General features: G+C 64.1%; 56 protein-coding genes and 3 tRNA genes (1 of these 59 only partly in view). 33 read left to right on the top strand and 26 right to left on the bottom strand.

The annotated features are described in order from the left end of the window. Nucleotides 1-552 precede the first annotated feature (552 nt). Entirely contained in the window at nt 553-1,332 is a 780-nt protein-coding gene (locus AC56K1_RS21615; protein ID WP_497159840.1) for an enoyl-CoA hydratase, read from the bottom strand. Between the two features lie 172 nt (nt 1,333-1,504). On the opposite strand from AC56K1_RS21615, the gene AC56K1_RS21620 reads away from it, so the two are divergent. Next, on the top strand, nt 1,505-2,722 hold the full coding sequence (locus AC56K1_RS21620; protein ID WP_497159841.1) for an MFS transporter: 1,218 nt from the start codon (nt 1,505-1,507) through the stop codon (nt 2,720-2,722). A 3-nt stretch (nt 2,723-2,725) separates the two neighbouring features. On the opposite strand, the gene mltA is transcribed toward AC56K1_RS21620, so the two are convergent. Then, nucleotides 2,726-3,958, bottom strand: a complete 1,233-nt coding sequence (gene mltA / locus AC56K1_RS21625) for a murein transglycosylase A (protein ID WP_497159842.1) — start codon at nt 3,956-3,958, stop codon at nt 2,726-2,728. A 10-nt stretch (nt 3,959-3,968) separates the two neighbouring features. Between mltA and AC56K1_RS21630 the strand changes: the two genes are divergently transcribed. Then, nucleotides 3,969-4,106: a hypothetical protein gene (locus tag AC56K1_RS21630; protein WP_497159843.1), complete on the top strand. Its 138-nt coding sequence runs from the start codon at nt 3,969-3,971 to the stop codon at nt 4,104-4,106. Between the two features lies 1 nt (nt 4,107). Here AC56K1_RS21630 and apaG read toward each other — a convergent pair whose 3' ends face one another. Further along, nucleotides 4,108-4,482 (bottom strand): Co2+/Mg2+ efflux facilitator ApaG/CorD, encoded by a 375-nt coding sequence (gene apaG, locus AC56K1_RS21635; RefSeq protein ID WP_497159844.1) that lies wholly within the window; start codon nt 4,480-4,482, stop codon nt 4,108-4,110. A 179-nt stretch (nt 4,483-4,661) separates the two neighbouring features. On the opposite strand from apaG, the gene rpe reads away from it, so the two are divergent. The 8 genes from rpe (at nt 4,662) to AC56K1_RS21675 (ending at nt 11,577) form a co-directional block, all read left to right on the top strand. Further along, a complete protein-coding gene (rpe, locus tag AC56K1_RS21640; protein WP_497159845.1) occupies nt 4,662-5,333 on the top strand; it encodes a ribulose-phosphate 3-epimerase in 672 nt (223 codons plus the stop codon). Nucleotide 5,334: 1 nt separating this feature from the next. Next, nucleotides 5,335-6,033, top strand: a complete 699-nt coding sequence (locus AC56K1_RS21645) for a phosphoglycolate phosphatase (RefSeq protein ID WP_497159846.1) — start codon at nt 5,335-5,337, stop codon at nt 6,031-6,033. A gap of 193 nt (nt 6,034-6,226) precedes the next feature. Then, the gene (gene trpE / locus AC56K1_RS21650; RefSeq protein ID WP_497159847.1) at nt 6,227-7,723 is read left to right on the top strand and encodes an anthranilate synthase component I; all 1,497 of its coding nucleotides are present in this window, start codon (nt 6,227-6,229) and stop codon (nt 7,721-7,723) included. Between the two features lies 1 nt (nt 7,724). Next, nucleotides 7,725-8,288 (top strand): anthranilate synthase component II, encoded by a 564-nt coding sequence (locus AC56K1_RS21655; RefSeq protein WP_497159848.1) that lies wholly within the window; start codon nt 7,725-7,727, stop codon nt 8,286-8,288. Between the two features lie 207 nt (nt 8,289-8,495). Continuing rightward, complete coding sequence (trpD, locus tag AC56K1_RS21660) at nt 8,496-9,545, top strand: anthranilate phosphoribosyltransferase (RefSeq protein ID WP_497159849.1); 1,050 nt, start codon at nt 8,496-8,498, stop codon at nt 9,543-9,545. Further along, nucleotides 9,545-10,183, top strand: coding sequence for a LysE family translocator (locus tag AC56K1_RS21665; RefSeq protein ID WP_497159850.1), 639 nt, complete (start codon nt 9,545-9,547; stop codon nt 10,181-10,183). Before trpD ends, AC56K1_RS21665 begins: the two co-directional genes overlap by 1 nt. A 9-nt stretch (nt 10,184-10,192) precedes the next feature. Further along, a complete protein-coding gene (trpC, locus tag AC56K1_RS21670) occupies nt 10,193-10,993 on the top strand; it encodes an indole-3-glycerol phosphate synthase TrpC (RefSeq protein WP_497159851.1) in 801 nt (266 codons plus the stop codon). Between the two features lie 77 nt (nt 10,994-11,070). Then, nucleotides 11,071-11,577 carry an energy transducer TonB family protein gene (locus tag AC56K1_RS21675; protein WP_497159852.1) on the top strand — a complete coding sequence of 169 codons (507 nt, stop codon included), beginning with the start codon at nt 11,071-11,073 and terminating at the stop codon, nt 11,575-11,577. Nucleotides 11,578-11,605: 28 nt separating this feature from the next. Here the strand turns inward: AC56K1_RS21675 and AC56K1_RS21680 are convergent, their stop codons facing one another. The 6 genes from AC56K1_RS21680 to AC56K1_RS21705 form a co-directional block, all read right to left on the bottom strand. After that, on the bottom strand, nt 11,606-12,919 hold the full coding sequence (locus AC56K1_RS21680; protein ID WP_497159853.1) for an amidohydrolase: 1,314 nt from the start codon (nt 12,917-12,919) through the stop codon (nt 11,606-11,608). A gap of 80 nt (nt 12,920-12,999) precedes the next feature. Continuing rightward, nucleotides 13,000-14,820 (bottom strand): M61 family metallopeptidase, encoded by a 1,821-nt coding sequence (locus tag AC56K1_RS21685; protein ID WP_497159854.1) that lies wholly within the window; start codon nt 14,818-14,820, stop codon nt 13,000-13,002. A 97-nt stretch (nt 14,821-14,917) separates the two neighbouring features. Beyond that, complete coding sequence (locus tag AC56K1_RS21690) at nt 14,918-15,490, bottom strand: nucleotidyltransferase family protein (protein ID WP_497159855.1); 573 nt, start codon at nt 15,488-15,490, stop codon at nt 14,918-14,920. Nucleotide 15,491: 1 nt separating this feature from the next. Beyond that, entirely contained in the window at nt 15,492-15,950 is a 459-nt protein-coding gene (locus AC56K1_RS21695) for a (2Fe-2S)-binding protein (protein WP_497159856.1), read from the bottom strand. A gap of 15 nt (nt 15,951-15,965) precedes the next feature. Next, nucleotides 15,966-16,688, bottom strand: a complete 723-nt coding sequence (locus tag AC56K1_RS21700) for a DsbC family protein (RefSeq protein WP_497159857.1) — start codon at nt 16,686-16,688, stop codon at nt 15,966-15,968. Nucleotides 16,689-16,716: 28 nt separating this feature from the next. After that, nucleotides 16,717-17,934, bottom strand: coding sequence for an FAD-dependent monooxygenase (locus tag AC56K1_RS21705; protein WP_497159858.1), 1,218 nt, complete (start codon nt 17,932-17,934; stop codon nt 16,717-16,719). 120 nt (nt 17,935-18,054) lie between these two features. Between AC56K1_RS21705 and AC56K1_RS21710 the strand changes: the two genes are divergently transcribed. Then, nucleotides 18,055-18,130 (top strand) — tRNA-Phe (locus AC56K1_RS21710). Between the two features lie 183 nt (nt 18,131-18,313). Here AC56K1_RS21710 and AC56K1_RS21715 read toward each other — a convergent pair. After that, entirely contained in the window at nt 18,314-19,207 is an 894-nt protein-coding gene (locus AC56K1_RS21715) for a DJ-1/PfpI family protein (protein ID WP_497159859.1), read from the bottom strand. A gap of 137 nt (nt 19,208-19,344) precedes the next feature. Here AC56K1_RS21715 and AC56K1_RS21720 point away from each other — a divergent pair, with 137 nt between their 5' ends. Continuing rightward, nucleotides 19,345-20,415, top strand: a complete 1,071-nt coding sequence (locus AC56K1_RS21720) for a sensor histidine kinase (RefSeq protein WP_497159860.1) — start codon at nt 19,345-19,347, stop codon at nt 20,413-20,415. Continuing rightward, on the top strand, nt 20,415-21,125 hold the full coding sequence (locus tag AC56K1_RS21725; RefSeq protein WP_497159861.1) for a LytR/AlgR family response regulator transcription factor: 711 nt from the start codon (nt 20,415-20,417) through the stop codon (nt 21,123-21,125). Before AC56K1_RS21720 ends, AC56K1_RS21725 begins: the two co-directional genes overlap by 1 nt. A 60-nt stretch (nt 21,126-21,185) precedes the next feature. On the opposite strand, the gene AC56K1_RS21730 is transcribed toward AC56K1_RS21725, so the two are convergent. Together AC56K1_RS21730 and AC56K1_RS21735 are read right to left on the bottom strand one after the other, a co-directional pair. Then, nucleotides 21,186-21,587 carry a PEP-CTERM sorting domain-containing protein gene (locus AC56K1_RS21730; protein WP_497159862.1) on the bottom strand — a complete coding sequence of 134 codons (402 nt, stop codon included), beginning with the start codon at nt 21,585-21,587 and terminating at the stop codon, nt 21,186-21,188. 798 nt (nt 21,588-22,385) lie between these two features. Next, complete coding sequence (locus tag AC56K1_RS21735) at nt 22,386-22,934, bottom strand: hypothetical protein (RefSeq protein WP_497159863.1); 549 nt, start codon at nt 22,932-22,934, stop codon at nt 22,386-22,388. 218 nt (nt 22,935-23,152) lie between these two features. Between AC56K1_RS21735 and AC56K1_RS21740 the strand changes: the two genes are divergently transcribed. Continuing rightward, the gene (locus tag AC56K1_RS21740) at nt 23,153-23,608 is read left to right on the top strand and encodes a fasciclin domain-containing protein (protein ID WP_497159864.1); all 456 of its coding nucleotides are present in this window, start codon (nt 23,153-23,155) and stop codon (nt 23,606-23,608) included. A 70-nt stretch (nt 23,609-23,678) separates the two neighbouring features. Here the strand turns inward: AC56K1_RS21740 and AC56K1_RS21745 are convergent, their stop codons facing one another. Together AC56K1_RS21745 and AC56K1_RS21750 are read right to left on the bottom strand one after the other, a co-directional pair. Then, nucleotides 23,679-25,766, bottom strand: coding sequence for a M13 family metallopeptidase (locus tag AC56K1_RS21745; protein ID WP_497159865.1), 2,088 nt, complete (start codon nt 25,764-25,766; stop codon nt 23,679-23,681). Between the two features lie 201 nt (nt 25,767-25,967). Then, on the bottom strand, nt 25,968-27,110 hold the full coding sequence (locus tag AC56K1_RS21750; protein ID WP_497159866.1) for a branched-chain amino acid ABC transporter substrate-binding protein: 1,143 nt from the start codon (nt 27,108-27,110) through the stop codon (nt 25,968-25,970). Nucleotides 27,111-27,269: 159 nt separating this feature from the next. Between AC56K1_RS21750 and AC56K1_RS21755 the strand changes: the two genes are divergently transcribed. Continuing rightward, nucleotides 27,270-27,722 (top strand): nuclear transport factor 2 family protein, encoded by a 453-nt coding sequence (locus AC56K1_RS21755; protein ID WP_497159867.1) that lies wholly within the window; start codon nt 27,270-27,272, stop codon nt 27,720-27,722. Between the two features lie 64 nt (nt 27,723-27,786). Here AC56K1_RS21755 and AC56K1_RS21760 read toward each other — a convergent pair whose 3' ends face one another. After that, complete coding sequence (locus AC56K1_RS21760; RefSeq protein ID WP_497159868.1) at nt 27,787-28,662, bottom strand: class I SAM-dependent methyltransferase; 876 nt, start codon at nt 28,660-28,662, stop codon at nt 27,787-27,789. 312 nt (nt 28,663-28,974) lie between these two features. Here AC56K1_RS21760 and AC56K1_RS21765 point away from each other — a divergent pair, with 312 nt between their 5' ends. Beyond that, nucleotides 28,975-29,481, top strand: coding sequence for a host attachment protein (locus AC56K1_RS21765; RefSeq protein ID WP_497159869.1), 507 nt, complete (start codon nt 28,975-28,977; stop codon nt 29,479-29,481). 81 nt (nt 29,482-29,562) lie between these two features. Here AC56K1_RS21765 and AC56K1_RS21770 read toward each other — a convergent pair whose 3' ends face one another. Beyond that, nucleotides 29,563-30,894, bottom strand: a complete 1,332-nt coding sequence (locus tag AC56K1_RS21770; protein ID WP_497159897.1) for a GGDEF domain-containing protein — start codon at nt 30,892-30,894, stop codon at nt 29,563-29,565. A 221-nt stretch (nt 30,895-31,115) separates the two neighbouring features. Here AC56K1_RS21770 and AC56K1_RS21775 point away from each other — a divergent pair, with 221 nt between their 5' ends. The 4 genes from AC56K1_RS21775 to AC56K1_RS21790 all read left to right on the top strand — a co-directional run bounded on the left by AC56K1_RS21775 (nt 31,116) and on the right by AC56K1_RS21790 (nt 35,569). Continuing rightward, nucleotides 31,116-31,460: a zinc ribbon domain-containing protein YjdM gene (locus AC56K1_RS21775; protein WP_497159870.1), complete on the top strand. Its 345-nt coding sequence runs from the start codon at nt 31,116-31,118 to the stop codon at nt 31,458-31,460. Nucleotides 31,461-31,576: 116 nt separating this feature from the next. After that, complete coding sequence (locus AC56K1_RS21780; RefSeq protein ID WP_497159871.1) at nt 31,577-33,388, top strand: tetratricopeptide repeat protein; 1,812 nt, start codon at nt 31,577-31,579, stop codon at nt 33,386-33,388. A 232-nt stretch (nt 33,389-33,620) separates the two neighbouring features. After that, the gene (locus AC56K1_RS21785; protein WP_497159872.1) at nt 33,621-34,532 is read left to right on the top strand and encodes a CAP domain-containing protein; all 912 of its coding nucleotides are present in this window, start codon (nt 33,621-33,623) and stop codon (nt 34,530-34,532) included. A gap of 125 nt (nt 34,533-34,657) precedes the next feature. Further along, entirely contained in the window at nt 34,658-35,569 is a 912-nt protein-coding gene (locus AC56K1_RS21790; protein ID WP_497159873.1) for an apurinic/apyrimidinic endonuclease family protein, read from the top strand. Here AC56K1_RS21790 and AC56K1_RS21795 read toward each other — a convergent pair. Next, a complete protein-coding gene (locus AC56K1_RS21795) occupies nt 35,566-36,261 on the bottom strand; it encodes an alpha/beta fold hydrolase (protein WP_497159874.1) in 696 nt (231 codons plus the stop codon). The two genes, AC56K1_RS21790 and AC56K1_RS21795, sit on opposite strands and share 4 nt — an antisense overlap. Nucleotides 36,262-36,307: 46 nt before the next feature. Next, complete coding sequence (gene epsC / locus AC56K1_RS21800) at nt 36,308-37,225, bottom strand: serine O-acetyltransferase EpsC (protein ID WP_497159875.1); 918 nt, start codon at nt 37,223-37,225, stop codon at nt 36,308-36,310. Nucleotides 37,226-37,465: 240 nt separating this feature from the next. Between epsC and AC56K1_RS21805 the strand changes: the two genes are divergently transcribed. The 6 genes from AC56K1_RS21805 to AC56K1_RS21830 all read left to right on the top strand — a co-directional run bounded on the left by AC56K1_RS21805 (nt 37,466) and on the right by AC56K1_RS21830 (nt 42,063). Beyond that, on the top strand, nt 37,466-39,259 hold the full coding sequence (locus AC56K1_RS21805) for a methyl-accepting chemotaxis protein (protein ID WP_497159876.1): 1,794 nt from the start codon (nt 37,466-37,468) through the stop codon (nt 39,257-39,259). A gap of 105 nt (nt 39,260-39,364) precedes the next feature. Beyond that, nucleotides 39,365-39,850 carry an acyl-CoA thioesterase gene (locus AC56K1_RS21810; protein WP_497159877.1) on the top strand — a complete coding sequence of 162 codons (486 nt, stop codon included), beginning with the start codon at nt 39,365-39,367 and terminating at the stop codon, nt 39,848-39,850. 72 nt (nt 39,851-39,922) lie between these two features. Further along, nucleotides 39,923-40,480 carry a lipocalin family protein gene (locus AC56K1_RS21815; protein ID WP_497159878.1) on the top strand — a complete coding sequence of 186 codons (558 nt, stop codon included), beginning with the start codon at nt 39,923-39,925 and terminating at the stop codon, nt 40,478-40,480. Between the two features lie 79 nt (nt 40,481-40,559). Next, nucleotides 40,560-40,635: transfer RNA gene (locus AC56K1_RS21820), tRNA-Phe, on the top strand. A gap of 480 nt (nt 40,636-41,115) precedes the next feature. Beyond that, nucleotides 41,116-41,997, top strand: a complete 882-nt coding sequence (locus AC56K1_RS21825) for an alpha/beta fold hydrolase (RefSeq protein ID WP_497159879.1) — start codon at nt 41,116-41,118, stop codon at nt 41,995-41,997. After that, nucleotides 41,988-42,063, top strand: a tRNA-Phe gene (locus tag AC56K1_RS21830). The genes AC56K1_RS21825 and AC56K1_RS21830 overlap by 10 nt, the downstream gene beginning before the upstream one ends. Nucleotides 42,064-42,115: 52 nt before the next feature. Here AC56K1_RS21830 and AC56K1_RS21835 read toward each other — a convergent pair. Beyond that, nucleotides 42,116-42,307 (bottom strand): hypothetical protein, encoded by a 192-nt coding sequence (locus AC56K1_RS21835; protein WP_497159899.1) that lies wholly within the window; start codon nt 42,305-42,307, stop codon nt 42,116-42,118. On the opposite strand from AC56K1_RS21835, the gene AC56K1_RS21840 reads away from it, so the two are divergent. After that, nucleotides 42,240-42,398 (top strand): DUF2256 domain-containing protein, encoded by a 159-nt coding sequence (locus AC56K1_RS21840; RefSeq protein WP_497159898.1) that lies wholly within the window; start codon nt 42,240-42,242, stop codon nt 42,396-42,398. The two genes, AC56K1_RS21835 and AC56K1_RS21840, sit on opposite strands and share 68 nt — an antisense overlap. 177 nt (nt 42,399-42,575) lie before the next feature. Here the strand turns inward: AC56K1_RS21840 and AC56K1_RS21845 are convergent, their stop codons facing one another. The 5 genes from AC56K1_RS21845 to AC56K1_RS21865 form a co-directional block, all read right to left on the bottom strand. Beyond that, the gene (locus AC56K1_RS21845; protein WP_497159880.1) at nt 42,576-43,526 is read right to left on the bottom strand and encodes a substrate-binding periplasmic protein; all 951 of its coding nucleotides are present in this window, start codon (nt 43,524-43,526) and stop codon (nt 42,576-42,578) included. Nucleotides 43,527-43,858: 332 nt separating this feature from the next. Further along, nucleotides 43,859-44,254 carry a hypothetical protein gene (locus AC56K1_RS21850; protein WP_497159881.1) on the bottom strand — a complete coding sequence of 132 codons (396 nt, stop codon included), beginning with the start codon at nt 44,252-44,254 and terminating at the stop codon, nt 43,859-43,861. Nucleotides 44,255-44,887: 633 nt separating this feature from the next. Next, nucleotides 44,888-45,772, bottom strand: coding sequence for a hypothetical protein (locus AC56K1_RS21855; protein ID WP_497159882.1), 885 nt, complete (start codon nt 45,770-45,772; stop codon nt 44,888-44,890). Between the two features lie 58 nt (nt 45,773-45,830). Further along, nucleotides 45,831-46,418 (bottom strand): TerD family protein, encoded by a 588-nt coding sequence (locus tag AC56K1_RS21860; protein ID WP_497159883.1) that lies wholly within the window; start codon nt 46,416-46,418, stop codon nt 45,831-45,833. 69 nt (nt 46,419-46,487) lie between these two features. Then, nucleotides 46,488-47,603: a toxic anion resistance protein gene (locus tag AC56K1_RS21865; RefSeq protein ID WP_497159884.1), complete on the bottom strand. Its 1,116-nt coding sequence runs from the start codon at nt 47,601-47,603 to the stop codon at nt 46,488-46,490. 142 nt (nt 47,604-47,745) lie between these two features. Between AC56K1_RS21865 and AC56K1_RS21870 the strand changes: the two genes are divergently transcribed. The 6 genes from AC56K1_RS21870 to AC56K1_RS21895 all read left to right on the top strand — a co-directional run bounded on the left by AC56K1_RS21870 (nt 47,746) and on the right by AC56K1_RS21895 (nt 53,627). Next, a complete protein-coding gene (locus AC56K1_RS21870) occupies nt 47,746-48,615 on the top strand; it encodes a DMT family transporter (protein WP_497159885.1) in 870 nt (289 codons plus the stop codon). A gap of 86 nt (nt 48,616-48,701) precedes the next feature. Then, nucleotides 48,702-50,102 (top strand): FAD-binding oxidoreductase, encoded by a 1,401-nt coding sequence (locus AC56K1_RS21875; protein ID WP_497159886.1) that lies wholly within the window; start codon nt 48,702-48,704, stop codon nt 50,100-50,102. A gap of 341 nt (nt 50,103-50,443) precedes the next feature. Beyond that, a complete protein-coding gene (locus AC56K1_RS21880) occupies nt 50,444-51,430 on the top strand; it encodes an OmpA family protein (protein ID WP_497159887.1) in 987 nt (328 codons plus the stop codon). A 350-nt stretch (nt 51,431-51,780) separates the two neighbouring features. Beyond that, entirely contained in the window at nt 51,781-52,236 is a 456-nt protein-coding gene (locus AC56K1_RS21885; protein WP_497159888.1) for an Ohr family peroxiredoxin, read from the top strand. A 124-nt stretch (nt 52,237-52,360) separates the two neighbouring features. Then, nucleotides 52,361-52,819 (top strand): MarR family winged helix-turn-helix transcriptional regulator, encoded by a 459-nt coding sequence (locus AC56K1_RS21890; protein ID WP_497159889.1) that lies wholly within the window; start codon nt 52,361-52,363, stop codon nt 52,817-52,819. Between the two features lie 130 nt (nt 52,820-52,949). Next, nucleotides 52,950-53,627: a type 1 glutamine amidotransferase domain-containing protein gene (locus AC56K1_RS21895; RefSeq protein ID WP_497159890.1), complete on the top strand. Its 678-nt coding sequence runs from the start codon at nt 52,950-52,952 to the stop codon at nt 53,625-53,627. On the opposite strand, the gene AC56K1_RS21900 is transcribed toward AC56K1_RS21895, so the two are convergent. Continuing rightward, nucleotides 53,611-53,850 (bottom strand): hypothetical protein, encoded by a 240-nt coding sequence (locus AC56K1_RS21900; protein WP_497159891.1) that lies wholly within the window; start codon nt 53,848-53,850, stop codon nt 53,611-53,613. The genes AC56K1_RS21895 and AC56K1_RS21900 overlap by 17 nt on opposite strands. A 42-nt stretch (nt 53,851-53,892) precedes the next feature. Next, nucleotides 53,893-55,008, bottom strand: partial view of a M28 family metallopeptidase gene (locus tag AC56K1_RS21905; RefSeq protein ID WP_497159892.1) — the 3' portion only. Its footprint extends 534 nt past the window's final position; only the last 1,116 of its 1,650 coding nucleotides appear in the window; the start codon falls outside the window, past its right edge — the gene reads right to left on this strand; it ends in the stop codon at nt 53,893-53,895.

The following is a 55,008-nucleotide window of genomic DNA, read 5'->3' on the forward strand; positions in this document are numbered from 1 at the left end:
AACTCTTCAGTTTAATCTCTGTTTGTCGAAACCAGCATTGCTACCGGTTTCGAACCCCTTCCATTGGTCGGGGTTCGCTCACTCAAAATACTGACCGTTACTCATTGCTGAGCAACGTATTTCTTTTTTGTGAACATTTGATAATTTAAGTATTCAAGAGCCGAAGCCCTTGGCACCTTCATCAAACGCCCACACTTATCGACTGTAAATTGTTAAAGAACCGTATTCGGTACTGCCTTGCTGCACTCGACGAAGCGTTGTGTTCGTCAGCAGCAGAGAAGAGAGAGTATGCAGCGTTTCGCGTTTCTCGTCAACCCCTCGTTCGCTTCGTTGCAGATTTCTCTGCGGACCATTGTCACCGTAACCACTTGATTACGTTAACATTTTCAGGTGTTCACATCAACATTTACTGCTGAGTGTCCCGAAGCGGAGGCGAACTATAGCAACCGGCCGGGGCTTACGCAAGAGGCAATTCATCTGTTGTATTTTCGCCGCCAAGCGCCGTACCGGCGCCTTGCGGCGGGGCTTGCGCCCCTTCTTTCATATAGAAGCTCAGAGCCCGTCGAAATTCGGCTTGCGCTTCTCGAGGAAGGCGGACATGCCCTCTTTCTGTGCCGGGGTACCGAAGCCGGCATGGAAATAGCGGCGCTCATAGCGCACGCCTTCGGTCAGCGGCATCTGGTAGGCCTGGTTGACGCAATCCTTGATCTGCATGGCCACCGACACCGGCATGTCGGCGATGTCCTGGGCCGCCTTGATCGCCTCTTCCATCACGCTGTCGGCCGGATACACACGCGACACCAAGCCGGTGCGTTCGGCTTCGGCCGCATCGATCATGCGGGTGGTCAGCAGCATGTCCATCGCTTTCGACTTCGAGATCGCCCGCGGCAAGCGCTGGGTGCCGCCGGCGCCCGGGGTCACGCCGACCTTGATTTCCGGCTGGCCGAACTTGGCATTGTCCGCCGCGATGAGGAAATCGCACATCATGGCCAGCTCGCAGCCACCGCCCAGGCAATAACCCGACACCACGCCGACCACTGGCTTGCGAATGTTCAGGATGTGTTCCCAGTTGCGGCCAATATAGTTGCCCGGATAGGTATCCGCCGCATAGGTGTAGTTCGCCATCGCCGCAATGTCCGCCCCTGCTGCGAAAACTTTATCGCTGCCGGTCAGCACAATGACATTAACGGCCGGATCGGCATCGAAGCGGTGCAGTGCGTCGCCGAGTTCATTCATCATGTTGTCGTTCAGCGCATTCATCGCCTTCGGACGGTTCAGGCGGATTACGACGACTTTGCCGTGGTGTTCGATGAGCAGATCTGCATATTCCATGTGGCATCCCCTTTGTGAAGTTAGACGGATTGGAGCTTAGACGCGCGATTGTAACGCCTTGAACAGCGCCAAACACAGGTATGATTATTTGTTCAGCAACATCCTGCGTGAGATCACTATTCCCTCGTTCGGCAACAACTGGCTGCGACAGCGCGTCCCGCTCGATTCAATAATGCGCAACGCGGATTTCCGCCGTTTCTGGTTCAGCAGCATCCTGGCCCAGTTCGGCGCCCAGGTCACCCTGCTGGCCCTGCCGATCTGTGCAGTACTGTTCCTGCATGCGACGCCGGGGCAGATGGGCATCCTGGCCGCCTTCGAGTCCCTGCCCTTCCTGCTGTTCGGCCTGCCGTCCGGCGTCCTGCTCGACCGCAACCGGCGCCTGCCCATCATCATGTGCAGTGACCTGATGGTCGCGATCGCCCTCGCCACCATCCCGGCAGCCTGGTGGCTCGACCTGCTCACCATTCAGTGGCTGTATGCGGTGGGCTTCGTGATCGGCGCCGGCCACGTGGTGGGCGGCAGCGCCGAACAGGTGTTCCTGACCTTCCTGGTGGGGCGCGACGGCCTGGTCGACGCCCAGTCGAAGTTCGCGGCGACCGAATCGGCCGCGCGCGTCCTGGGCCCCGGCCTCGCAGGTGGTATGGTGCAGCTGCTCGGCGCCCCGGTCGCGATCCTGTGCAACGTGGCCAGCTTCGTGATCTCGCTGCTGAACCTGCGCCGCATCCGCACCCGCGAGCCACAGCCACCGCCATCACATTCCCATCCGCTGCGGGATATCCAGGAAGGCCTGGCCTTCGTCTGGAACCAGCCTTTGCTGCGCACGCTGGCCTGGGTCTCCGCCTGCTGGCATTTGCTGTTCTATGGGTTCTCGGCCCTGCACGTGATCTTCGCCACCCGCGTCCTCGGCATGACGCCGGGGACCATGGGGATGGCGAACATGCTGGGCGGCCTGGGCGTGCTGGCCGCCTCGCTGCTGGTCAAGCCGCTGTCGACGCGCTTCGGAACCGGCGGCGGGATCCTGGTCGGCCTGTGCGTGTCCGCGCTCGGCTTCGCCATGGTGCCGGCCATTCCCCAAGCGCTCTTTGGCAGCGATGGCTGGACGGTCGCGGCCTACGCCGTCGTGGTGTTCTGGATCGACTGCGGCGCGACGCTGTTCTTCGTGCCGTATATCGCGCTGCGCCAGCGGGTGACGCCGGATGCGGTGCTGGGGCGGATGGTGGCAACGATGCGCGCGCTGACCGTGGCGGCCGCGCCGCTCGGCGCCCTGTTAGCCGGCGTACTGGGAGAAGGCTTCGGCGTACGCGAGGCCCTGGCCTGCATCGCCGCGGGCGCCGTCATGCTGGCGGCAGGCGGCGTGTTCGGCACCCGCCTGCGCGCAGCACAGGAATAGGCGTTACGGAACGGCGAGGCGCGGCAGCAGCACCCAGATCATGCCGCGCTGCTTCATCTTGCCCGCCTTGTCCATCGCATCGGGACCGAAGCCGTAGAAGAAGTCCGCACGCACCGCGCCGCGAATTGCGCCACCGGTATCCTGGGCCATCATCAAACGCTGCATCGGCACCTCGCTTCCTGCTTCGGTCGTCGCCAGGAACAGCGGCGCGCCCAGCGGCAGCAAGCTTGGGTCGATCGCCACCGAACGGCCAGGAGTGAGCGGCACGCCGAGTGCGCCCTTCGGGCCGAGCGAAGGATCGGGCAGCTTCTCTTCGCGGAAAAAGATGTAGCTGGGGTTCACGTTGAACAGCTCCTGGCGGCGCCCCGGATTGGCGGCGATCCAGGCGCGGATGCCCTGCGCCGTCGACTGCTCGGCGGTCAGTTCGCCCTGCTCCACCAGCCATCGGCCGATGGTTTTATACGGATGGCCATTCTGTTCGGCGTAGGCAACGCGCACCGTTTCACCCGTGTCGAGCTGCACGCGGCCCGAGCCCTGCACCTCGAGGAAGAAGGACTCGACCGGGTCGTTCACCCACAGCAGCTCCTTGCCTGCCAGCGGCGCGCGCGCAATCTCGGCGCGGGTACTGTAAGGCACCACGGTCTTGCCGGACAAACGCCCGCGCAGGCGCATGCCCTTCAGTTGCGGGTAGATGCTGCCCAGGTCCACGGTGAGCAAGTCGCCAGGCACGCCATAGAGCGGCGTCTGGAACGCACCGCCGCGCTTGCGCGAACCGTACAGCATGGCCTCGTAGTAGCCGGTGATGAGTCCCGTGTCCGCCCCATCGCTGCTGCGCACCAGGTTCGGCACGAAGTAGGCTTCGAAGAAGCGGCGCACTGCTGCCACATCGCCCGCGTCAACGGCGCGTGCGGCGGCGCAGGTGCTCTTCCAGTCCGCCTTGTTGATGAGCGCCCGGCACGATTGCATGAAGGCCGGCCAGGCCTGGCGCAAGTCGTCCTGCTCCCAGCCCGGCAAGGCGCTGAAGCTCGTCGGGGTGAACAAGGGAACAGGCGCCGGTGGCTGGGTCGGCTGGGCCGGCGGCGGCTGTTCGGGCACATACACCGGCCCGACCGGCGGCGGCATGCGCACCGGGTCGGCGGGCTTGGGTGGCTGTGGCGGCGGCGGGGTGGTCGAGCAGGCCGCCAAAAAGGCGACGAGAGCAAGCGAAGCGGTTACACTGCGGCGTGTCGAAAGCATAAGGAACGATATGTGGATCTTGATGGTGGAAGCCGGCGTGGCGCTGTTCCTGCTCGTCTTTATCGTCTGGTGGACGATGTTCGCCGGACGCAAGGATGTGCCGGAGGATGAGGCGCAGGACGACCGGGACGCCGGGGGGCAGCAGTAATTCAGTGCAGCGCGTGCGGCAGCGTCAGCACGAATTCGGGGATCGGCACTTCGAAACGATGACCATCTTCGGCCACGCAGAAGTATTCCCCATACATCGAGCCCTGGGCCGTCGCCATCTGCGTGCCGCTCGTGTACTCGAACTCTTCGCCCGGCTTGAGCAGCGGCTGGTGGCCGACCACGCCCAGGCCGCGCACTTCCTGGACGGTGTTATTGGCATCGGTGATCACCCAGTGGCGCGAGATCAGCTGGGCGGGGACGCTGCCCGTGTTCTTGATGGTGATGGTGTAGCTGAACACGAACTGGTCCCGGTCCGGTTTGGACTGTTCCGGCAGGTGCTGGGTCCTGACGCTGACAGCGAATTCATAGGCGGGCATGATATTTCCTTGCGTGATCGTCAACACGTTGATGGATAATGCGCGGCTGTCGAGCCGGCGCGCCGGTGTGGCGCAAACGACAATCATACTCCGCGCCGCCCCTTACCGGCGTCCTGCCACAGCACCGGCCCCTCTCATCGGCGTAGAATAGCGGCTTCACTTTACCTGCATTGCCGCCCATGACTATCTACCGCATCGCTCCCAGCATCCTTTCCGCCGATTTCGCCCGCCTGGGCGAAGAAGTGCGCAATGTCGTCGCCGCCGGCGCCGACATCATCCACTTCGACGTCATGGACAACCACTACGTCCCGAACCTGACCATCGGTCCGCTGGTATGCCAGGCGATCCGTCCGCACGTGCAGGTGCCGATCGACGTACACCTGATGGTCAAGCCGGTCGACCGCATCATTCCCGATTTCGCCAAGGCCGGCGCCAACATCATCACCTTCCACCCGGAAGCCTCGGACCACATCGACCGCACGCTGCAGCTGATCCGCGATAACGGCTGCAAGGCCGGCCTGGTGTTCAACCCGCACACGCCGATGCATTACCTCGACCATGTGATGGACAAGATCGACATGATCCTGATCATGTCGGTCAACCCGGGCTTCGGCGGCCAGTCCTTCATTCCGCAGGCGATCAAGAAAATCGCGATTGCACGCCGCATGATCGACGAGTCGGGCCGCGACATCCTGCTGGAAGTCGACGGCGGCATCAAGGCCGACAATATCGCCGAAGCGGCAGCCGCGGGCGCCGACACCTTCGTGGCCGGCTCGGCCATCTTCGGCAAGCCGGACTACAAGGCCGTGATCGACGAGATGCGCGCCCAGCTGGCCAAGGTCGGCAAATAAGATGCAGGCCGGCGCAGCGGCCATCCGGGCCGCCATCATCGACCTGGACGGCACCATGCTCAACACGGTGCCCGACTTCGAGGCGGCCCTGAACGGCATGCGCGCCGACTTTGGGCTGGCGCCGGTCACGCAGGCGGTCATCAAGCCGCTGATCGGCAAGGGCTCGGAAAAGCTGGTGCGTGACGCCCTGCTGCTCGACTGGGCGCCTGAACGTGTCGATGCGGCCTTCGACGAGGCGCGTGCCGGCTACCAGCGCCACTACCTTGCCATCAACGGCGACCACTCTACCTTGTTCGACGGCGTGCTCGAAGGCCTCGCCGCCCTCAAGTCACTCGGCCTGCGGCTGGCCTGCGTCACCAACAAGCCGATGGCCTTTACTACCCCGCTGCTCGCGCAAAAGGGATTGGCCGAGTGGTTCGAGCTGGTGTATGGCGGCGACTCCTTCCCGAAGAAGAAGCCTGACCCGATGCCGCTGCTGGGCGTGTGCAGCGCCTTCGACTTGCCACCGTGCCAGGTGGTCGCCATCGGCGACTCGTCGAACGATGCCGAAGCGGCGCGCGCGGCCGGCTGTTATGTGCTCACCGTGCCATATGGTTATAACCACGGACGGCCTGTACAAGAAATTAATTCCGATGGTATAGTTGGTTCGCTGCTCGACGCGGCACACCTGATCGCTGCCCACAACCGCACTACAACCTGAACTTATCTATACATGTTTTTCACCAAAAAACACACTGTCAACCAGACCGGCGCCCTCGAGGCCTGGCTGTGGCGACGCTGGCAATCCTGGGCTAACTGACCCGCGTTGATTGCTGCCGGATGCATTCGTTCTCCGGCAGGTTTTTGAACTGAACCACCGCCCTACACTTCCCTTGGGCGGACTGGAGAAAAGCATGACCGAACTCGAATTCAAGTCGCTGGCAAACCAGGGCTATAACCGCATTCCATTGATCGCGGAAGCCTTCGCCGATTTAGAGACCCCGCTCACGCTCTACCTCAAGCTGGCCCAGTCGCAGGGAGCCGGCAAGAACACCTTCCTGCTCGAGTCGGTCGTCGGCGGCGAGCGCTTCGGCCGCTATTCCTTCATCGGCCTGCCCGCGTCCACGCTCTTGCGCACCTCCGGTAGCCTTACCGAGATCGTCAAGCACGGCGAAGTGATCGAGACGCACGAGGGCAACCCGCTCGACTTCATCGAAGCCTACCAGGCGCGCTTCCGGGTCGCCCTGCGCCCTGGCCTGCCGCGCTTCTGCGGCGGCCTGGCCGGCTACTTCGGCTACGACACCGTGCGCCACATCGAGCGCAAGCTGGCCGACAGCGCCCCGCCGGACACGCTCGGGCTGCCGGATATCCAGCTGATGCTGACCGAAGAACTGGCGGTGATCGACAACCTGTCGGGCAAGCTGTACCTGATCGTGTATGCCGACCCGGCCCAGCCGGAGGCCTACATGAAGACGCGCCAGCGCCTGAAAGACCTGCGCATGATGCTGCGCCGGAGCGTGGATGCGCCGGTGACCTCGAGTTCCGTCCGCACCGAGGCGGTGCGCGAGTTCAGCAAGGAAGACTACCTGCAGGCGGTGGCGAAAGCCCACGACTACGTGATGGCGGGCGACCTGATGCAGGTACAGATCGGCCAGCGCATCCGCAAGCCCTATGTCGATTCGCCGCTCTCGCTCTACCGTTCGCTGCGCTCGCTGAACCCGTCGCCGTACATGTACTACTACAACTTCGGCGACATGCAGATCGTCGGCTCCTCGCCGGAAATCCTGGTGCGCAACGAGGCACTGGCCGAGGGCGGCAAGAAGGTCACGCTGCGCCCGATCGCCGGCACCCGCCCGCGCGGCGCGACGCCGGAACGCGACACCGAGCTGGCCGCCGAACTGCTGTCGGACCCGAAGGAGGTCGCCGAACACGTGATGCTGATCGACCTGGCGCGCAACGACATCGGCCGCATTGCGGACACCGGCAGCGTGAAGGTGACCGATCGCATGGTCATCGAAAAATACTCGCACGTGCAGCACATCGTCTCGAACGTCGAGGGCAAGCTGAAAGACGGCATGTCCAACCTGGACGTGCTGCGCGCCACCTTCCCGGCCGGCACTCTGACCGGTGCGCCAAAGGTGCGCGCGATGGAAGTGATCGACGAACTCGAGCCTGTAAAACGCGGCATCTACGGCGGCGCCTGCGGCTACCTGAGTTTCGGGGGCGAGATGGACGTGGCGATCGCGATCCGCACCGGCGTGATCAAGGACGGCAACCTGTACGTGCAGGCTGCGGCCGGCATCGTGGCCGATTCGATCCCCGAGATGGAATGGCAGGAAACCGAAAACAAGGCGCGCGCCGTGCTGCGCGCGGCCGAGCAAGTGCAAGATGGCCTGGATGGGGAGTTCTGACATGCTCTTAATGATCGATAACTACGACTCGTTCACCTATAACATCGTCCAGTACCTGGGCGAATTGGGCGAGGATGTCCACACCGTGCGCAACGACCAGATCACGCTCGAGCAGATCGAGACGATGGCGCCCGAGCGTATCTGCATTTCACCGGGCCCGAAGGCGCCGAAGGATGCCGGCATTTCGCTCGACATCCTGCGCGAATTCAAGGGCAAACTGCCGATCCTGGGCGTGTGCCTGGGCCACCAGGCCATCGGCGAAGCCTTTGGCGGCAAGGTAATCCGCGCCAAGCAGGTCATGCACGGCAAGACCTCGCTGATCGCCCATACCGGCGAAGGCGTGTTCAAGGGCTTGCCCAGCCCCTTCACCGTGATCCGCTACCACTCGCTGGCGATCGAACGCGCGTCGTTGCCGGACTGCCTTGAAGTGACCGCCTGGACCGACGACGGCGAAATCATGGGCGTGCGCCACAAGGAATACGACATCGAGGGTGTGCAGTTTCATCCGGAGTCGATTTTGTCGGAGCATGGGCATGCGCTGTTAAAGAATTTTCTCGGGCGCTGAGATTACACGGCTCCTGTTTAGCCCACCATTCTCAAGACCGTCGTTCCCGCGAAGGCGGGAACCTAAGTTCGCCGCGCACCACTCGATTCGGCGCTGGCAGCACGAAAAAACTTGGATCCCCGCCTGCGCGGGGATGACAAAGCTCAGGGCGCGGAGCGAGCGACGAGCGAGCGACGAGCAACCGACTTTCACCATACTGGACCCGCCATGCCGATCACCCCACAAGAAGCCCTGCTGCGCTGTATTGAACACCGCGAAATTTTCCACGACGAGATGCTGCACCTGTTCCGCCAGATCATGTCGGGCGAGATGTCGCCGACCATGGTGGCGGCATTGACCATGGGCCTGCGCGTAAAAAAGGAAACCATCGGCGAGATCACCGCCGCCGCCCAGGTCATGCGGGAGTTCTCGACCAAGGTGCCGATGGCCGACACCACCAACCTGCTCGACATCGTCGGCACCGGTGGCGACGGCGCCAACACCTTCAATATCTCCAGCGCCTCGATGTTCGTGGCGGCAGCCGCCGGTGCACGCGTGGCCAAGCATGGCGGGCGCAGCGTGTCGTCTTCGAGCGGCAGCGCCGACGTGATCGAAGCGCTGGGCGCCTGCATCGACCTGAAACCCGAGCAGATCGCGCAGTCGATCGCCCAGACCGGCATCGGCTTCATGTTCGCGCCCAACCACCATGCGGCGATGAAGCACGTGGCGCCGGTGCGCCGCGAACTGGGTGTACGCAGCATCTTCAACATCCTGGGTCCGCTGACCAACCCGGCCGGCGCGCCGAACATCCTGATGGGCGTGTTCCATCCCGACCTGGTCGGCATCCAGGTGCGCGTGCTGCAGCGCCTCGGCGCCCAGCATGCGATGGTGGTCTGGGGCCGCGACAACATGGACGAGGTCTCGCTCGGCGCGGGCACCCTGGTCGGTGAACTGGTCAACGGCGAGATCCGCGAATACGAGATCCATCCGGAAGACTTCGGCATGTCGATGATCTCGAGCCGCAACCTGAAAGTGGCCGATACGGCCGAATCGAAGCTGCGCGTGCTGGAAGCCCTGCGCGGCGAGCCGGGACCTGCCACCGACATCGTGGCGCTCAATGCCGGCACCGCGCTGTATGCGGCCGGTGTGAGCGCTTCGATCGAGGAAGGCCTGGCGAAAGCACGCGCGGCGATCGCCTCCGGCGCGGCGACCGCCAAGCTCGAGCAGTTCGTGCAGGTGACCCGGCAGCTGGCAGGGTCACAGGTCGGTGCGCGCTGATGTTCGGCATCCACGACCTGGCGCTGTTCGTCATCTCGGGATTGCTGCTGAACATCATGCCGGGACCGGATTCGCTGCTGATCATGGCGCGCAGCGCCACCCAGGGCTGGCGCGCGGGCGTGGCGGCGGCGCTGGGTATCGGCGCCGGGACCCTGGTCCATGTGCTGGCGGCGGCGCTCGGGCTGTCGGCGATCCTCGCCACCTCGGCTACCGCCTTCACGGTAGTCAAATACATCGGGGCGGCCTACATCTTGTACATGGCGATTGGCCTGCTGCGCAGCCGCCGGAGCAGCGCCACGACGGCTGCGCCGCTGGCGGTGACGCCCCTGCCCTACCGAAAAATCTTCGCACAGGGCGTGCTGACCAATGTGCTGAACCCGAAGGTGGCGCTGTTCTTCCTGGCCTTCGTGCCGCAGTTTATCGATGCGGCTTCGCCGACCAAGACGCTGGCCTTCATCGTCCTGGGCTGCATTTTCAACGTCAACGGCATGCTGTGGTGTTGCGGCCTCGCGCTCTTCACCGCCTTTGCCAGCGCCCGCATCAAGATCAACCAGACCGCCTCGCTGTGGCTCAACCGGGTTACCGGCGGCCTGTTCGCCTGGCTCGGCATCAAGCTCGCCCTGGCTGAGCAGAATTAAAGGTTTTCCATGTCCGACATCCTCAACAAAATCCTGGCTGTCAAGGCCGACGAAGTGGCCGCGGCGAAAAAGCACCGCGACCTGTTCAGCCTGCGCCGCGAGGTGGAGAGCGACGCCGAAGCACGCTGCGGCATCCGTGGTTTCGAAAACAGCCTGCGCAGCAAGATTGCGGCTGGCCATGCCGGCATCATCGCGGAAGTGAAAAAGGCTTCGCCCTCGAAAGGCGTGCTGCGGCCGGACTTCCAGCCGGCGGCGATCGCGCAGAGCTACGCCGAACATGGCGCGGCCTGCCTGTCGGTGCTGACCGACGTGCAGTTCTTCCAGGGCTCGGTGGAATACCTGCGCCAGGCTAGGTCCGCCTGCACCCTGCCGGTCATCCGCAAGGACTTCATGGTCGACCTGTACCAGGTCTACGAAGCGCGTGCGATGGGGGCGGATGCAATCCTCCTGATCGTGTCGGCGCTGGACCATGGGCTGATGGCGGAACTGGAAGCCTGCGCGCACGAACTGGGCATGGACGTGCTGGTCGAGGTGCACGATGGCGACGAGCTGACCGCGGCGCTCAAGCTGCAGACGCCGCTGGTGGGCATCAACAACCGCAACCTGCGCACCTTCGAGGTAACGCTGGAGACGACGCTGGGACTGCTGCCGCGCATTCCGCCGGAACGCATCGTCGTGACGGAATCGGGGATCATGGGGCCGGCCGACGTGAAGCGCATGCGCGAGGCGGACGTGCATGCCTTCCTCGTCGGGGAGGCATTCATGCGCGCGCCGGAGCCTGGGGTTGAGTTGCAGCGCCTGTTTGGGTGATCCGGAACTCCGGATGAATTGACGAGTCAAAGGAGAGCGCTCTCGAAGCGCCAACCTGCGATCTTCATTCATCCACCATGAACATCCCTCTTGGCAGTAAAGCGCGGCCCCCAATCCTGCCAACTGCGCTGCTGGCAGTCCTGTGCGGATGCGCGGGCCCGCCCCCTCCCGATGCGGCACCTGAAAGCCGGGTTACCGTCATCGTCGCCCCACTGCCGGCGGCCGCTCCCGTCCCGCCCCCGTCGCTGACATTGGAAGCCTACAAGGCGAGCGTGGCGCGCCACATCGTCGACCGCAACGCGGACCGCATCTTCAGCGGCCAGCTACCGCCGATGCTGCCCGCCATCGTGGTCGTCAACATTACCGTGGACAAGGAAGGCCAGCTGACCGACGTGCAGGTGCAGCGCTCGCGCGACCCCGAGGCGTCGCAGGTCGCACTGGCGTCGATGCGGCGCAGCGGTCCGCTGCCCCGGCCCGATGGACTGCTGGTGAGGAACAGCGGCGCGATGACCTTCTCGGAAACTTTCCTGTTCGACGCGAGCTACCGCTTCCAGCTACGTTCGCTCGCCGGACCGCAGGAGTGAGATTCCGCCCCCGAGGAGGCGGGCACGTTCAGCGCCGGAGTACGTTCAGCACGGCCAGGCTCATGGCCTGTGCGGCGGTCTTGATCGACGGCTCCGGCACCGGCGCATAGAAGGGCGAATGGTTGAAGGCGATCGGCTTGCCCCCTTCGCGCTCGGCCTCGGCTACCGCTTTCGGGTCGTACACGCCGGTGAAGAAGAACATCGAGGGCACGCCTTCGTTGACGAAGACCGAGAAGTCTTCGCTGGCCGTCATGGCCGGCATGCGCTGGGCGTTGGCCGCGCCAAAGGCATCCTTGAATACGGCCTCGGTCTTCAATACCAGCGCTTCGCTGTTGACGATGGCCGCGCCGCCGCTGATGAACTTCAGGTCCGGCGCCGGTGCGCCGGCCATGGCGGCGGAGGCATTGGCGACCCGGCGCACGCCCTCCAGCAGCTTGGCCCGCACTGCCGGGCTGTACGACCGGATGGTGCCGCGCACCAGTACGCTGTCCGGGATAATGTTGCCGACAGTGCCGCCCTGGATGGCGCCAATCGTGACCACGCCGAATTCCTTCGGATCCTTCTCGCGGCTGATGACGGTCTGCACGTCCACCACGAAGCGCGCGGCGATCGTGATCGGGTCGAGCGACTTGTCCGGCGCCGAGCCGTGGCCGCCGCGGCCCTTGAACACGAATTCGATGGTGTCCGAATTGGACGAGACCGGGCCGGAATTGAAGCCGACCGTTCCATGCGCCAGCGGCCAGGAATGCAGCGCGAATGCATAGTCGGGCTTGGGGAAGCGCTTGAACAGGCCGTCGTCGAGCATCGCCTTCGCGCCGCCGGCCACTTCTTCCGCCGGCTGGGCGATGAATACCAGGGTGCCCTTCCACTGCGACCTGAGTTCGACCAGGGTACGTGCGCTGCCGAGCCAGCTCGCCATGTGCACGTCGTGGCCGCAGCTGTGCGTGACGAAGCTTTCGCGGCCGTCGCTCATGGCGCGGGCGCGGCTGGCATACGGCAGGCCGGTTTTTTCTTCCATCGGCAGGCCGTCCATCTCGGTGCGCACCAGCACCGTCGGACCGGCGCCATTCTTCAGGACCGCGACCATGCCGGTCTTGCCGACCTTTTCGGTGACCTCGAAGCCGAGCTTGCGCATCTCGGCAGCCAGCTTGCCGGCGGTGCGGGCTTCCTGGAAGGCGATTTCGGGATGGGCGTGCAGGTCTTTGTAGACCGTGTCGAGCCAGGGGTACATGGCGTTGACGCGGGTGGTGACGTCGGATTTGAGGGGTGCGGGGAGCTGGGCCGATGCAGGAGTCGTGGCGAGGGTGAGGACGGCGGCGATGCTGTACAGGGCAGTTTTCAAATGGACCTCGGGGCTGGCACTGGTTGAACGCGGGGGCAGGAGAACCTGCCCACGCTACGGTGATGCGAAACGCAGGCGCCTCAGATGACGCTTGGACGCTTCAAGGCCGACGACTTCTTGCCGGCGACTGCCTGCGACAGGGTGATGCATGGCACGCGGTCGCCCTGAAGGGTAACGTCAAAGCTCATCAGCTCATCGCGCCGGAAAGCATGCACCACCACCTTGTCGCCGACGCGGTAGCGCGCCACCAGCGTGTCGACGTTCGATGGATTGCCGTTGACGCGCAGGCCGTCGATGGCGATGACGATGTCCTGCGCCGACAGGCCGGCCCGGTGCGCGGCGCCGCCTTCATGGACCTGGGTCAGCTTGGCGCCCGCCGGGTCGCGGCTGACGCCGACGTCGAGCGAGGCCTTGGCGTTCTTGCGCTCGTCCACCAGCTTGACGCCGAAGGGGGCGTACAGCTTGGCCAGCGGCAGGTCTTCCAGGCCGCGCACCCAGCGCTCGAACAAGGTGCGCAGCTTCGCGCCGCAGACTTCGTCGAAGATCGCCTCGACTTCGGCTTCCGTCACGCCGCGCCCTGCACCGGCATAAAAATCGCGCCCGAAGCGCTCCCACAACGCCAGCATCACGTTATCAAGGGATTTGGCGCCGCCGGTCCTGGCGCGGATGGTCAGGTCGAAGGCCAGTGCGATCAGCGAGCCCTTGGTGTAATAGCTGATGATGGCGTTCGGCGAATTCTCGTCCTGGCGATAGTACTTGCTCCAGGCGTCGAAGCTCGAATCGGCCACGCTCTGCTTGGTGCGGCCGCTGCCGCGCAGGACGCCGCCGATGGTCTTGGCCTGCAGTTTCAGGTAAGCCGCTTCGCCGATGATCCCGGCACGTACCAGCATCAGGTCGTCGTAATAGCTGGTAAAGCCCTCGAACAGCCAGAGCAGCGGCGTGTAGTTCTCGGTCTGCAGGTCGTAGGGCGCGAACACCGCCGGCTTGATGCGCTTGACGTTCCAGGTGTGGAAGTACTCGTGGCTGCACAGGCCCAGGAAACGCAGGTAGCCTTCGCCCGGCTCGGCGCTCTTGGCGCTGGCCGTGCACGGCAGGTCGGCGCGGGCGCAGATCAGGGCGGTCGAGGCGCGGTGTTCCAGGCCGCCGTAGCCGTCGCCAACCGCCATCGTCATGAACACATAGCGGTCCATCGGCGCGCGTCGGGTCTGCGGCTCGAAGAAGGCAATCTGGGTTTCGCAGATCGCTTTCAGGTCCGCCTGCAGGCGCGCCATGTCCAGGTTGGGCACGCGCCCGGTGATGACGATGTCGTGCGGGATGCCATAGGCGGTGAAGGTGGACAGTTCGAAGTCGCCCATCTCCACCGGGTGGTCGATCAGCTCGTCGTAGTCACCCGCGACATAGGTGCCGAAGCCGTAGCGTTTCGCGCCGAGTTCCTTCATGGCGGTGGCGACGCGCCAGCCTTTCGCGGCCGGGTCGGCGGGACGCTGGATGTCGACCTGGTGCGCCAAACCTTCCTGGCCGGCCACGCGCAGGAACACGCTGGTGCCGTTGAAGAAACCGTGGGTCTGGTCGAGGTGGGCGGCGCGCACCGACAGGTCCCAGGCATAGACCTCGTAGTGCAGGGTCAGCGGGCCGGCAGTGCGCGCGGCGCGCCACGAATGCTTGTCCAGTTTGACCAGCGCGACCTCGAGGCCGCCGCTTTCGGCACGGATGCGCACGATGTTGCGGGCGAACTCACGGATCATGTAGCTGCCCGGGATCCAGGCCGGCAGCGCGAACACCTGTCCCTCCGGGCTTGGGTCCGCGACCGTGAGGGTCACCTTGAACAGGTGGCCGGCCAGGTCCTGCGGCACGATGGTGTACTGAATGGCGGGCTGCTTTTTCTGGGATGGTTTCTTCATGATGGGATCGTGGTCGTCCGGCCGGCTTATAGTTGTTGTTCTTCCTAGTGTAATCGGATTCGATCACGGCGGGAAACAATGCCATGCATATGTCATGTCATACAGGGAGGTCGGAAGGGCTGTCGATATCACACAGGATGCCGGGGTCGTCGACCTCGATCTCGGTGACCGGATGGCCAAGGAGCAGGCGGCGCGCGCCCTGGTCGCCGCCCAGCGCAAGCAGCGCGTCGAGATGGCGGGCGCCGAAGGCCACCGGATTACCGCGTTGCCCGCCGCTCACCGGAACGGCAATGCCGGCGCCGTTCTCCACCGCGTCGCGCAGCCGTGCCAGCGTGGCGTCCTGCACGAAGGGCATGTCGCCGAGCGCCACCAGCCAGCCATCGGCAGGCAGCGCATGGCGGATCGCATGGACCAGCGATGCGCCCATGCCGGTATCGGCCTGCGCGCACACCGTGACCTCGCAGCCGAGCGCGCGCAGTGCATCGGCCACGCCGCCATCGTCAGACGGCACGACCGCGACAACCCGTGGAAGACAGGACAGCAGCCGGCGCGCGCTGGCGGCGACCACCAGGTCGCCGCAGGGAAGGCGCTGCAGCAGCTTGTTGCGTGATCCTGAAGGATCGAAACGGCGCCCGCGTCCGGCGGCAAGCAGGATGCCGGAAAGAAGCATGTCAGGCGAGGGTGTCGGCGGCATCCTTGATGGCTGCGCGGATGCGTTGGTAGGTGCCGCAGCGGCAGATGTTGCCGTTCATCGCGCTATCGATGTCGGCGTCGCTCGGGCGCTTGTTGGTGCGCAGCAGGACCACGGCACTCATCACCTGCCCGCTCTGGCAGTAGCCGCATTGCGGCACGTCGTGCCTGACCCAGGCGTCCTGCACCGCCTTGCCGACCGTATCGGCTTCCATCGCTTCGATGGTCGTGATCTTCAAGCCCTGTGCGCTCGCAATCGGCGTGATGCAGGAACGGACCAGGTGGCCGTCCAGGTGAACGGTGCAGGCGCCGCACAGCGCCGCGCCGCAGCCGAACTTGGTGCCGGTCAGGTTCAGGTTGTCGCGCAGCGCCCACAGGATGGGCGTGGCGGGATCGGCGTCGACCTCCAGGTCGCGCCCGTTGATGTGCAAGGTGACCACGTGGGCGCTTCCTGCTTACTTGCTCAGAGACTGCAGCTTCGCTTCCAGCGACTTCAGGTCGATCGCGCCCGGGATGCGGCTGCCGTCGGTGAAGAAGATGGCCGGCGTGCCCTGGATCTTGAGTTTCTGGCCGAGGGCGGCGACCTTGTCGTTCGGCGACTCGCAGGCGCTTGGTGCCGTCGGCGGCAGCTTACCGTTGATCATCCAGTCATCCCAGGCTTTAAGGCGGTCGGAGGCGCACCAGATGTTCTTCGACTTCACGAACGAATCCTCGGACAGGATGTTGTACATGAAGGTGTAGATCGTGACGTTGTCGATTTCCTTGAGCGTGGTCTGGCGCAGGCGCTTGCAGTAGCCGCAGTTCGGGTCTTCGAACACGGCGATGGTGCGCTTGCCGTTACCCTTGACCTGCTTGAGGGCCATCTCCAGCGGCAGGTCGGAGAACTTGATCTTGTTGATCTCTTCGATCCGGGCGGTGGTCAGGTCGGTCGAGGTCTTGGTGTCGTAGACACGGCCGATGAACAGGTAGTCGCCCTTCTTGTCGGTATACAGGATGTCGCCGGCCACGCGCACTTCATACAGGCCGCTATAGGGCGTCTCGCGGATCGATTCGATCTTGGCGCCGCCCAGGCGCGGTTCGAGCGCCTTCTTGATGCCTGCTTCGGTCGTGTTCTGCGCCTCGACGCAGGATGCCAGCAGGCCCGTCGCCAGCAAGACGGCAACCTTCGTTTTCAACATGGTATTTCCTTAAATAGTTACTTGCGGATTACTTGCCCATCGCGTGCGCCATCAGGCGGCGCTTAACACCTGGCAATTTATCGAGCAAGTTTAATCCGAAATTGCGTACCACGCGCACTGGTTCGAGGTTGGCGCCGAACAAGCGCTCCAGTCCGTCGGTTGCCCATTGCATCAAGAGCACGTCTTCCTTGCGCTTGCGGGCATAGCGGGCGAGCACGCGCTCGTCGGCGATGCCGCGCCGGTCTTCGCGCTCGCGCAACACGGCGAGCAGGTCGACGATGTCGCCGAAGCCCAGGTTCATGCCATGGCCGGCCAGCGGGTGCACCGCGTGGGCGGCGTCGCCCACCAGCGCCACGCGCGGCGCGACGATCGAATGCGGGCGCACCAGCGCCAGCGGCACCGACTTGACGTCTTCCGGCTGCAGCGGACGCAGCGTGCCGAGCTTGTCATCGGCGTATTCGCCCAGGCGGATCGCCATTTCTCCGAGCGACTCGTCCATCAGCGTATCGGCCAGGGTTTCCGGGGCCGACCACACCAGCGACACCCGGTTGCCCGGCAGCGGCAGCAGCGCGATCACGCCGTCCGCGCAGGTGAACCACTGGTAGGCCACGCCGTGGTGCGGCTTGTCGCAGGCAAAATTGGTGACGATGGCGCGCTGGTGGTACATGCGGTAATCGACCCCGATGTCGCACTGCCCGCGCACCCAGGATTCGCGGCCGTCGGCGCCGACCACCAGTTCGCAGGCGATAGCCGTGCCGTCTTCGAGCTGCACGCCCGCCCCCAGTTCGCTGCACGTGAGCTTGATGGCGCAACCGGAAACCACCTGGACGTTGGCGGCGAACTTGAGCGCTGCATCGAGCGCCGCGTTCAGGTTGCTGTCCTCGACGATCCAGGCCAGCGTGCCGACATGGGCGCCGAAAGCGTCGAAACCGAGGTTGCCGCCCTGCTTGCCGTCGCCGTGGATGTCCATCGCATCGACCGCCTGCACCCGCGCCAGGTCGAGGGCGCCCCAGACCTTGAGCGAGGCCAGCAGGTCATGCGCCGTGTGGTTCAGGGCATAGACCCGCGCATCCCAGGGCTTGTCGGCGCTTGAGACGGCCGGTTTTTCCGGCGCCGGGCGCGATGGCGGCACCAGCAGGGTGACGCTGTATCCCGACTGGGCTAAACCAAGGGCGGCGGTCTTGGCGATGGCGCCATTGCCGACGATGCAGACGTCGCTGCGGTGCTGGGCGGTGGTCGTAGTCATAAGACACATTATAGCGAGATGTCAACAGCGCGCCCGGGCGCTTCGGAGCGCGCGGCAATTGTTCAGTGAGCTCAGGGGCTTGCGCAGATGAAAATCGCTGGCTATAATCATGCCTCTCTTGGCCTGGTAGCTCAGTTGGTAGAGCAGAGGATTGAAAATCCTTGTGTCGGTGGTTCGATTCCGCCCCGGGCCACCAAGAACATCGTTCACGCAACGCCCACTCATGCAAGTGGGCGTTGCCGTTTCTGGACTTCACAGTCCTTGTGTCCGGTCTATTTCCGGACGTCCGGTGTTTGTGCCAAGGATCGTGTGTCGGCGAACATGACGAATTACTTAAGTGAAAACGAGACCATCATCTCGCGTGATCAAACTCATCGGATCACGTGAAGCTTGCCGGGCTCGCATCGAACGTCTTCTTGTGGGCATCCATGCAGAAGTAGTAAGTCCGCTTACGATAGACGGAAGATGAGGCGGCCCCCTTGTCCACCTCCATTTCGCACACCGGACAGATCCGATGCTGTTCGGTGGAGAGGCGGCGCTTGGCGTAGGCCATGTTCGAAGAAGGGTCCAACCACCCCTGCCCTTGATATTCCAGCGTATTGGCGGTGTTTTTCGCCACTGTGCGACCGAAATACCGTTCCACCACGCGCAGCGTCAGGTCGATGCCGGAGGAAAGCCCGCCGGAGCTGGCAAGGTTGCCAGCTTCGACAAAGCGCGCGCCACGCTTGAGCGAAACGTTGGGGAATTCCATCGCAAATTCGTTGTAAGCGGAGTGATGGGTGGTGGCCGGCTTGCCCGTCAACAGCCCGGTCTTGGCGAGCAGGAAAGCACCGGTGCAGACCGACATCGTCAAGTCCGCGGTGCGCGCCGTCTCCCTCACCCAGGCCAACACCGCCTCGTTGCGCGCGCTTTGCGCCGGGATGACGATGACTTTAGGCGCAGGCGCATTGGCAAACGTGTAGTTCGGGACGACGATCATTCCGCCACTGGCAGTGATCGGAGCCGCAGTTGCGGCAACCGTGTATAGCTGGAACACCGGGTCCGCTGCGCGTCCAGGCACGCTGACGTTGCTAAATACTTCCCAAGGTCCTGCAAAGTCAATCACCACCGCGTTGTCGGATAGCAGAAAGGCCACCGGGATGCTGCCTTCTGCGGGCGGTTGCAGCCGATTGGGCGCGGCAGGAGCGGGCTGCGGCTTCGCTTGTCCCGAAGCGGGGAGCGTCGCCGTCAACCCCATCGCGGTAGAGAAGCGAAAGAGGTCACGTCTGTTCATGAGGTCTTTTCAAGGGAAATGCCACGTCAGTGGCGGAGCATGTAGTGTCCCACCGCGTCGGCGGCTGCACGAGGCGCCTTGCTGCATGCTGGCGTGGTTTCGCTGCAAACCTTCGCCCGGAACCGGATTTCCCTTCTATGATGGCCACCATGACAAAAAACTCTTACGTGGCAGGCGCCTGGCTGGCCCTGGCCTTGTTCGATGCCACCCAGACCGTGGTGTCGATGCGGGCCATGGGCATGGATCACGCCTGGTGGACGCTGTTCTTCGTGGCGATGGCTTCCTGGGCGCCCTGGGCGCTGCTCACACCCGTCGCGCTGACATTGCTGCAGCGCTTCCCCCTGCCATCGAAAACGGCTGCGCCGTGGCTCGTGCATATTGCTGCGTGCCTCGGCTTCGGCCTTGCATGGGCCACCTGGGCCGCATTGCTTGAACACACGACCAATCCCTTTGCCTATCCCAAAGGCTCCGATCCATTCTGGCCGCTGTGGAAGGCAAAATTCCTTGGCACGCTTGTTGGCGACGTGATCCTGTATGGTGCGATCGCGACGCTCAGCGTCGCTTTCGACACGCGCCACCGACTCCTGCAGCAGCAAGCGGCGAGCGCACGCCTGTCGGAGTTGCTGGCCCAGGCTCAGTTATCAGCACTGCGCTTGCAACTTGAGCCGCATTTCATCTTCAATGCCTTGAACGCAGTCACGGGCCTGATCCGCCAAGAGAAGCACAGCGAAGCGATCACCATGATTGCAGGGCTGGGCCACCTGATGCGGCGCGTGACTGACCGTTCGGAACGCCAGTACGTGACGCTGGACGACGAAGCCGATTTCCTGCGCAAGTACCTGGATATACAGCAGATGCGCTTTGCCGAGCGGCTGCGCATCCAGATCGACTTGCCTGCCGCGCTGATGCAAGCCCATGTACCGGACTTCATCCTCCAGCCGCTGGTTGAAAACGCCATCAAGCATGGCATCGCCAAACGAGCCAAGGGCGGAGTGCTGAGCGTTACTGCGGCACGCAGCGGCGATACGCTGACGCTGGGCGTCCTAAACGACGGCCAATTGTTGCCGAAAAAAATTGTAGAAGGCGTAGGTATCTCCAATACGCGCCAACGCTTGCAGGCGCTGTATGGAGGTGCATCATCGTTGACGCTGCAAAATACTGCCAGCGGCGTGCTGGCCACGATTACCCTTCCCTATCGCGCAAACTAATGAAACGCCTTTTGCGCGTCCTGATTATCGATGACGAACCGCTCGCTCGCAGCAACCTTGCCGTGCTGCTGGCGCGCGATCCGACCATCACCTTGGTGGGCCAGTGCGGCTCCGCCGAAGAAGCGCTGACCGCGCTCGCCACATCCAAACCGGAACTGGTTTTCCTCGACGTGGAAATGCCCGAATGCGACGGTTTCGAACTACTTGACCGTATCGGCCCGGCGCCCGCTTTCGCGATTGTCTTCGTCACCGCCCACCATCAGTTCGCCGCGCGCGCATTTGAAGTCGGCGCGCTGGACTACCTACTGAAGCCCTTCGATGATCAGCGCTTCAAGCGCGTGCTTGAACGCGTGAAGGAGCGCCTGAGCGTACCCAGTGAAACGCAACGCTTTATCGTCAAGAACGGCAACACGCTGGAGGCGGTGAAATATGTAGAGATCGACTGGATCGAAGCCAGTGACTACTACTCAACGCTGCACGCCTGCGGCCGCAAGCATATGTTGCGGCGCAGTCTGGCAGACCTGGATGCCCTTCTGGCAGTCCATGGCTTCTACCGCATCCATCGCTCCGCGATCGTCAACCTCAACCGCATCCGCGCGTTGGAAATCCGCGAAGATGGCGAATATGAAGTTGTGTTGGAAACCGGCCAACGCCTGCGCATGAGCCGACGCTACCGCAAGACTGTGCTGGAGCGCCTGACGCCGGGCTAACGACACCCTCCCGCGAACCCTGCCCGACGGCAAAGGCAGAAAATTATGTGCAGCGCGGGCTTAATAGCACCTGCAAGGAGTGACGACCTTCCTGGCTAACGCCCGCACGCGCCTCCGGCCGAGCACGAAAAGCCCTGCGGCCGACAACGCGTACGACGCCGGTTCCGGTACGGCACTCATGACCTGTACGGAAAAGCTGGTTGCCTTGCCACTCATCGCCCAGAAGCCGGGCGCATCAGGATTGGAAGGGTATGCATTGATCCCGAAAAGGTCACTGGTGATGCCGCCAACGTTGCGCATGGTCAGCGCGCCGCCGGGGCCAAGCGTGCCTGTCGGCGCATATCCGATTTGCGAGAAGTACAGATTGGCCAGTTCGACCTCATGACGATACGCATCTCCCGTATCGAACGGCGTATAGACGTTTGCCGATGTCTCTCCGCTGCCGGTGTAGTGGTAGGTCATGCTCCCGATCCTGAACTCGACGGCTACCTGGCTGCTCCGGTCCGTTACCTATTCACCACGGCCGGGTAAGTCCGCGACGGGATCAAAGGTCGAACGCACGGTGAAGCCCTTGCGCGCACGACCCGGCAGCAGTCGGACAGCCCGCATGGAAGCGGTCGTGCTATGAACCTTTTCGAAGACAGCCGAAACGGCGACTCAGACTCAGTGAACTATGCATGGGATCGTTAGAGATGTCGTTAGCGCAGGCGATCTGCCGACCAGACAATCGGCGAGGCGATCACCCCTCATTCTTTCTTTTCCCTGAATTCACCATCGATTACCGTGTCGTCAGTGCTTTTGGAAGGGTTTTGGCCAGTGAATTTGAAAACAGACGATAGCATTCGATCGAAAATAGCTCGCCTCAACCAAGGGTATGTGAGAAGAAAAGCCGTAGCGAAACCTGTGAACAAGTAAAGCAAAGCGCCACCTTCGGGTTAATGCCAAAGTGACCGGCATTAACCTTCGGGTGGCGTTTTTGTTTCAAGACGGACTTCCCTCGCTCCCGTTCGGTCCGGTAAAGAGGCGTGCTATCATTTCGGCAAGATTTCTCACGGATAATGAACGTTTCCTGTCGATCTTTCCCGTTCGCGTAAGGAAGTCTTCGAAGCCCCTGAGTACCGCACAACGCCAAACCAGGGCTGTCGTATTTTAGTTTCCGCACAAATTCTTCGTTGCGATAAATCACCATTATCGGTGGCCTTCCCATCTTTACAAACTGGCGCACCGTCATGACAGAAAACGTGCCGCCATTGGGGTGAATCAGTTCGTGCCCGGACCCGCCACCCGCGTCATGACGAATTCCGCACGTGGCTTCGCATGCCGTTCCAGACGATAGCTCAGTACCTTCCCGTTTTCGCTGAGGCTGAGGGTCCAGACATTGGTCTCGGCGCCGGGAACCATCCTGGCGGTTTGGGCATCGGCGAGGAAGGATTGCGCGCGCGCCGTACCGCCCTCTTTCGCGAGTCCGCCGTACATGGTGACCGCATCGGGGCTGCCGTCCGCGTGGCGGTGATCGTGCCGCAACTCCAGGCCGGCAGCTGGACGGGTGACGATCCAGGTGCGCGAACGGTCTTCGCCGACCAGCACCGGTATGCGCACGCCGGCCGGTGTGCACACGACTTCGGTCGAAATCTTCTTGCCGCGGAATTCACTGTTCGGGTCGATCGCATAGGCCAAGCCGCCTTCAAAGCGTTGGCCGCACATGCCCTGCAGCGTAGCCATGAACCGGTCGCGCGAGTCGGTAGAGCCGGGCGTGGCGCAGCCGGCAAGCAGGAGCATACCGACGAGGGCAGTTGAAATGGATTTCATGTTTCCCGAAATTTAGTAGCTGAACAACGAGAATAGCACGCGTGCCTGGTGTCCCGACGATCCTGTTCAAGCATCCACTACTGGTTCGTCAGTCCGCGCTTGACACTGTTTTGAACCGCATAATGCGCCATAAAAGCGGTTCACAACTGGACATATCGTTTATAACCTCTTAAATTCTAATACAACAGCGGTACAAACCCACCCCCAAGGAGCTCAAGATGAAGAAACTGGTACTCGGCGCCGTCATGGCACTCTCGCTTTCCGCCGCACAGGCTGCCGACATCGTCGACACCGCCAAGTCGGCCGGCAGCTTCACTACCCTGGTCGCGGCTGTCCAGGCGGCGGGCCTGGTCGACACGCTCAAGGGTCCGGGCCCATTCACCGTGTTCGCACCGACCGACGCAGCCTTCGCCAAGATCCCGAAAGCCAAGCTGGATGCGCTGCTGAAGGACAAGGCGGCACTGACCAAGATCCTGACCTACCACGTGGTGCCGGGCAAGGTGATGGCTGCCAGCGTCAAGCCGGGCACGGTCGCGACGGTCGAGGGCAGCAGCCTGATGGTGAGCGTCAAGGGCAAGAACGTGATGGTCGACAAGGCCAAGGTCGTCAAGACCGACGTGGAAGCCGACAACGGCGTCATCCACGTGATCGACTCGGTGATCATGCCGAAATAAGCCCCAGCAGCTTGCAAATGCATAACGCCACCCTTGGGTGGCGTTATCTTTTTGAGCAAGGAAGCAAGGTTTACCAGAAAATCACACGCTCCTGCGGCGCCAAGTACATCTTGTCGCCCGGCTTGACCTCGAAGGCTTCATAGAAACCCGGATGGTTGCGCAGGCTGCCGTTGACGCGGAATTCCGCCGGCGAGTTCGGGTCCGACTTGACCTGGGCGACCAGTGCCGCGTCGCGCGCCTTGCCCTTGCGGGCCTGCGACAGGCCCATGAACAGGCGCTGCTCGGCAGTAAAGCCGTCGATCACGGGGCCAGGCTTGCCCTTCAGGTAGATCTTGTAGGCGCGGTTGGCCATGATGGCGCCGGCGTTGTCGGCAATGTTCTCACCCAGGGTCAGCTCGCCGTTCACGGTGTAGCCCGGCAGCGGGCTGTAGGCGCCGTACTGCGCCACCAGCACCTTGCCGCGCGCGGCGAACTGCTCGGCATCCTGCTTGGTCCACCAGTTGCGCAGATTGCCATCACCGTCGAACTGCGACCCCTGGTCGTCGAAGGCATGGCTGATCTCGTGGCCGATCGAGATGCCGACCGCGCCGTAGTTCACGGCCGGTTCGGCATTCGCGTCGTACAGCGGGTATTGCAGGCGCGCCGCCGGGAACACGACTTCGTTGAGCTCCGGGCTGTAATAGGCATTCACGGTCTGCGGTGACATGCTCCACACGCTGCGGTCCACTGGTTTACCCAGGCGGCTGACGTTGTACTCGTGGCCGAATTCGCGCGAACGCAGTACGTTGCCGACCAGGTCGCCGCGCACGATCTTCAGCTTGGCGTAATCGCGCCACTTGTCGGGGTAGCCGATCTTGACCTTGATCTTCGAAAGCTTCACCTGCGCCTGCTTCTTGGTTTCCGGCGTCATCCAGTCGAGCAGCTCGATGCCTTCGCCGAAGGCGGTGATGAAGTTCTTCGCCATCTCCTCGACCTGCTGCTTGCGCTCGGCCGGGAAGTGCTGGGCCACATAGGCCTTGCCGACCACTTCGCTGAGATTGCGGTTGATCTCGGCAATGGCGCGCTTGTCCAGCGGGCGGTTCACCTTGGCACCGGAGAGCACGGTGCCGCGGAACGCGAAGCTCTCGTCCACGAAGGCCTGCGACAGGTAGGGCGCATAGGCGCTGAGCAGGCGGAACTCGAAATACGGCTTCCACACGGTAAGGGGCGTGGCGGCGATCAGCTTGTCGAGCGCTGCTAGGTACGAAGGCTGGCTGACGATGACGGAATCGACCTTGCCGGCGCCGGTGCCCGCCAGGTAAGCCTTCCAGTCGAAGGACGGCGTGAGGCTGCGCATCTGCGCCAGCGTGAATTTGTTGTAGCCCTTGACCGGGTCGCGGTTCTCGACCTTGCTCCACTGGACGCGCGCAATCTCGGTCTCGAGCGCGACGATCTGCTGCGCCTCGGCGGCGGCATCGGCATGGCCAGCCAGCGCCAGCATCTTCTCGACATGCAGCAGGTATTTGGCGCGGATATCCTTCAGGCGGGCGTCGTCGAGCGACAGGTAATAGTCGCGGTCAGGCAGGCCCAGGCCGGACTGGTTGATGTCGACGATGTAGCGGGTCGGATCCTTGTTGTCCTGGTGGACGTACATGTCCACCGGCGCGCCGGCGCCGATCCGGGTGAAGCGCGCCATCAGCGCGGCCAGTGCACGCTTGTCCTTGACCGCCGCGATGCGCGCCAGTTCGCCTTTCAAGGGCGCCAGTCCCAGTTCATTTCGGCGCTGCTCGTCCACGAAGCTGGTGTAGAAGTCGCCCATCTTCTGCGCGTCGGAACCCGCCGGCGCGTTCTTCGCTGCGACGGCTTGCTCGACGATGGTGCGGATCTGCTGCTCGACCCGGTCCTGGGCGATGTTGAAAGCGCCCCAGCTCGAACGGTCCGACGGGATGTCCACATCCTTGAGCCATGTGCCCTGGGTGTGGCGGAAGAAGTCGTCCTGTGCACGCACGCCGCGGTCCATCGCGGCGACATCGATGCCGGATGCCGCGCCTGCGGCAGAGGCCGAGGGCGCCGGGCTTGCGGTCGCGGTGGCGTGCGCGCCATCATGCGTGCCTGCGTGGGCCGCGCACTGGGCTGCGAACAGGCCCGCTATCAAACTGGTGCACAAGCTGCGCTTCATGTCTCTCTCCGTATTGTTGGGAACCGGTCGATGCTAATCGAACTGGAGGAGCTATGCCAAGTGCATTTTCATATGCAAGTTGCGCCACAAGCCCCGTCAATACAGGCGCTATGCAAAATCGATGCTCCGTCCGGCCATGGCACCGGGCACAAGAAAAACGCCACCCGAAGGTGGCGCCGGTGCAGGTGGCAGATGCGGTGCTTACTTCGCGCGCACCACCTGCAGCCTGGCCTTCTTGCCCTTGCGGTAGGTGTACAGCGTCATCGCGGCATCGCGCAGGTCGCCCTTCGGATCAAAAGCGATGGTGCCGGTCACACCCTCGTGCTTGATACCAGCCAGCACCGGCAGGAATTTTGCCGGATCGGTCGATTGCGCCTTCTGCATGGCGGCGGCGAAGACCATCACCGCATCGTAGGCATACGGTGCGTAGGTTTCCACCGGCAGCTTGAAGCGCTCGCGGAAGCGTTCGGTGAAAGCGGTGTAGCCGGCTTCCTGCGCGCCCGTGACGCCGCCCGCGACCACGCAGAACACCTTGTCGTCGCCGAGCGCGTCACCCGCCAGCAGCGGCAGCTTTTCCGAGCACACCCCGTCGCCCGCGACGAACCTGGCCTGCAGCCCCAGCGTCTTCATCTGCTTGAGCATGGGACCGGCCACTGCGTCCATGCCGCCATAGAAGATCACGTCCGGCTTGTGGGCGCGGATTTGCGTCAGGATGGCGTTGAAGTCGGTGGCCTTGTCATTGGTGAACTGGCGGCTGACGACGGTTGCGGTGCCCAGGCGCCGCACTTCCTTCGCGAACTGGTCGGCCAGGCCCTGGCCGAAGGCCGTGCGGTCGTCGATCACGGCGATCTTTCTGGCCTTGAGCGTATTGATGGAGTAAGCCGCCAGCGTGCGGCCGATCAGGTTGTCGTTGGCCACGACCCGGAAGGCGGTCTTGTAGCCCTGCTGGGTGTACAGCGGCGTCGTCGCGGCCGGCGAAATCTGGGGAATGCCGGCGCTGGCGTAGATCTTCGATGCCGGCACCGTGGTGCCTGAATTGAGGTGCCCGACCACGCCCGCGACGTGCGCATCGACCAGCTTCTGGGCGACCGCCGTGCCGGTCTTCGGGTCGGCTGCATCGTCTTCGGCCTGCAGCACCCACTTGAGCTTGCGCCCGCCGATCGCCACGCCTTTCGCATTGAGCTCGTCGATGGCCATGCGGGCGCCGTATTCGATGTCCTTGCCCTGGTGGGCGCCGGGACCGGAGAGCGGCGAGGCGGTGCCGATCTTCACCTCGGTTTGGGCATGCGCGCTTGCAGCGGCAAGCGCGAGGACGAGGGAAGGAATCACGACAGACGAACGCATTGGCAGCCTTTTATCGTTTTATCGAATGGATGCGTTCGATTGTACTGCCGCCCCGGACTTCGCTTGATTTCCGCACGCCCGGCACTAGGCTGAAGATATCGGCGCGAAGCGCCACGGCCGCCGGCCTGGTGCTTCACGCCGACTCATCGAGGAGATGTCATGACTATCCAGGAAAACAAACGCCTCGTCATGGAAGCGTATGAGCTGTTCAAGAAAGGCGATATTCCCGCCCTGCTGGAGCGTTATCGCGACGACGCCGAATGGATCGGGCCCGATTCGGACATCGTGCCCTTCTCCGGCAACTACCATGGCAAGGCCGGCATCGCGCAATTCTTCCGCAAGCTTGGCGAGACCTCGCAGGCCACCCGCTTCGAGGTCAAGGATTGCATCGCCGAGGGCGACAAGGTGGTCGTCATCGGGGAGGCAAGCTGGCTGGTCAAGGCGACCGGGCGCAGCTACGACGTGCCATGGACGCATGTCATCACGCTGCATGACGGCAAGGTGGCCAGCTTCGAAACCATCTATGACAACACGACGGCGGAAAGGGCCTTCGGCGGCGACACGGGCGCCCAGCCGGTGTCTGGCGAGCAGGCGACGCAGCGTCCCCACTGAACCGCGCACCGACCGTACCAGGTCGGGCGGGGCGTTTTGCCCTGCCCGGCCTGGTACTTTTCTGCTAGTGCAGCACGTCGGGCGGGCGCTTGACGATCACCGCCTCCAGGTATTCGGCCGGCACCACCAGCGAATCGTCGCCCGAGACATTGAAGCGATCGAGCAAGGCCAGGATCTCGCTCTGGAGCGCCTGTTGTCCGGCCGGATCGAGCGCGGCGAAGGCCTTGTGCACCGGCCCGTAGTAGTCGCGGAACACCTGCAGCCAGTGGGCGACCGAGCCATAGCGCATGTTGAACATCTTGCGCTCGGCGCGGATACTTGCCGCACTGTTGCCGAACAGCTGGCGGAGGTAGTCCTCCTGGCCCCAGCGTGGCGGCGGAGTCAATCCGGCGGGTGGCGGAACGAACTTGCCGACCGTCTTGAACAGGTTGCCGATGAAGCCGTCCGGGGTCCAGTTGGCGATACCGATGCGCCCGCCGGGGCGTACGACCCGCATCATCTCGCTGGCCGAACGAAGGTGGTCCGGCGCGAACATGATGCCGAAGGTCGAGAGCGCGACGTCGAAACTGCCGTCGTGGAAAGGCAGCGCTTCGGCGTCGGCCTCGTGGAAATCAACGGCCAGGCCCTCGGCCGCGGCCCGGGCACGGCCTTTTTCCAGCAGCGCGGGAACGTAGTCGGTCGAGGTCACATGGGCGAAACGGCGCGCCGCGGCCAGGGTCGCATTGCCGTTGCCCGCGGCGATGTCGATCACGCGCTCGCCGGAGCGGATGTCGACCGCCTCGGCGAGCGACTCGCCGACAATCTGCAGCGTGACGCCGATGATGGCGAAGTCGCCGCTGGCCCAGGTAGCCTGCTGGCGCTGCTTGATGGCTGCGAAGTCGGGGGTGGGAAGATTCGGCGCCTGCTCCGGCGCCGGGGTGGAGGGGGTGGGTTGGCTCATGACAGGTCTCCTCGATACGTTCCGGCAGTTGAAACCATGATTAGACCCCTGGATAACGGAAAAGATCGCCTGCCCGGCAGCGCCCTGCTCATGCATGCGCACGTTAGCGCGGCGTTGGTGCGCCGGGGTTCTGGAACCGGGGCTATACTCGGGCCTAGCCTGATCGACATGCTCCTGGCCCCTGTCACGGGGCTAGTTGCGGGCGATCGCGGGGCCATTGCGCCCATGCCGTTCCCAGCAGATTGCGCTTCATTGCGCATGCGTCACTGCGGAACGACCACACCAACAATTCACATACTGACAGGGGGTAGCATGCCAACAACCTGGATTCTTTCGGCCAATGCGGGCCGTGCACGATTCTTCTCCGAGTCCGATCCGGCCAAGCCGTTGCAGGAGATCGAAGACATGGTCAATTCGGGAGCGCAACTGCGCACCCAGGACACCGAAACCGATAAACTCGGCCCGACCGCTGCCTCGAGCAGCCGCCACAGCATCGGTGGTAATGAGGGCGCCGGCATGGCCCACAATGCCAAGGCCGGGGCGCCGAACAAGCTGTACCAGCCGGCGCAAACGCCTGCCCAGCACCAGGCCGAACTGTTCGCGAAGGACGTCTCGGACTACCTGCTGAAGGGCCAGCAGGACGGGCGCTACCAGCAGCTGATCATCGCCGCTTCGCCCGAGTTCCTGGGAACCTTGCGCCAGAACCTGGATCCGCAAGTGAAGGGGCTGATCAAGTCCGAGTTCAACAAGGACTATACCCACTCCAACGCGCAGCAACTGCGCGAGCAATTACACGCACAGGCGGCGAAGGCCGAGTAAGGCTGACACGCGTCGTCACCAGGCGCCACCCGGTCGGTTGGCGTTTTTTTTTGCCATCAGCAAATCCGCGGCCGGCTTGTCTCAGTGCGCCATGCTGTGCCGCTGGCGGGACGGCTCCGCGCAGACCTGGTTGCGCCCGCCCTCCTTCGCTTCGTACAGCATCGCGTCCGCGCGCAGGAACAATTCGTTCTCGCTCTTGTATTCTGGATAGGCCGCAACCCCGCCGCTGAAGGAAAAACGGCGGATGTCGCCGGCGCGCACTTCGAACGGGATGGCGCAGAAAGCCTGGCGCATCGCATCGAGCCTGGCCTGCCCCTGCTGCAGGGTGCAATCCCAGAACACGACCACGAATTCCTCGCCGCCGAAACGGCTGAGCAGGTCCGATTCGCCCACCTGCGGGGCCAGCGTCAGCGAGAGGCGCTTGATCACGATATCGCCGAAATAATGGCCCCAGGTATCGTTGATGGTCTTGAACTTGTCGATGTCGATGACGCCGTAGGCTAGCGGGCGATCTTCCAGCCCGGCGCGCCGGATCAGGTCCTGGGACTTCTTCTGCAGGCCAACCTTGTTGAGCAGGCCCGTCGCCCGGTCCTTGCCGATCAGGTCGCGGCCGATGCGGATCTTGCTGGCCCGGTTGACCAGCTGGGCCGCCAGCAAATCGGCATCCATCACCGGCACGATCGCATCGAAACCGCTGGCCAGCGCGCGCCGGGTCAGGGCCGGGTCCGGCTGGCGCTGCAGCAGGGCGATTTCGCGTACGGGGTCGGCTTCCATGTTCTTCTTGAGCACCCGCACCAGCGACTCGGTGCGCGCGTATTCGGCGTCGGTGATGAATACGATGTCAGGCTGCAGCTCCTTGACCCTCAGGTGCAGGGACTGGGCGTCGAGGTGCTGGGTCAGCTCGATGCGCTGATCCAGCAAGGCCGCCGGGTCCAGCCCGGCCAGCTCGCCGAGATAGATCAGCCGTACCAGGTCGCCGCGCTTTTGCTGGACGAACAGGTTGAACAGCTTGTCGACCAGCACGTCGTTGGCGATGGGTTTTTCCGCATAGGCCAGGCAATTGCTGTCCACCAGGCGCTGCTGGAGCAGGAAGCGGCTGCCCTGGCGCGCACTCTGCAGGTAGACATAGCTGTGCTCGCACGGCAGGCGCTGCAGCAGTTCGCCCAGCATCAGGGTCTTGCGGCTGTCCTGCATGTCCGCCTGCATATTGTGCAGCGCGTCCAGGTCGATCACGTACAGGCTGCTGCCCCCGTCCTGTTCGACTGCTGCGACAAAATCGCTGACTTCGCTGAAGAAGAGGATGTCGAAATCGTATTTATGCGCGCACAGCAGCAGCTCGGACTGGTTGTCCTTGATGAAAAAGTTTTGAGACAGGAACAGTACCTTGTTCTTATAGAGTGGCACGTCGCTCATCATGTTCTCGTCAGCGTCATCGTTGCGGTAAATACCAGCCTGCAACATCAACCATACACAAGAATTGCTGTCCCATGTGCAATTCTGAAGGGGCTGTTGCGAAAAACCCGGGTGCCGGCACAGCCCACCCGGTCGGGAGGGTGGCGGTCCGGCAGACCCTGCGCTTGCCGGGTCGAGACCGGGGTGCGACAATCCCCGTTCCCCTTCAGTCCACGATCACCATGAGCGCCCTGCCTGCCTGCCCGCTATGCCAGTCCACCTATACCTACGAGGACGGCTCGGACCAGTACGTCTGCCCCGAATGCGCCCATGAATGGCCGGTCGCCGGCGGCAGCACCCCGGCGGATGGCGACCGGGTCTACCGCGATGCGTCGGGCACCATCTTGCAGGACGGCGACACCGTGACCGTCATCAAGGACCTGAAACCGAAGGGGTCGGGCGGCGTCATCAAGCAGGGCACCAAGGTCAAGAACATCCGGCTGGTCGACAGCGACCACGACATCGACTGCAAGATCGAAGGCTTCGGCGCCATGAGCCTGAAAACGGAATTTGTCAGGAAAGTCTGATCTAGCTCAAGGCCGTAGCCGAAGAGCGCGCCAGCTTCGCCTGCCCTGTGGAACTGCCCTTCGCTGCATCGACTCCAATCCGGATGCCTGGCACGCAGTAGCGTGTGGGAGGAGCGATGAAAACAGCACAGTTCTTTACGGCGATCGGCGCCGTCGCGCTGGCCGCCGCGGCCACGGTGGCCGCGGTCTCGTCGGCGCAAGACGCACCCAGGCCGGCGCAGCCCGCCTTCGATCCCTTGTTCGCCGGCGGCGCAAACTGCACGCCGGCGCGCGGCGGCCGTCCGCCCCTGCTCGAGCGCCTGGTGCTGGCCCAGGCCGAAACGGCGCCGTTCAAGCCGGGCCAGCAAAAGCCGGCCGCAAGCGACAGCGCCATGCCGCCGCTGTACGACAACCTCGGCACCCTGCACGTCCCGATCACCACCAGCAACCCAAAAGCGCAGGCCTATTTCGACCAGGGCATGCGGCTGACCTTCGCCTTCAACCACGCCGAGGCCGCGCGCGCCTTCCGCGCCGCCCAGGGCATCGACCCCGGCTGCGCCATGTGCTACTGGGGCGAGGCGCTGGTGCTGGGGCCGAACATCAATGCGCCCATGTTCCCCACTGCGGCGGCGCCGGCCGCGGCGGCGGCGGCCAAGGCCGTTTCCCTGGCCGGCAAGGCCACGCCGCACGAGCAGGCCGTGATCCGCGCCTTGGCCAAGCGCTACCTGCCCGAGCCGCCGCAAGACCGCTCCCCGCTCGACCGGGCCTATGCCGATGCCATGGCCGACGCCGCACGCGCCTTCCCGACCCACGACACCATCCAGGTACTGTTTGCGGAATCGCTCATGGACCTGTCGCCCTGGGATTATTGGCAGGCCGGCGGCGCCCAGCCCAAGAACCGCAGCGCCGAGATGCTCGCCGCACTCGAGCGGGTGCTCGAGCGCAATCCCACCCATCCCGGCGCGGCCCACTATTACATCCACGCGATGGAAGCCTCCACCCATCCGGAACGGGCGCTGCCGGCGGCGAAGGTGCTGGCGCGGCAGATTCCCGGCGCGGGCCATATCGTCCACATGCCCTCGCATATCTATTACCGGCTGGGCATGTACCGCGACGCCCTGCAGTCCAACCTCGACGCCATTGCCATCGACGAGCAATACTTCAGCCGCTCGCCCAGCGACCCGGTCTACCGCGGCGCCTACTATCCCCATAACATCCACTTCGTCATGGTGTCGGCCCTGATGGGTGGCGACGGCCGCACGGCGCTCGAGGCGGCCGGCAAGCTGGACAAGGCCATTCCTGCCGACCTGCTCAAGGAATTCGCCAGCCTGCAGCCGGTTAAAGCGGCGCCCTATTTTTCGCACGTGCAGTTCAGTTCGCCCGAGGTGCTGGTGGCCCTTCCGGACCCGGGCCCCGATTTCGTGCTGGTCAAGGCCATGTGGCATTACGCCCGCGCCGTCGGGTTCGCGCGCAAGGGCATGCCGCTCGATAGCAGCCGCGAAGTCGCGGCCCTGGACCGGATCGAAAAAACCGCCGACTTCAAGCCGATCGCGGACTGGGGCATCCCGGCGCGCGAAATCGTGCAGACGGCCCGCGCCGTTGCGCGGGGCCGGCTGGCCGATGCGCGCGGCAACCTGCCAGGGGCCATCGCCGCTTACCGCGAAGCTATTGCCGTGCAAGACCAGATGCCCTATATGGAACCGCCCCATTGGTACTACCCGGTGCGCCAGTCGCTGGGGGCGGCGCTGCTGCGCTCCGGCCAGCTCGACGCCGCCGAGCAGGTGTTCCGCGATTCGCTGGCCCGCATCCCGAGCAATGGCTGGGCCTTGCGCGGCCTGATCGAGGTCTACCAGAAACGCGGCGACGCGCCCGCGCTGGCTGCGGCGCAAAAGCGCTTCGAGACGACCTGGCTGGGTGAACGGGGCGGGCCGCCGCTTGCGCGGCTGTAGCGCCTTGTTACAGGCCGGCGCTTTCCCGGCGCCGGTTCGGCTGCTATAGTGGGATCTGCCGCGCGGGTGTCCTTCAGCTGCCCGGCGATGAAAACGCTGACCTTCCGGTCGGCGTTTTTGCATTCTTGCCCAAGTTTATGTCCTGTCAATTCAGTTTTGTCATGCCGGCGCCCATGCGCCGCCGGTAAGCAATAGCATCGCATGACCGCGCCCTGCGCGACGAGGAACCATCTTGTACCCGACCATCCCGACCCTGGCTTGTACTTCCTTCGCCCGTCGGCACGGCGCGCTCGTGCTCGCACTCGTGGCGTCCTGGCCCGCCCAGGCCGTCGCCGCCCTGCCACCCGGCGACGGCGCAGCGAGCTTGACCGCCCTGATCAATGCCTACCGTACCGCGCCGGGCAGCTGCGACGGACGTGCCGCGGCCGCGGTGGATGCGCTCACGGCGCACCCGGCGCTGGCGCGCGTGCGCATCGGTCCGGCCACCTTCATCGAGACGGCCCTGGAACGTGCCGGCTATGACGCCGACCACGCCGAAACCATCAGCGTCACCGGCCCGCAACATGCGATGGATGCGATGAGCGTCATCCAGGAAAAATACTGCAAGACGCTGCTCAACCCGCGCTTTTCCGCGGTCGGCAGTTACCGCGACGGCAATGTGTGGACGGTCGTGCTCGCCCGCCCGTCACCACCGCTGCCCTCCAGCGTCTATCCGGACTGGCGCGATGCGGGCCAGGTGATCCTGGCCGGTGTCAACGCGGCGCGCGCCAGCGGCCGTACCTGCGGTAGCCAATCCTATCCGCCGGCGCCGCCAGTGCGCTGGGACCCGGAACTGGGCCAGGCCGCGCTGGCGCACAGCCGCGACATGGCGGCGCGCCGCTATTTCAGCCACAAGGCCAAGGATGGCAGCACCGCCGCCGAGCGTGCCCGCCGCGCCGGCTACCAGTGGCAGCGCGTGGGCGAGAACATCGCGTTCGGCCAGCGCACGCCCGAGGAAGCCATCACCGGCTGGCTCGACAGCCCGGGCCATTGCGCCAACATCATGAACCCGGGATTTACCGAGATGGGCGCGGCCTACGCCCTGGCCAATGGGCACCGCGCCGGCATCATCTACTGGACGCAAGTGTTCGGCCGCCGCGGCTGATGCCGGGACGAATCCGGGACGCCATTCGTGCCGTCTGCAATGGTCGCTTAAGATAGACTCACCTGGCAAGAAAGGCAGGCGCGGCCATCCGGGACGCGCTGCGCAACCAGTCGACTCCAGCTACCATGCCACCTCATCTCGGCCTTGTCTGCATCACCGCGTCGAAAGACGTCCGCTACCGCACTGTCACGCGCAAGCGCCTGCTCGAGCAATCCGACGAGGGACAGCGCCGCGTCCTGGAAGACATCTACCGCGACAATATCCAGACCTTCGACAAGGCGATGGCCTATTGCCTGGCCGAAGGCATCGGGCTGTACCGGATTCCCTCCTCGATCTTTCCCTTCGCCGATGAAGACATCGGGCGCGAGGTGCTGGCACCGTTTGCCGCCACCCTCGGGTGCTCGGGCCGGCGCGCGACCGAGCGGGGCATCCGGCTGGTGATGCACCCGGACCAGTTTGTCGTGCTCAGTTCGGATTCGGAAGGCGTGGTGGCGAACAGCATCAAGATCCTGCAGATGCACGCCGAGATCATGGACTTGCTCGAACAGCCGCGCTCACCGTGGGCCCTGCTCGAGGTGCATGGCGGCAAGGGCAACCGCGCCGACGCGCTGGTGGAGCGCATTGCCACCCTGCCCGACGGCATCCGCTGCCGCCTCGGCCTGGAAAACGACGAGTACGCCTACGGCGCTGAAGAGATCTACGCGATCTGCATGAGGAGCGGCGTGCCGATGGTGTTCGATGCCCACCACCACATCGTGCACGCCAAGCTGTCGAGCTACGAGGATCCCAGCGTCGGCGCCATGCTGCTCAAGGCGCGCGAGACCTGGGCCAATCCGGCCCACCAGCTGGTGCACATCTCGAACGGCCGCGAAGGCTTCAACGACCGCCAGCATGCCGACCTGATCTCGGTGATGCCCTCGTCCTACCACAGCGCGCCGTATATCGAGATCGAGGCCAAGCTCAAGGAAGAAGCGATCCGCGGGTTGCGCGCATGGTCGGTGACGGCGCCCGGCATCGTGGGCGTCGCGCCGCTCTAGGCCGGCGCGACGCGCTCCAGCCAGGGCAGCACGGCCGCCAGCAGCGCGTCCGGCGCCTCCAGCGGCAGCATGTGCCCGCTCTCTTCGATCACCACATAGTGCGCGCCCGGTATGCCGGCGTGCAGCTCTTCGGACTCTTCGCGGCTGCGCAGCCGGTCCTGCCCCGCCGCGATGACCAGTGTCGGGCAGCGGATCTCGTGCAGGCGGTCGAGGTCGCCCGCGCGCTCCAGGGCCGACTGGCGGCGGAACACCTCGCCGCCCAGGCGCACGCCCATCGCGCGCACGCGTTCGATCAACGCATCGTTCTCGCGCTCCTTCGGGTGCAGCGAGGTGGCGATCGCGGTGCGGCTCAGTCCCGAGAACGACACCGATTGGGCCGCGGTGCCGACCCTGCCGCGGCTTTGGCGCAGCGCCGGCGAATCAGGACGGGTCGAGGTGGCGACCAGCACCAGCGCCTGCACGCGGCCGGGCGCCATGCGGACGATCTCGCGGGCGACATAGCCGCCCATCGAAAATCCCATCAGGATGAAGTTGCAGGGAGCGTTGGCGAGCGCGCGGCTGGCCATCGCTTCGATGGTGGCATCGTGACGCAGGTCGGCGTGCACCAGCGGCCCGAACTTGTCGAGCCCCTTGGTGACGTCGTCCCAGAGCGTCTCGTCGAGCATATAGCCGGGAATGAGGAGGAGTGACATCGCGCCATGATAGCAAAGCGCCCGTATCGGGCGGCCTCGCGACCGGTCAGGTATTGCGCGACTGGGCCTGCGAGACGTTGCTGCCTGGCGGGACGCTCTGGGTCAGCCAGACGTTGCCGCCGATGGTCGAACCCGCACCCACAGTGATGCGCCCCAGGATGGTGGCGCCGGCATAGATGACCACGTCGTCCTCGACGATCGGGTGGCGCGGCGCGCCCTTGACCAGCGCGCCGTTGGCATCGACCGGGAAGCGTTTCGCGCCCAAGGTCACCGCCTGGTACAGGCGCACGCGCTCGCCGAGGATCGCGGTCTCGCCGATGACGACGCCGGTGCCGTGGTCGATAAAGAAGCTGCCGCCGATGGTCGCTGCCGGGTGGATGTCGATGCCGGTCAGCGAATGGCCGATGTCCGCGATCAGGCGCGCCAGGAAAGGCGCGCCAAGGCGGTGCAGGCAGTGCGCCAGGCGGTGATACAGGATTGCGATGGTGCCCGGATAGCACAGCATGATCTCGGCCACCGAGCTGGCGGCCGGGTCGCCGGCCAGGGCGGCCTGCACGTCCGACACCAGCAGCGCGCGGATCGCCGGCAGGCTGGCCGCGAACTCGTGCGTGATGGCGCGCGCCCGGTTGGCCAGCAGCGCCTCGTCGTCGTCTTCGAACTGGGGCGAAAAGCGCAGCGCACGCCGCACCTGTTCGACCAGCCGGTCGAGCGTCACGTTGAGGGTGTCGCCGACAAAATAATCGATGCTCTCGTCATTCAGGTCGGGCCGCCCGTAATGGGTCGGGAACAGCGCCGCCGAGACGCCGTTCACTACCTGCGTCAGGACTTCGCGCGAGGGGAGCTCGCGCACGCGTCCCTGGTGGCGGATGTTGTGGGTCGACTCGCGCGAGGTGCGCAGTGCGTCGATGATCGGGCCCAGGTGCCATTGCACGGAGCCGGTGGAGGGAGGGAAATCGCTGTTCATGTGCCGAGCCTACCCGATCCACCTGGGCACGGGAACGATTCAGATCACACTTAGATATATGTAAATCGTCATAAGGCATTCGCCGCCAGTTTGATCCAGTCGCTGGTCCCCGGTCCGCATTTTGCTCTACGTTAATCGTTTTGCGGAACATTCTGGCCTCGCAGCACGATCCTGGCCAACTGTTCATTCCCGGGCATCCACTGCCACGCCGGCATGCCCCGCCACGACCCAGGAGCCACCGTGTTCAAAGCAGCGTCCCATGTCCGTGCGCAACTGCGCATCGCCTTCGCCTTCGTGATCGTCATCTCCTTCCTGTCCACCGCCGTCGCGATCTGGCGCCTGCAGGTGCTGGCGCAGGAAAGCGAAGCGCTGACCCAGCGCCCGCTGGTCAAGGAGCGCCTGATCTCGCAGTGGCTGCTCAACCTGTCGGTGTCGGCCAAGCGCACCTCGGCGGTGGCGCGTTCCAGCGATCCGGAGCTGGCCAAGGTCTTTGCGCTGGAGAGCACCGAATCGAGCCAACGCACCAACGCTCTGCAGGAGAAGGTGGGCACGCTGCTCGCCACCCCGGCGGAAAAGGCCTTGTTCGATACCGTCGTCGAGGCGAGAAGCCGTTACATTGCAAGCCGCGACCGCGTGATGCAGCTCAAGTCCGGCGGCAGCGCCGAGCAGGCGATGACGGTGTACGAGCGCGAGTTTCTGCCCAGTACCCAGCAATACCTGGACAAGGTCTCCGAGCTGCAGGCCCTGCAGCACCGCAGCATCGATACCGCAACCCGTGACGTGCTGGCCAGCGCCGGCGACAGCACCAGCATGCTGGTGCTGCTGTGCGGGCTGACGCTGGCGGGCAGCCTGGGCGCCTCCGCCCTGTTCTCGCGTTCCCTGTTCCGCCGCCTGGGCGGCGAACCGGCGGAAGCGGCGCGCATTGCCAACGAAATCGCCGCCGGCAACCTGGACGTGCGGGTCGCGCTGCGCCAGGGGGATGACAGCAGCCTGCTGCATGCCCTGCAGCGCATGCGCGACAGCCTGGCCGACATCGTCGGCAAGGTGCGCGAAGGCACGGTCACCATCGCCTCGTCGGTGGACGCGATGGCCAGCGAAGCGCAAGACCTGTCGCGCCGCACCGAGAGCCAGGCCGCCGCGCTGGAACAGACCGCCTCGTCGATGAACGAGCTGGCGCATGCGGTCGGGCACAGCGCCGCCAATGCCGAAGAAGCCAACGGGCTGGCGCTGGCGGCATCGAAAGTGGCGCAGCAAGGCGGCGACATGGTGGGGCAATTGGTCGACACCATGGGTGCGATCAACGAATCCTCGGCGCGCATCGTCGACATCATCGGCGTCATCGACGGCATCGCCTTCCAGACCAATATCCTGGCGCTCAACGCCGCGGTGGAAGCGGCGCGCGCCGGCGAGCAGGGGCGCGGCTTTGCCGTGGTGGCCGGCGAAGTGCGCTCGCTGGCCCAACGCTCGGCAGCCGCGGCCAAGGAAATCAAGGAACTGATCGACGACTCGACCCGGCGCGTCTCCAGCGGCGCCGACCTGGCCGGCCGCGCCGGCACCACCATGACCGGCATCGTCGAGAGCATCGGCCGCGTGACCGCGATCATGGGGGAGATCGTCCACTCGAGCCACGAACAGGCCAGCGGCATCCAGCAGGTGCACGGCGCGGTGGCGGACATGGACAGCGTCACCCAGCAGAATGCCACCCTGGTGGAGGAATCGGCCGCCGCCACCGAATCGATGAAGGAGCAGGCCGCAGGCCTGGCCCAGCTGGTCTCGGTGTTCCGGCTGGCGGACAAGCCGGCGCGGAGTGCGGCGCGCCTGAAGGCGCCCGTCCCTGCCAAGGCAGGCGCCGTGGCGCCGGGCAGCGCCAAGGTGGATACCAACATGGATGCCAAGCCCGCTCCCAAGGCGGCCCGGGCCGTGAAACCCGACATGCCGGCCACGCCAGCCAGGCGCGTCAAACCTGCTCCACGCCGTGCCTCGGCCGCTGCCGCAGGCACGTCCAGCGCCGAAGAGGCCTGGGAAGAGTTCTGATATTTCAAGGGACCGCCCCAGGGCGGCCCTGCCCTCCCCTTTACCGCCATTGCTTGCCGGGCATTTCTGAAGCAACATAGGACTTTTCCCTGAAGCGAGTCGCGCATGAACCTGCCTTCCCACCAGCTGTCGATGACGGTCCTGATGACGCCGGACACGGCGAATTTTTCCGGTAACGTCCACGGCGGCACCATCCTCAAGCTGCTCGATCAGGTGGCCTATGCCTGCGCCAGCCGCTACGCCGGCCGCTACGTCGTGACGATGAGCGTCGACCAGGTGAGCTTTCGCCAGCCGATTCACGTCGGCGAGCTGGTGACCTTCCTCGCCTCGGTGAACTATGCGGGCCGCAGCTCGATGGAGATCGGCATCAAGGTGATCGCCGAGGACATCCGCTCGCAGGCGGTGCGTCATGTGAACAGCTGCTTCTTCACGATGGTCGCGGTCGGCGACGACCGCAAGCCGGTGGCGGTGCCGCAGCTGACGCCGTCGACGCCGGAAGAAGAGCGCCGCTTCGAGGAAGCCAAGGGCCGCAAGGAAGCGCGCCTGGAGCTCGAACGCCAGCACGCCGCGCGCGCCGCCGCGCGCATTTAGTCTCCGGCATGGCGTGCGGCCAGGTGCGGCCTGGGCGGCTACCATAGGCGCTCAACCATTCCAGGAAACGATATGAAAGCTGCCCTGCTCGCACCGCTGGCATTGCTGTTCGCCGTCCAGGCCCAGGCTGCCGGCGCGGGACCGGCGGATGCCAAGCCGCTTGCCACCGTTGCCTCGCTCGACCTCAAGCGCTACATGGGAACCTGGTACGAAATCGCCAAATTCCCGAACGCATTCCAGAAAAAATGCATCGGCTTCACGAGCGCGACGTATAGCGCGCGCGACGACGGGCGGGTCGATGTAGTCAACCGCTGCCGCCTCGCGGACGGCAAAGACAATGTGGCGACCGGCGTCGCACGCCAGCCCGGCGGCCCCACCTCGCCGAAGCTGGAAGTGCGCTTCGCACCCGCCATTTTCTCGTTCCTGCCGGTGGTCTGGGGCGACTACTGGGTGATCGACCTGGACGCGAACTACCAACTCGCGGCGATCAGCGAGCCGAAGCGCGAATACCTGTGGATCCTGTCGCGCACGCCCAAGGTCGATCCCGCTGCCTACGACGCGCTGCTGGGAAGACTGGCAGTCCAGGGGCTGGACATGAAGCGGCTGGAGCCCACCAAGCAAGCGGATTAACAACCGTGTCATCTCGATGCGCCCATTTTGGCGGGGCTGCTACCGCCGCGTTTCCCGGTGTGCTAGAATGCGAGCCCTTGGCCTGGTAGCTCAGTTGGTAGAGCAGAGGATTGAAAATCCTTGTGTCGGTGGTTCGATTCCGCCCCGGGCCACCAAGAACATCCCTCACGCAACGCCCACTCATGCAAGTGGGCGTTGTCGTTTGGGGTACACGCAGTCCCGGTGTCTCCGGTCTATCTCCGGTAGGTTAGACATGCTGTCTCGCGCAGGGCATCCTGCCAAGTTCGTGCATGCGCCAGCGTAAGGGCCGCAGCGCGACGTGCGGCACCTAGAGTGGCAGTAATATAGCGTTCAAGCTCTGCATGCCGCCCTTGGGCAATCCGTATATGCATGACTTCCATGCTGCCTGTGATTGCAGCCAAAAGGTTATTGAAATCGTGCTATTGCCCCGCCGGAGCACGACATTGAACAGAAAGGCCGAGCACTCTGTCCTGCTCGGCGCGGCCGCAGCGGTTGTCCCGAACACAGACCGAAAATGAGCTGAGGCGGCGCTGTTGTTCCTAACGAACGCAGTCGTTGTGGCCGCCGCGATATGCTTGCAGCATACGCACACCCGTGCGCTGGGAGGATCGATCATGCATCACATTCGTCGCGGCACCGGCAAGCCTTTGCTGCTGATTCATGGCCTTGGCGGCCATTGGCAGAGCTGGAAGCCCATCATGGCTGACCTCGCGACGAGCCGCGAAGTAATCGCGGTGGACCTGCCCGGCTTTGGTCAGACCCCGAGGCTGGCTGGAGAAACCTCGATCCGCACCCTGGCGAACGAGACCGCCGCCTTCCTCCATGCCCATGGCTTGAGCGGCATCGATGCAGTCGGCAGCTCGATGGGTGCGCGGCTGGTGCTGGAGCTGGCGCGACGCGGCGGGATCGTGGGCGGCGTGGTAGCGCTTAATCCAGGCGGTTTCTGGCAGGGATGGGAGCGTCATGCGTTCTTCAGCTCGATCTACCTGTCGATCCGGCTGCTGCGGCTGCTCCGCCCGGTATTGCCGGCGGTCTGCGCCAACCCGCTTGGTCGCGCCTTGTTGCTGGCACAATTTTCTGCCCGGCCGACAAAGCTGGCGTCAGACACTGTGAGCGATGAATTGTGCAGCTATGTGGCCTCGTCGGCTTTCGATGAACTGCTCGCACAGCTCGCCTACGGTGAAGAGCAACAAGGGGCTCCGCGCAACAGCATCGCGCATCCGCTCGTTATTGGTTGGGGACGGCGTGATCGGGTCTGCTTTCCGCGCCAGGCCAAGCGCGCGCTGGCCTTGTTTCCGGATGCGCAACTGCACTGGTTCGATCGCTGTGGACATTTTCCGCACTGGGATGCTCCGGCGGAGACCGCGCAGCTGATCCTGAGCACCCTTGCCAGTGAGCGCGGCAATGCTGCAGCCGGGCTCTTACACGCGGGCTGCGGGGACCGTCCTGAACAATTTTCAAGCCTGCAGCCACATTCCACCGGCCTGGCCTGGTAGCCCATTCGATAGCGCCGCGGATTGAAAATCCTTGTGTCGGTGGTTCGATTCCGCCCCGGGCCACCAAGAATCCAGCAGTACCGCAGAACGCCACCTTTGGGTACCTTTGGGTGGCGTTTTAGTTTTGCGGCTTGTCTTCTTCTCGTCCGCCGACCTCGTCCTTGCTGGCGACGCTGCATCCGGGCACGGCGCGGGTGGACAGCCACTGCAAGGATGCCGGCGCTACAATCGTCCCCATGAAAATGCGCAAGAAATCCGAGCTTCCGGTGAAGATCTGCGCCCAATGCACCCTTCCCTTCAGCTGGCGCAAGAAATGGGAGCGGGACTGGGACCAGGTCAGGTATTGCTCTGAACGCTGCCGGCGCAGCGCCCGGCAGGCAAAGGACGTGGCAGGCGGTTGATGGCGCGCCGGAAAGCAAAACGGCCTGAACCGGCCGGGGCAGTCCACTGTGCCGCCTGACGGCCTTGCGGGTCAGGGCCAGCGCCATGAGGGTCGATAGTTCGATTGCGCCCCGGGCCTTCAAGAACGAAAAGCGCCAACCCTCGGTTGGCACTATCGTTTCTAAAAACAAGTGCTCTCAATCGCGCCGGCGCGTCCCGGCCTGGATGGCCGGCCCCTGGGCAGCCGGGCAGGCATGCGCGGCGACAGGTGGCCGGGCGCGTCCGCTTGCGGCTTCGATGAAGGCCGGCTTGCGCAAGTCCGCCAGCGAGAACCACAGCTTGCTACGTTCGACCGGCAGGGAGGGAGCGCGTGCGAAATTCGGCAGATCGATGATACGGCGCCCTGCCAGGCCGGCGGCGGCAATCTGCGCCGCGAAATAACTATAGAAAAGCTGGTCGAAGGAACCGTCGGCCACGGCGCTCTCCAGGCCGCGCCGCACGTCCGCAGCCAGGCGCGTATTGCGGCGGTTGACGAAAAAATAGGCGTCGGTCGGGTAGCGCAGCGCAATATGCGGTTCGAGCGCCAGGGCTGGATGTTCTTTATGCTCGGCGAATACCTGCTGGACGGCGCGCGGGAAGTAGTCGATCCGCCCCGCTTCGAGCATCTTGAACATGCCCTCGTAGGTCGACGAGACCTCGACCGGCAAGCCGTTGGCGCGCAGGATCGCCGTGTCCGGCCAGTCGTGCCCCTGCCCCGCCACGAATTTCTTCAATTGCCCGGCTTCACGCACGGCGGCGAACTGGTGCAATCGCTCCTTGCGTACCAGCGCGATGCGCCAGCCGAGCACGCCCTTGGTGAGCGGCACCGGCACGCCCAGCAAGGCAGCTTCGCGCTCCGGCGATGTCATCGTGATCATGATGTCGAGCTTGCCGGAATCGCGCCCGAGTTCGTGCACGGCGCGCGCCTGTTTCATGCTTTGTTCGCTATAGATCAGCGTATGGCAGACCCCGGCTTTTGCGAACGCCAGTTTCAGCAGCGCGACCCCATACGGATCACGCTCGGTATCGGCCCATTCCGGACGTAGGTAGGTGTAGGTGGCGGCGGCGCCGGGCAGCGTGCACAGGCAAAGGACGCTCGACAGTAGCATGGAGACAAGTCGGGGCATGTTTGGCGGCAAAGGCGGGCGTGCCAGGGATCTGACACCCGTGTTGACAAGCTGCATGCTAGCATGCGCTCACCCTGGGATACAGCGGGCGTCTACTGTTGCGTTGCCACGAAGCCCCCCCCCACCCGGCTTGGTGGTAATTTTTGTTGGAGTGCCTGGAACCCGATAGCTCAGCTGGTAGAGCAGAAGATTGAACATCCTTGTATCGGTGGTTCGATTCCGCCCCGGGCCACCAAGAATAGTAGCAAACAAAAACGCCAACCCATTCAGGTTGGCGTTTTTGTTTCCGGAACCTAAAGTCCGCGTGTCAACCCTCATTCTTTTCTTTCCCTGAATTCAGCATCAATCACCGTCTCATCGATGCGCTTGGAAGGGTTGCGGCCAGTGAATTTGAAAACAGACGATAACATTCGGTCGAATACCACTCGTCTCAACCACGGGTAGGTGAGAAGAAAAGCCGTAGCGAAACCTGTGAACAGTGCAGGCACATGGTCGCCTCGCCACAGAAAGTGCAACAGGCACAGTGCGAGGATGCTCACAATTAACGGTCGACGGGCAGGTTTAGGTAACAGGCCAACAATGCGCAGCTTACCTTTGCTTATCCAGGGAAATCTTGCAAAAAGACCGCCAAGCAGTAGTCCTGCGATGACCCGGCCCGTGCCGAGATAATCCGCCAGAACCCCGACGACAAGGAAACCGGTGTAGGTCATCGTGCTGGCCAACGCTGCCAGCAGTGATAACGCAACAGCGAGCGTTAGCTTTGGCGTACGTATCGCCGCTCTGACTAAAAAACCTAGGATGTGTGTACTCCTGAAAATGGACGCCGGAAGGCTATCGCAAATTCTAACAGCACTCGCCTGTGAAGGCTGCTCAAGCATTACCAAGGGGATCGCACATCCTAGTGCCGGTGTTTCGATTCCGCCCCGGGCCACCGGGAATTCAGCAGCAAGGTAAAACGCCAACCCATGCAGGTTGGCGTTGCCGTTTCTGGCACGTGGATCAACGCGGCGCGTCTAGATCGTACCCTGCCTGCCCCCGGTCTTGCCCGGGATGACGACGCTCTCCAGATCATCGTTCTCATGCTGGAACAAGGCGGAGGAAGTCTGGAAGGGCGCCTTCTTGCGCTGGCATCCAGCTTGTTTGCATTGCTCGCCGTATTTCAATTCTATGTAGGCGGGACAATTCTTGTAGTCATGATCAACGCAGGGCATAGTGCCTCCCAAAATGTCGGTGGCTTACGAGGCTGTTTCAATCTTCAGATTACACCACCGGCCGAAGGTTTGCCTAAAAATAGCGCACCCGTCCTACACATTCGAGCCGGCTCGACCACCACGGCACAGTTCCTAGTTACCGCCCTGCGCCTGCGCCATCTCAAGCGCCGGCAAGGTCACTGTCAGGAACGAGGACACCTGGCCGACCAGGTCGGCGGCCTGCTGGCGCACCTGCCCCATCTGCATTACCGACAGCTCGGCCTGGCGCACTGCCTGCTGGATCAGCGTGCGGCGCTGCACGAGCGCGTCGAACAAGGTCGCATCCAGCGCGCCGCCGGCGAGTTTCGCCACCACGGCCAGCGCAGCCGCTTGCAAGGCCAGGTTCTGCGCCGACTCTTCCAGGTTGCGCGTGGCGACTTCGCTGTCTACCATGAGCTGCAGCAGCTCCCCACGGCTCGAGGCCAGCGCCGGCTTGAACCCGGCAGGCGATGCCGTGCGGCGGAACAGCTTGCCGAATACGCCCGTTGGCCCCCTGGTGCTGTCGAGCGCGGCCTCGAGCAGCGCAGGCACCCCCATCTGTGCGAACTTCAGCACCAGCTCGGTCACGGGCTGGAGCAGCGCGGCCTGCTCCATCAGGGGCTGTTGCCCCCACTCCGTGACCAGCGTCAGCTTGACCGGCAGGAGACGGCGAAACAGCGCGGCCAGGCGCTGCTCAGCGTGCGCGAACAAAGCGGGATAATCGGTGCAGGCGATTGCCAGCGCATCGCGCACCGCCGGGTGGTCTTCGCTCTCGAACAGCGCGCGGGCCACGGACTTCGCGGCCGCGCCAGGCGCCGGCGCGGCGGGAAGCTCGTCGAAGGACAGGGGCTTGGGCGGGCTGCTGCGGGCAGGCTCCGCTGCGGCCCCCTGCGCGTCGCCGAAGTCGAGCGCCTGCGGCGCAGCCGGACGCGTCGCCGAATCGGGGACAGGCTCCGGTTCCGCGCCGAAATCGAATGCCTTGGGTGTCTGGTGGGTCATCGGCACCTTGCCATCGTGGGCAGCGCTTCGACTGGAGGGCAGCCGCGCCCGGCCGTCCTCAGACGGTGCCGCCGAGCTTGCGGATGAAGGTCGCCAGGTTCAGCTTGAAGCCGGCGCCGACGGCATGGAAGCGCCATTCGCCATCCTTGCGGTACAGCGAGCCAAACTGCAGCGCGGTCTTGTCCGAATAGTCTTCGTCCAGGTCGTATTCGGCGAGTACTTCGCCGGTCTCGTCGTTGTACACCTTGACGTAGGCATCGGTGACACGGCCGAAGGTCTGCTTGCGCGCCTCGGCCTCGTGGATGGTGACCACGATCGGCATTTCCATGACTTCTGCCTCGACCTTGCCCAGGTCGACGGTGATGACTTCGTCGTCGCCATCCTTGTCGCCCGTGCGGTTGTCGCCGGAGTGCACGACGGCGCCATCCGGGGAGGTGGTGTGGTTGTAGTAAACGAAGTGGGCGTTGCTGAGCATGACCGGGTGGTCGCTCGCATCTTTCTTGCACAGGAATACCGACGAGTCGAGGTCGAAGGCCTGGCCTTCGGCCGCGTTGACCTTCCATCCGAGTCCGATACGAACACGCTTCAAGCCCGGAGCAGATTTTTCGAGATTGATGCGGTGGCCAGTTTCGAGCGTCGTCGACATGATGTTCCTTGTAGTGAGAATGGTATTTTCGCTGGAATGCGCGCCCGCAGCAATGGGCGCGCTCCCTGCTCAGGCCCCGCCTGGTGAAAAGCGTTCGATCAGCTCGCGCTCGAGTTGCTGCAGTTTCGGCAGCTCGTCCCTGCGGCGCTGCTGGCCTTCGTTCGAGATCTGTTCGAGCTTGTCGAAAGCGGTGATGAGCTGGGTCTGGACGTGCTGGGCCGTTTCCAGGCTGACCAGGGAACGCTGCTTGGCGCGGGCCACCGTCTCGGTATTTTCCAGCAGCATATCGGCCTGGGCGCGGAAGGCCGCGTCGGTGGCGTCGTAGGCCGCGTTGGCGACGGCCGCGCTCTGTTTGGCCTCGAGCTGCAGCAGGTAGAGCGAGAACACGTTGCGCCAGGCCGGGATCGACACGTTGACGATGTCGGTGAAGGTGTCGGTCAGGGCCCGGGCATTGTCCTGCGACAGGCGGATCTGCGGCACCATTTGCGTGGCCATCAGCATGGCGCGGCGCAAATCGTCGATGCGCTTTTCCAGGCGCTCGAGACGGCGCTTGAGCTCGGTGGCCTGCTGCGCCTCGAAGGCATTGGCCGGCGCGGCCTGCTGCGCCACCGCCTGCCTGAGTTGCTCGGCCCAGGCTTCGCCCTTCTTCACGTCGGCATCCAGGCCCTGGTAGTACATTTCCAGGCCTTTGTACATCTCGTCGAAATCCTGGATGCGTCCCCGGTGCACGTTGGCATGGCGCGTCATTTCCGACACCAGGGTGTCCATGCGCGACTCGACCACCTGGTACTGCGACAGCATCTTTTCCTTGACCGAGCCGAACATGTTCGTGACCCGCGACAGCAGGCCGCCGGAGCGCAGCTTGGCCGGGTCCAGGCCCTTGGAGGTGGCGATCAGTTCGTTCAGCTGCGTGCCGAACACGTCCGCATCCGACGCACGCACGGTGCCGAGCAGCTTGGCCGACACCTTGGCCACACCGGCGCCCGTATTGCCGCCCAGGGCCTCGATGGCCTTGTCGTCGATACCGGAGATATCGACACGGACCAGTGGGGCCGCGTTCGCCTCTGGACGCAATGCAGGCAGCGCGTCAGGCATGCCGGCAGGATTGAGCAAGGGCGCCAGCGTGGGCGCGGGCGCCGCGGGTGCTGCGTTCGCTTCTTCGTCGGAGGAGAACAGCGGTTTCATAACTTTCCTTCAGGTTGAAGTGACAACATGAATAGCTTACCACTGGACAATCCGGCTGCGCGAGTATCGCTCTTGCGCGCCATTGGCTGTTCGTTCAGTATAACCAATCCACGCCGCCCATTTCATGTGTCAGGAGCTCTTGATGTCATCTGCGCGCCTCGTCGTCCTGACGCTACTGGCGCTCAGCGCATTTGCGGGAAACTCGCTGCTGTGCAGGGCCGCCTTATCCCGTACGCATATCGACGCCGCCAGTTTCACGACCGTGCGCCTGCTGGCGGGCGCGCTCATGCTGTGGGTGCTGCTCAGGTTGCGCGGCGGCCCCAACCCCGGCAAGGGAAACTGGTTGTCCGCGCTGGCCTTGTTCGCCTATGCGGCCGGTTTTTCCTTTTCCTATATTCACCTGTCTGCCGCCGCCGGGGCGCTGATCCTGTTCGGCGCCGTCCAGGCAACGATGATCGCCTATGGACTCTGGTCGGGCGAGCGCCTGCGTCCCGTCCAGCTGCTGGGCTTGCTGCTCGCGGGCGCCGGCCTGCTCGGCCTGTTGCTGCCCGGCCTGTCCGCGCCGCCGCTGGCAAGCGCCTTGCTCATGCTGGGCGCCGGCATGGCCTGGGGCATCTACTCGGTGCGCGGCAAGGGCGCCGGGGATGCCCTCACGGTCACTGCGGGCAATTTCTTGCGTGCGGCACCGATGGCGCTGGGGGTGAGCCTCGTGCTGTTGCGCAGCGCCTCGTACGACCCGGCCGGGGCCTGGTATGCCTTGCTGTCCGGCGCGCTCACTTCGGGCCTCGGCTATGCCATCTGGTACACGGCACTGCCTTTCCTGAAGTCGACCACGGCAGCGGCAGTGCAACTGGGCCTTCCCTCGATTGCGGCGCTGGGCGGCGTTGCCTTCCTGGACGAGCCGCTCACGCTGCGGCTGCTTGCCGCATCGATCGCGATCATCGGCGGTATCGCGCTTGTGGTCCTGGCCGGCAAGCTCCGGCCCGCCGACGCTCCCGCACCCCGCGCATGATCCGTCCGTACCCTCTCCGCTTGCATGTGGGCCCCGCCTCCCTATGATGAAGAGAGGCTTTCCACCAACCATACCGGAGGTGTGCGATGAATACGCTGGCGAATGGGCAATTCGATGCGCTGAAAAATGTCATCCGAGGAACGATCCTGCAAGCGCAGGATCCGGGCTATGACGCGGCCCGCACCGTCTGGAACGCGATGATCGACCGGCGTCCGGCCATCATCGTGCGCTGCGCCGGCACGGCGGACGTGCGCGCCGCCGTGGCCTACGCGCGCGACCACCAGCTGCCCCTGGCCGTGCGCGGCGGCGGTCACAACATCGCCGGCAGCGCGCTGTGCGATGACGGACTGGTGATCGACTTGTCAAGCATGAAATCGGTTCAGGTCGATCCACAGCGGCGCCGCGCCTGGGTCGAAGGCGGGGCCACCTTGCGCGACTTCGACCACGAAGCGCAGGCCTACGGGCTGGCCACGCCCCTGGGCATCAATTCCACCACCGGCGTGGCGGGGCTGACGCTGGGCGGGGGTTTCGGCTGGCTCAGCCGCACGCTGGGCCTGGCGGCCGACAACCTGCTGTCGGCCGAGATGGTCACGGCCGACGCGCAGCGCCTGCAGGTGAGCGCGGCGGATCACCCCGACCTGTTCTGGGCTATCCGTGGTGGCGGCGGCAATTTCGGCGTGGTCACCCGCTTCGAATTCCAGCTGCACCCGGTGGGTCCGGAGATCACGGCCGGGCTGATCGTGTTCCCGTTCGACCAGGCCCGGACAGTCTTGACGCATTACCGCGATGCCGTCGATGCCATGCCTGCCGACCTGACGGTCTGGGCCGTCCTGCGCAAGGCGCCTCCCCTTCCCTTCCTGGCGCCGCAGGTGCATGGGCAGGAGGTGCTGGTGCTGCCGGTGTTCTCGCCGGGGCCGGCCGCGGACGCGAATGCGGCAATCGAGCGCATCAGCCATTGGGGCGAACCGCTGGGCATGCATGCCGGTCCCATGCCGTATGCGGCCTGGCAGCAGATCTTCGATCCCCTCTTGATGCCGGGTGCGCGCAACTACTGGAAATCGCATAATTTTGCCCGGCTGAGCGACCAGGCCATCGAGGTCGTCCTGCGCTATGCCGCCAATTTACCTACTTCGCAGTGCGAGATCTTCCTCGGATTGCTGGGCGCGCAAGCGAGCGTGCCGGCGCCGCAAGCGACGGCCTATCCACACCGCGACGCCTTGTATGTGATGAACGTACACACACGCTGGGACGACGCGGCCGACGATGCGCTCGGCATTGCCTGGGCCCGTGATTTCTTCAGGGATGCCGCGCCGTTTGCGAGCGGGGGCGTGTACGTCAATTTCATGCCCCAGGATGAAAGCGAACGCACGCCCGATGCCTACGGCGCGAACTACGAGCGACTGGCGCAGATCAAGATGCAATACGATCCCGATAACCTGTTCCGCGCCAACCAGAACATCCGCCCCGCCACGGGCGCCGCCGCCTGACGGGGCTGCCCTGCGGCTGCGGCTGCGCCGGGCAGCCGGCGCCGGACGCGCTCGACTGCCCGGCCGAGCCGGACCCTGTCCTGCGCGACGCTCGCATCGCATTCCCGATCAATGTTTCGCGATAACTTCGAAACGCCGTCGATTGCAAAGGTGTGCAGCGGATCGAACGATCGGTGTACGCTTCTCTTCAAACAAGGAGAATCTCGCTCTCGCGTACCTGCGACGTGCATCCTCCAGCATGCGAACAAATGCTCATGGCCTGAACTGCTCGATGGTCATCGGTCCGCGGTTCATGGCGATAGCAACTCCGACTATTTTTCAATTGTCTGGAAGGAACCGCCATGTTCGACGACATCATTTCTACCCTGGAGCAGAAATTCGGACTGGGAACGCATGCCCGCTCGTTCGTACAAATGCTGCTTGCGAAAATAAGCGATCCCAAGCACGGCGGTTTCGCCGGATTCATCCAGCGCCTGCGCGACGGCGGCATGGGGCCAACAGTGGATGCATGGAGCACTTCGCCGAACGCCGCCGCGCCAGTCTCGGCTCCCGAGCTCGAACGCGCAGTCGGCGACCCCAACCTGGTATCGGACATGACATCGCGGTTTGGCATCGACCGGACCAAGGCGAGCGCGGCGCTTGGCTACGCGATCCCGGCCATCGTGTCGCATGTGGCCAAGGGCGGCGTGCTGCCGTCCGCCCTGCCGGCCGAGGCCGAGTCCTTTATCGGCAACCGTGGTGCATGGGCGTCAGCTGCTCCGGTAGCGGCTTCCCAGGCGGGGGCCGTGCAAGCGCCCGCCAGGAATTGGCTGCCCTGGGCTGCGGTGGCGCTGATTGCACTGCTCACGCTCGGCTACTGCAGCACGCAAAAACGCAGCGAGCCGGTTGACACCACGGCGGCACCCGCTGTCGTCGCGCCTCCCGCGGCCACACCAGAAGCGCCGGCCCTTGTCCCGGATATCGTGGTGGTCGAGCCGGAAGGCGCCGCCGTCATCGCCGCTGTGGCCGACGGCGTGCCGGTGCTGAAGGTGTATTTCGATACGGCGAAAACCGAGGTATCGAACGAGTTCCAGGACAAGTCAGCGGCGACCATCGCCTACATGAACGCAAACCCTGGCAAGACGGCGGTCATTTCGGGTTTCAACGACCCGACGGGTGATCCCGCTGCCAATGCCAAACTGGCAAAAGCCCGCGCCGAAGCGGTGCAGCAGAAGCTTGTCGCCGCCGGCATCGCGAAGGAACGCACCCTGCTCGAAAAGCCGGCCGAGACGACCGGCACCGCGCCGACCAATGCGGCATCGCGCCGGGTCGATGTCATGATGCGCTAGGGTCCAACTGGCCAAGTCAGGCGGCGCTAATGCATCACGTGACACATGTAGGGTGGTCGGCTCTGCCGGCCGCGCGTTCAACCAGATCATGCGTCGCCACAGTGCATGCCAGAGTTGAACGGCGGTCGAAGGGTCCTACCACCCTACGAACATTCACCGCTCCACACATGGCGTAAGTCATGTAGACCTTCATCTACTGGCGCCATTCCCAGACCGCCCGGTCGCAGGCAAAATAAATCGCGTACGATTTAATCGAAAGCGCTTGACATCGTGTTTTGCGTGGCTATACTACGTCCATCGATTGAGATTCAGTCGCATACGATTCATCTAACCACACCAAGGAGCAGTCCATGAGCACCATTCAGAAAGTTCTGTTGACCGGCAAATCCCGCACCACTTCCGCCGACGGCGGCGTCCTCGCCGGCAAGCACGATGGCAACCTGAACATCAACCTGTCCGCGCCCCGTATTTCCGCTGCGCCCGCATATGCGTTTGAAGCCATCCAGCCGCATCCGACCGCCGAGCAGCTGTTCGCCGGCGCCTGGTCGGCCTGCTACATCGCCGCAGTGGGCCTCGTCGCCAAGGAAAAACAGGTCACGCTGCCAGCAGATACCGCCGTGGACATCGAAGTGGATCTTGGCCTGGGCGGCAGCGCCTACTTCATCCAGGCCAGGCTCAGCCTGGTCGTGCCCGGCCTCGACCACGCACTTGCCACCGAGATAGCCCACGCGGCCGACGCCATCTGCCCGTACTCCAAAGCCACGCGCGGCAATATCGACGTGGCCCTGGGAGTCACGACGGCCTGATAACCGCGACAAGGGTGCGCGCCCGCGCGCACCCTCGCCGTCAGGCAGACGCGCAATTCAACTGATCCGATTCAATCGGATCCGCGTGGTAAAGTGGGCATCATTCTGGATCGGACGAACCACCATGAGCAAAGCAAAGACAACCCCCAAGGCTGACGACCTGAAGCTGACGGATTTCCTGTGCTTCGCCATCTATTCGGCCAACCTCAGCTTTGGCAAGGCCTATAAACCCATCCTCGATGCGCTGGGGTTGACGTACACCCAGTACATCACCGTGATCGCACTCTACGAAGAAGGCAACCAGACGGTGGGCGGGCTGGGCGAGAAGCTGTTCCTGGAATCGAACACGCTCACGCCCATCCTGAAAAAACTGGAAGCCATGGGATATGTCACCCGCCAGCGCGACAGCGCCGACGAGCGCCAGGTGCTGGTCGGCCTGACCGCGGAGGGCCGGGCCCTGCGCGAAAAAGTCAATGCCGCCGCCTTGTCCGAGGCCTGCGGACTGAGCCTGGACGAGTTCGCCGGCACGCGCGACGCCGTACTCAAGTTGCGCGACAACCTGGCCAGGTCACTCAAGAAATAGATCCCGGTTGGCGCCACACCTGCCCCCAGGCATCGGCGACCATTGCGAACGACGAAGTCCGCGAAAGCATGCCAAGCTAGCGCGGTATGCCCATCCACGCCTTCAATCACCCACGCACAAGGAGCGCAACATGAACATCCTGATGGTCCTGACCTCGCACGCGCAACTCGGCGACACCGGCAAGAAAACCGGCTTCTGGCTGGAAGAATTCGCCGCCCCCTACTATGCGCTGCAGGAAGCCGGCGCCACCCTCACGGTCGTGTCGCCATTGGGCGGCCAACCGCCCCTCGATCCGAAAAGCGACGAAGCGGATGCGCAGACGGAAGCGACCAAGCGCTTCAAGGCAGACCCACAAGCCCAGGCAGTGCTGGCCACTACCGGCAAGCTGGCCGAGGTGTCGGCAAGCGATTTCGATGCCGTATTCTATCCAGGAGGCCATGGCCCGCTGTGGGACCTGGCGGAAGACCGCTCGTCCATTGCACTGATCGAACAGATGATCGCAGCGGGAAAACCGGTGGCGGCCGTATGCCATGCGCCCGGTGTGCTGCGCCACGCCAAGGGCCCGGACGGCAAGCCGCTGGTGGAGGGCAAGAAGGTCACCGGCTTCACCAATACCGAAGAAGAAGCGGTCGGTCTGACCCGCATCGTGCCCTTCCTTGTGGAAGACATGCTCAAGCAAAACGGCGGCATCTATAGCAAGCTGGGAGACTGGCAGGCCTATGCCGTCACCGACGGCCTGCTGGTGACCGGGCAGAACCCGGCCTCGTCGGAAGCCGCGGCCAAGGCACTGCTCAAGCTGCTGGGTTGAAGGATGCCACCGGAGTACGGGAACGACGATCCTGTACTCCCCGCGAAGCGGCTTGCGCCAGGTGCTCGATACACAGGTCGCCGGCTTCGAATGGCCTTGTCGTATACCCGCTCAGGCGCACTTCGATCCGTTCGATGACCTGCTGCACGTCGGCGGGCGGCACTGGCGGGCTGAAGAAGTATCCCTGGCCAACATGGCAGCAAGGGGCGAGCAGCCAGTTCATCTGCTCCCTGGTTTCCACCCCCTTCGGCCACGACGGTCATCGTTAGTTGCGCTCGGCTGCCGACTTGTCGCGCGCCGCGCGGAACTCCGAATCGACCGACCAGTTCGGCCAGGTCTTGGCATTGGCCAGGTCCAGGCCCAGCGAATACAGGAGTCCGAGGTCGCGCGCCATGCCGGTGAAGATCCAGCTCGGGTCGAATTCATCGGCAGGCTGGTGGTAGGCCTTGGTCGTATAGTCGTCCTCGGCCGCCTGGCCGGCCTTGTCTCCACCGTCGATCCAGTTCTTGCCGGAACCGAAGGAAATCGCCGGCACACCGCGTTTTGCAAACGGGAAATGGTCGGAGCGGAAGAAGTAGCCCGCTTCCGGCTTCGGATCCGGCGAGTAGCTGATGTTCGCCGCCTTGGCCTTGGCGACCAGCTGGTCGAGCAGGTCCAGCTTGGCATTGCCCGAGATGTTGAAGTCGCGCGAAGGACCGCGCGGGTTCAGCGCATCCATGTTGATGAGGCCGACCGTCGTCGCCAGCGGGTAGACCGGGTTCGACGCGTAGTATTCCGACCCAAGCAGGCCCTTCTCTTCCGCCGTCACGGCCAGGAACACGACGCTGCGCTGCGGCGCCGGCGCCTTGCCATAGGCACGCGCCAGTTCCAGCAAGGCGGCAATGCCGGTCGCGTTGTCGACGGCGCCGTTGTAGATCTTGTCGCCCTTCGCGTCGGGCTGGCCGACGCCGAGGTGATCCCAGTGGCCGCTATACATCACGTATTGCTTGGGCAGCTTGCTGCCTTCGCGGATCGCCAACACGTTCTTCGACTTGATCACCTGCGCATCGACCGCATAATTGGCAGACAGTGTGACGCCCTTGAGCTCCACCGGCTTGAAAGTCCGTGCCTGCGCTTGCTTCTTGGCGGCGTCGAAATCCAGGCCCGCCGCCTTGAACATGCTGGCGGCCAGGTCGCGCTGGATCCAGGCTTCCATTGGGGCATGGGCCTTGCGCGGCTCCTTGCGCACGATGTCGTACATCACGTTGGTGTTCGAATTCTTCACCGTCGGCCAGCCGTAGGATGCCGGCGCCGACTCGTGCACGATGATCGTGCCGAGCGCGCCGCGGCGTGCCATTTCCTCGAACTTATAGGTCCAGCGGCCGTAATAGGTCATAGCCTT

The organism is Telluria sp. ZB4P37 (assembly GCF_059685855.1).

Excerpts from the sequence above, each read along its gene's own strand:
- AC56K1_RS21615 (WP_497159840.1), bottom strand. The coding sequence starts at position 1,332 with ATGGAATATGCAGATCTGCTCATCGAACACCACGGCAAAGTCGTCGTA.
- AC56K1_RS21620 (WP_497159841.1), top strand. The coding sequence starts at position 1,505 with ATGCGCAACGCGGATTTCCGCCGTTTCTGGTTCAGCAGCATCCTGGCC.
- mltA (WP_497159842.1), bottom strand. The coding sequence starts at position 3,958 with ATGCTTTCGACACGCCGCAGTGTAACCGCTTCGCTTGCTCTCGTCGCC.
- AC56K1_RS21630 (WP_497159843.1), top strand. The coding sequence starts at position 3,969 with ATGTGGATCTTGATGGTGGAAGCCGGCGTGGCGCTGTTCCTGCTCGTC.
- apaG (WP_497159844.1), bottom strand. The coding sequence starts at position 4,482 with ATGCCCGCCTATGAATTCGCTGTCAGCGTCAGGACCCAGCACCTGCCG.
- rpe (WP_497159845.1), top strand. The coding sequence starts at position 4,662 with ATGACTATCTACCGCATCGCTCCCAGCATCCTTTCCGCCGATTTCGCC.
- AC56K1_RS21645 (WP_497159846.1), top strand. The coding sequence starts at position 5,335 with ATGCAGGCCGGCGCAGCGGCCATCCGGGCCGCCATCATCGACCTGGAC.
- trpE (WP_497159847.1), top strand. The coding sequence starts at position 6,227 with ATGACCGAACTCGAATTCAAGTCGCTGGCAAACCAGGGCTATAACCGC.
- AC56K1_RS21655 (WP_497159848.1), top strand. The coding sequence starts at position 7,725 with ATGCTCTTAATGATCGATAACTACGACTCGTTCACCTATAACATCGTC.
- trpD (WP_497159849.1), top strand. The coding sequence starts at position 8,496 with ATGCCGATCACCCCACAAGAAGCCCTGCTGCGCTGTATTGAACACCGC.
- AC56K1_RS21665 (WP_497159850.1), top strand. The coding sequence starts at position 9,545 with ATGTTCGGCATCCACGACCTGGCGCTGTTCGTCATCTCGGGATTGCTG.
- trpC (WP_497159851.1), top strand. The coding sequence starts at position 10,193 with ATGTCCGACATCCTCAACAAAATCCTGGCTGTCAAGGCCGACGAAGTG.
- AC56K1_RS21675 (WP_497159852.1), top strand. The coding sequence starts at position 11,071 with ATGAACATCCCTCTTGGCAGTAAAGCGCGGCCCCCAATCCTGCCAACT.
- AC56K1_RS21685 (WP_497159854.1), bottom strand. The coding sequence starts at position 14,820 with ATGAAGAAACCATCCCAGAAAAAGCAGCCCGCCATTCAGTACACCATC.
- AC56K1_RS21690 (WP_497159855.1), bottom strand. The coding sequence starts at position 15,490 with ATGCTTCTTTCCGGCATCCTGCTTGCCGCCGGACGCGGGCGCCGTTTC.
- AC56K1_RS21700 (WP_497159857.1), bottom strand. The coding sequence starts at position 16,688 with ATGTTGAAAACGAAGGTTGCCGTCTTGCTGGCGACGGGCCTGCTGGCA.
- AC56K1_RS21705 (WP_497159858.1), bottom strand. The coding sequence starts at position 17,934 with ATGACTACGACCACCGCCCAGCACCGCAGCGACGTCTGCATCGTCGGC.
- AC56K1_RS21715 (WP_497159859.1), bottom strand. The coding sequence starts at position 19,207 with ATGAACAGACGTGACCTCTTTCGCTTCTCTACCGCGATGGGGTTGACG.
- AC56K1_RS21720 (WP_497159860.1), top strand. The coding sequence starts at position 19,345 with ATGATGGCCACCATGACAAAAAACTCTTACGTGGCAGGCGCCTGGCTG.
- AC56K1_RS21725 (WP_497159861.1), top strand. The coding sequence starts at position 20,415 with ATGAAACGCCTTTTGCGCGTCCTGATTATCGATGACGAACCGCTCGCT.
- AC56K1_RS21730 (WP_497159862.1), bottom strand. The coding sequence starts at position 21,587 with ATGACCTACCACTACACCGGCAGCGGAGAGACATCGGCAAACGTCTAT.
- AC56K1_RS21735 (WP_497159863.1), bottom strand. The coding sequence starts at position 22,934 with ATGAAATCCATTTCAACTGCCCTCGTCGGTATGCTCCTGCTTGCCGGC.
- AC56K1_RS21740 (WP_497159864.1), top strand. The coding sequence starts at position 23,153 with ATGAAGAAACTGGTACTCGGCGCCGTCATGGCACTCTCGCTTTCCGCC.
- AC56K1_RS21745 (WP_497159865.1), bottom strand. The coding sequence starts at position 25,766 with ATGAAGCGCAGCTTGTGCACCAGTTTGATAGCGGGCCTGTTCGCAGCC.
- AC56K1_RS21750 (WP_497159866.1), bottom strand. The coding sequence starts at position 27,110 with ATGCGTTCGTCTGTCGTGATTCCTTCCCTCGTCCTCGCGCTTGCCGCT.
- AC56K1_RS21755 (WP_497159867.1), top strand. The coding sequence starts at position 27,270 with ATGACTATCCAGGAAAACAAACGCCTCGTCATGGAAGCGTATGAGCTG.
- AC56K1_RS21760 (WP_497159868.1), bottom strand. The coding sequence starts at position 28,662 with ATGAGCCAACCCACCCCCTCCACCCCGGCGCCGGAGCAGGCGCCGAAT.
- AC56K1_RS21765 (WP_497159869.1), top strand. The coding sequence starts at position 28,975 with ATGCCAACAACCTGGATTCTTTCGGCCAATGCGGGCCGTGCACGATTC.
- AC56K1_RS21770 (WP_497159897.1), bottom strand. The coding sequence starts at position 30,894 with ATGAGCGACGTGCCACTCTATAAGAACAAGGTACTGTTCCTGTCTCAA.
- AC56K1_RS21775 (WP_497159870.1), top strand. The coding sequence starts at position 31,116 with ATGAGCGCCCTGCCTGCCTGCCCGCTATGCCAGTCCACCTATACCTAC.
- AC56K1_RS21780 (WP_497159871.1), top strand. The coding sequence starts at position 31,577 with ATGAAAACAGCACAGTTCTTTACGGCGATCGGCGCCGTCGCGCTGGCC.
- AC56K1_RS21790 (WP_497159873.1), top strand. The coding sequence starts at position 34,658 with ATGCCACCTCATCTCGGCCTTGTCTGCATCACCGCGTCGAAAGACGTC.
- AC56K1_RS21795 (WP_497159874.1), bottom strand. The coding sequence starts at position 36,261 with ATGTCACTCCTCCTCATTCCCGGCTATATGCTCGACGAGACGCTCTGG.
- epsC (WP_497159875.1), bottom strand. The coding sequence starts at position 37,225 with ATGAACAGCGATTTCCCTCCCTCCACCGGCTCCGTGCAATGGCACCTG.
- AC56K1_RS21810 (WP_497159877.1), top strand. The coding sequence starts at position 39,365 with ATGAACCTGCCTTCCCACCAGCTGTCGATGACGGTCCTGATGACGCCG.
- AC56K1_RS21815 (WP_497159878.1), top strand. The coding sequence starts at position 39,923 with ATGAAAGCTGCCCTGCTCGCACCGCTGGCATTGCTGTTCGCCGTCCAG.
- AC56K1_RS21825 (WP_497159879.1), top strand. The coding sequence starts at position 41,116 with ATGCATCACATTCGTCGCGGCACCGGCAAGCCTTTGCTGCTGATTCAT.
- AC56K1_RS21840 (WP_497159898.1), top strand. The coding sequence starts at position 42,240 with ATGCGCAAGAAATCCGAGCTTCCGGTGAAGATCTGCGCCCAATGCACC.
- AC56K1_RS21845 (WP_497159880.1), bottom strand. The coding sequence starts at position 43,526 with ATGCTACTGTCGAGCGTCCTTTGCCTGTGCACGCTGCCCGGCGCCGCC.
- AC56K1_RS21850 (WP_497159881.1), bottom strand. The coding sequence starts at position 44,254 with ATGACCTACACCGGTTTCCTTGTCGTCGGGGTTCTGGCGGATTATCTC.
- AC56K1_RS21855 (WP_497159882.1), bottom strand. The coding sequence starts at position 45,772 with ATGACCCACCAGACACCCAAGGCATTCGATTTCGGCGCGGAACCGGAG.
- AC56K1_RS21860 (WP_497159883.1), bottom strand. The coding sequence starts at position 46,418 with ATGTCGACGACGCTCGAAACTGGCCACCGCATCAATCTCGAAAAATCT.
- AC56K1_RS21865 (WP_497159884.1), bottom strand. The coding sequence starts at position 47,603 with ATGAAACCGCTGTTCTCCTCCGACGAAGAAGCGAACGCAGCACCCGCG.
- AC56K1_RS21870 (WP_497159885.1), top strand. The coding sequence starts at position 47,746 with ATGTCATCTGCGCGCCTCGTCGTCCTGACGCTACTGGCGCTCAGCGCA.
- AC56K1_RS21875 (WP_497159886.1), top strand. The coding sequence starts at position 48,702 with ATGAATACGCTGGCGAATGGGCAATTCGATGCGCTGAAAAATGTCATC.
- AC56K1_RS21880 (WP_497159887.1), top strand. The coding sequence starts at position 50,444 with ATGTTCGACGACATCATTTCTACCCTGGAGCAGAAATTCGGACTGGGA.
- AC56K1_RS21885 (WP_497159888.1), top strand. The coding sequence starts at position 51,781 with ATGAGCACCATTCAGAAAGTTCTGTTGACCGGCAAATCCCGCACCACT.
- AC56K1_RS21890 (WP_497159889.1), top strand. The coding sequence starts at position 52,361 with ATGAGCAAAGCAAAGACAACCCCCAAGGCTGACGACCTGAAGCTGACG.
- AC56K1_RS21895 (WP_497159890.1), top strand. The coding sequence starts at position 52,950 with ATGAACATCCTGATGGTCCTGACCTCGCACGCGCAACTCGGCGACACC.
- AC56K1_RS21900 (WP_497159891.1), bottom strand. The coding sequence starts at position 53,850 with ATGAACTGGCTGCTCGCCCCTTGCTGCCATGTTGGCCAGGGATACTTC.